Genomic DNA, 47,849 nt, shown 5'->3' with positions numbered 1-47,849 from the left:
CCCCCGCCACGTGGAGACAAGTGCCGACCAGGTGTCAGGTGGCGTCGTTCGTACCGTCGTTATTCGTCGGAAGCGCGTCGATGATCTCGAGGCCGCCCGCCGGTCCGGCGCCGACCACGGCGCCCGTGCTCTTCTTCCCGCGGCGGAGTCGTCCCTCGAGCCAGCTCGCGAACGAGGTCAGCGCGAAGTTCAGCGCCACGAAGATCAGCGCGATGATGGTGAAGCAGGCGATGGTGTTCGCCCCGTAGTTCGCGCTCATCGGGCGGACGGAGGCGAGCAGCTCGGGGAAGGTGAGCACCGCCCCGCCGAGTGCGGTGTCCTTGACGATGACGACGACCTGGCTGACGATCGCCGGCAGCATCGCGGTGACCGACTGCGGCAGCAGTACGTACCGCATCGTTTGACCCTTGCGCATGCCGATCGCCTTGGCGGCGTCGGTCTGCCCGTTGGGGAGGGAGAGGATTCCGGCCCGTACGATCTCGGCGAGCACCGAGGCGTTGTACAGCACCAGACCCGTCACGACGGCGTACAGCGGACGCACGTCGTTGGCGATGTTGGTGTACTCCGAGTACACGGCGTTCGCCGTGATCATCAGGATCAGGACGGGGATGGCGCGGAAGAACTCCACGACGATCCCGGCCGGCATGCGCACCCACCGGTGGTCGGAGAGCCGTCCGATGCCGAACAGCGCCCCGAGGGGCAAGGCGATCAGCAGGGCGAAGAACGCGGCTTTGAGCGTGTTCTGGAGCCCCGGCCAGATGAACGTCTCCCAGGGCTGGGGGCTCGTGAAGAACGGCTCCCACTTGACCCAGTCGAGCTGGCCCTTCTCGTTGAAGCTGCTGAGCACCCACCACGCTGCCACCGCGAGAGCAGTCACGAAGACAGCGGTGTAGAGGACGTTGCGCCGCTTGGCGCGGGGCCCCTGTGCGTCGAAGAGGACGGACGTCGTCATCGCTTCACCGCCACCTTCTTGCTCACCCAGCCGAGGAGGAGACCGGTCGGGAGGGTGAGGCAGATGAACCCGAACGCGAAGACGGCGGATATGAGGATGAGCTGGGCTTCCGCCTCGATCATGTCCTTCATCAGATAGGCCGCTTCGACCACACCGATCGCGGAGGCGACCGTGGTGTTCTTGGTCAGCGCGATCAGCACGTTGGCCAGCGGGTTTACGACCGAGCGGAAGGCCTGCGGAAGGATGACCAGTCGCAGGACCTGGGTGAAGTTCAGTCCCAGCGCACGCGCTGCCTCAGCCTGGCCGGCGGGCACCGTGTTGATGCCCGAGCGCAGCGCCTCGCACACGAAGGCGGACGTGTAGAGGACCAGCGCGAGCACCGCGAGCCGGAAGTTGATGTCGTCGACGATGTTTCCGGCCCCGAGGGTCACCCGGAGGGTCTGGTAGAGGCCCAGAGACGCGAAGACGATGATGACCGTCAGCGGGATGTTGCGGATGATGTTGACGTAGGCGGTGCCGAAACCGCGCATCGGGGGGACCGGGCCGACCCGCATACCGGCCAGCAGCGTTCCCCATATGAGGGAACCGAGGGCGGAGTAGACGGTGAGTTTCACCGTCACCCAGAAGGCCCCCAGTAGGTCGTAACCTTCAAGAAAGTCGAACACGATCTCCCGTGCTTCCACGTGTGGGGAGGGCTCGGTGCGCCGCCTCGTCGGCGGCGCACCCCATCAGCCCTGGTTCGGACCGCCGGTGACGGGAGCCCTACTTGACGATGTCGCCGATCTTCGGCGCGGGCTCGTTCTTGTAGTTGGCGGGGCCGAAGTTGTCCGCGACCGCCTTGTCCCAGGAGCCGTCCGAGACCATCTTGGTGAGCGCGGCGTCGATCTTCTTCTTGAGGTCGGCGTCGCCCTTCTTCAGGCCGATGCCGTAGTTCTCGTTGGTCATCTTGAAGCCGGCCAGCTTGAACTTGCCCTTGTTGATGTCCTGCGCCGCGTATCCGGCGAGGATGGAGTCGTCCGTGGTGAGGGCGTCGACGGCCTTGTTCTCGAGGCCGGTGAGGCACTCGGAGTAGCCGCCGTAGTTCTGCAGCTCAGCCTTCGGGGCGAGCTTGTCCTTGACGTTCTTCGCGGACGTCGAACCGGCGACGGAGCAGAGGTTCTTGTCGTTGAGGTCCTCCGGCGACTTGATGGAGACGTCGTCGGCGCGGACGAGTACGTCCTGGTGCGCGAGGAGGTACGGGCCGGCGAAGTCGACCTTCTCCATGCGCTGGTCGGTGATGGAGTACGTCGCGGCGATGAACTTCACGTCGCCGCGCTCGATCGCGGTCTCGCGGTCGGCGCTCTTGGTCTCGACGAAGTTGATGTTCTTGGCGTCGTAGCCGAGTTCCTTGGCGACGTACGTGGCGACGTCGACGTCGAAGCCGGCGAACGTGCCGTCCTTGGTCTTCAGGCCGAGGCCCGGCTGGTCGATCTTGATGCCGATGGTGATCTTCCCACCCCCGCCCGCGGCGTCGTCCTTGTCGTCGGAGCCACAGGCGGTGGCGGTGAGAGCGAGGGCGAGCACGGCGGCCGACGCGGCGGTGACCTTGCGAAGCTGCATGATGGTTCTTCCCTGGGTTGACGCGATGTGAGTGTTCAGCTGGCGCTGGACCAGCCGTGCGTGATCAGTGGTGAAGGATCTTCGACAGGAAGTCCTTGGCCCGGTCGCTGCGCGGGTTGCTGAAGAACTGGTCCGGCGTGGCCTCTTCGACGATCTTTCCGTCGGCCATGAAGACGACCCGGTTGGCCGCCGAGCGGGCGAAGCCCATCTCGTGGGTGACGACGACCATGGTCATCCCCTCCCGGGCCAGCTGCTGCATGACCTCGAGGACCTCGTTGATCATCTCCGGGTCGAGCGCCGACGTGGGCTCGTCGAAGAGCATGACCTTGGGGTCCATGGCCAGCGCGCGGGCGATCGCGACGCGCTGCTGCTGGCCACCGGAGAGCTGCGCCGGGTACTTGTCCGCCTGGGCGCCCACGCCCACGCGGACGAGCAGGGCCCGTGCCTTCTCCTCGGCGAGCTTCTTCTCCGTCCTGCGGACCTTGAGCTGGCCCAGCATCACGTTCTCGAGCACCGTCTTGTGCGCGAAGAGATTGAACGACTGGAAGACCATGCCGACGTCGGCACGCAGCCTGGCGAGCTCCTTGCCCTCCTGGGGCAGTGGCTTCCCGTCGATCGAGATCGCGCCCGAGTCGATCGTCTCCAAGCGGTTGATCGTGCGGCACAGCGTGGACTTCCCGGACCCGGAGGGTCCGATGACTACGACGACCTCGCCACTGGCGATGGTCAGGTCGATGTCCTGGAGCACATGCAGCGCGCCGAAGTGCTTGTTGACGTTGCTCAGTACGACAAGGTCGTCTCCCGCGGGTGCGGCATCCTCGGCGGCCTTGGTCACTGAAACTCCGCTCATCGGCTCTTGCTCCGTCCTCCTCGGTTAGGGAAGGACCCTAGTGACGCAGTGCGACCAGCGTCATTACATCTGAGCGGAAATTGAGCATAACGATCCGGCCGCAACCGGACACTCGGCGTGAAGGGGGCGTCACAGGGCGCTCGGAGGAGTACCGGGTGGGTAACGGAAACCCGGTGGTAACGGGCAGGGACTTGACTGGCGTACCGGTCATCGGCGTGGATGCCCTGGTAGGGAAATGACGTGAATCGCCCCTGCACGGGAAGATCCGCCGGGCTGAACACCGGTGGACCGTCACGCACGGTCCCGGCCGTCATGAAGAGAAGCGAAGCACCTTGAGAAGACACGAGGCGGTGAGGAAGCCATGAGACTGCTGCTCGTCGAGGACGACGACCACGTCGCGGCCGCCCTCTCCGCCGTGCTCGCCCGGCACGGCTTCCAGGTCGTCCACGCCCGCAGTGGCGAAGAGGCACTGCGCGCGCTCCTGCCCGCCGACAAGGAGCCCTTCGGGGTCGTACTCCTCGATCTCGGGCTGCCCGACCAGGACGGCTACGAGGTGTGCGGGAAGATCCGCAAACGCTCGGCGATCCCGGTCATCATGGTGACCGCACGCTCCGATGTCCGGTCACGGATCCACGGCCTGAACCTCGGCGCCGACGACTACGTCGTGAAGCCGTACGACACCGGCGAGCTCCTGGCCCGTATCCACGCTGTCGCCCGGCGCAAGGCGGCGGTCGAGGACACCGGGCCCACCCCGCTCGCGGCGCTGCGGATCGGGCCGGTCCGCATCGAGCTGCCCACCCGCAGGGTCAGTGTCGACGGTCAGGAGGTCCAGCTCACCCGCAAGGAGTTCGATCTGCTCGCGCTGCTCGCCCAGCGGCCGGGCGTCGTCTTCCGCCGGGAGCAGATCATCAGCGAGGTGTGGCAGACCAGCTGGGAGGGAACGGGTCGCACGCTCGAGGTGCACGTCGCGTCGCTGCGCTCGAAGCTGCGGCTTCCCGCACTGGTCGAGACCGTCCGGGGCGTCGGCTACCGGCTCGTCCCCCCGTCGGTCTGAGGACGTCTGCCTTCCCGTGCGCACCCGCCTGCTTCCCCTGCTCATCGTCCTGATGGCCGCCGTGCTGCTCGCCCTCGGCTTCCCCCTGGCCGTGCGGGTGGCCGCGGCCGAACAGCAGCGCGTGGTCATCGACCGGATCGACGACACCGCGCGTTTCGGCGCGCTGGCCCAGTTCGTCAGCGAGGACGCCCTGAGCACCGACGAACGGCAGCGGATCCTGCAGACCGAACTCGAGGCCTACGACTCGGTGTACGGCATCCGGGCCGGCGTCTTCTACCGGGACGACAGAGCCCTCGCCAAGGCCCCTGCCTCCTGGGCCCTGCCCGCCGAGGGCGAGGGACGGGAGGCCTTCCAGGAAGCTCTCCTCGGCCGCCGTTCCCACGACCCGCCCCAGGTCTGGCCCTGGCAGGCCGGCCGGATAGTCGTCGCCTCCCCGGTCGTACGCGACGGAGACGTGGTCGCCGTCGTCGTGACCGACTCGCCCACCGGCGACATGCGGTCCCGGACCCTGCGCGGTTGGCTGCTCATCGCCCTCGGAGAGGCCGTGGCGATGCTGGTGGCGGTCGGTGCGGCGTTCCGGCTCACCGGATGGGTGCTCCTGCCCGTACGGGTGCTGGACGCGGCCACGCACGACATCGCCAGCGGCCGGATGCGGTCGCGGGTCGTCACGTCCGGAGGGCCACCGGAACTCAGGCGCCTGGCCCGCTCGTTCAACGAGATGGCCGACAACGTCGAGGACGTGCTGGAGCAGCAGCGTGCCTTCGTCGCCGACGCCTCGCACCAGTTGCGCAACCCGCTGGCCGCGCTGCTGCTCCGGATCGAGCTCCTCGCGCTCGAACTCCCCGAGGGCAACGAGGAGATCGCCTCGGTCCGCACGGAGGGCAAGCGGCTCGCCCAGGTACTCGACGACCTTCTCGACCTCGCGCTGGCCGAGCACACCGCGGCGGACCTCCAGCTCACGGACATCGCCGCGCTCACCGGTGAACGGGTCGCCTCATGGCGCCCGCTGGCCGAGGAGAAGGGCGTGCGGCTGACGCTGGACGGGGCGCCGGCGGTGACCGGCTGGGCGGATCCGATCGCCCTCTCCAGCGCGCTGGACGCCGTCATCGACAACGCGCTGAAGTTCACGCCGGAGGGCGAGGAGGTCCGCGTCACGGCGGGATCGGACGGCGAGGCCACCCGGGTCGTGGTCACGGACCGCGGGCCCGGTCTCACGGAGCAGGAGATGGAGCGCATCGGTGACCGCTTCTGGCGCAGCGGCCGGCACCAGAACGTCAAGGGATCGGGTCTCGGACTCTCGATCTCGCACGCGCTCCTCGCGGCGGGCGGCGGGTCGATCGGCTACGGCACCCACGAGCCGCACGGCCTGCGGGTGACCGTCACCGTGCCGCGCACCCCTCCGCACGCCTGAGTCCCGCCCCGGATCCGTCAGGGCTTGGCCGAGCGGTAGTAGCGCCTGGCCCCTTCGTGCAGCGGCAGCGGATCGGTGTAGATCGCCGTCCGCAGGTCGACCAGCTGCGCCGAGTGCACCTCGCGGCCGATCCGGTCCCGGCTGTCGATCACGGTCCGGGTGAACGCCTCGGTCGTCAGCGGATCCGTACGGTCCGTGGTGACCAGCATGTTGGAGACCGCGACCGTCCGTACCGCCTCACCCTGCTGGGCGTCGGGGTAGGCGTCCGCCGGCATCACGGCCGAACGGTAGTAGCGGGTGGAGCCGCCGACCGCCTGCAACTCGGTGATCAGCGGTTCGTCGAGGGGCACCAGCCGGATCGCGTACGTCTCCGAGAGGTCCTGCACAGATGCGGTCGGGAGCCCGCCCGACCAGAAGAAGGCATCCAGTCGGCCCTCGGTCAGCCTCTGCGGCATGGTGTCGATGCCGGCGTGGACGGGAGTGACGTCCGCGGTCGGATCGACGCCCGCCGCCTTCATCAGACGGTCCGCGACGAGGAGGACCCCCGAACCCTTCTGGCCGACGCCCACCCGCTTACCCCGCAGGTCGGCGACCGTACGGATCTTGGAGTCCCTGGGCACGATCAGCTGGACGTAGTCGTCGTAGAGGCGGACGCAGCCGCGCAGCCGTTCGGCGCCCGGCTTCCGGGCCTGCAGGTAGGTGGCGACGGCGTCGGCGGTGGCGATGGTGAAGTCGGCCTTCCCCGTCGCCACCCGTTCGAGGTTCTCCTGGGAGCCCTCGCTGGTCCGCAGCTGTATCGACACCTTGGGCATGCCCTTGGCCAGCGCGCCCTCCAGCCGCTGCCCGTAGCGCTGGTAGACCCCGCTGCGTACTCCGGTGGAGAAGGTGAGCGAACCGCTCGGTTCCTCCTGGCCGACAGGGAGGACCCACCACAGCAGCAGTCCGAGCACGACGGCGGAGGCGACGCCCCCCTGAAGGGTGCGTCGCCGGCCGAAGCGGGACGGTGCGTGCAGCATGGCGCGATCCTGCCATTTTCCTGCCCGTGCTGGCCAGGGAGGCGGAGGTCACACGCTCCTCCCGGGGAGGAGCAGGACGAGGGACGTGCCCGGGCGGTGCCCCTCGGGCGGATCAGGCCGCCCGCGCCGGGGGCCGGGCACCCCCGCCCTCCGTCATTCCGGAGGCGTCGGGGTGTCGGGGCCCTGGAACATGGTCTGGATGTCCATCTCCAGCTGGATCGTCGGTCCGACGATGGCGATGCCGCGGGCGAGCATGTTGCGCCAGTTCAGGGTGTAGTCCTCGCGGTGCAGCTCGGCCGTGGCACGCGCCGCGCAGCGCAGCTCCTCGCCGTAGCCGCCGTTGACGGCGCCCAGATACGTCGTGTCCAGGGAGACGGAGCGACTGACACCGTGCATCGTCAGCCCTCCCTGGACGGTCCAGTTGTTCCCGCCCCGGTACACGAAGCGCCGGCTGACGAAGTGGAGGTGCGGGTAGTTCTCCACGTCGAGGAAGTCGGCCGAGCGCAGATGGTTGTCCCGGGTCTTGTTGCCCGTGGTGATGCTCGAGGCGTCGATGCGTATCTCGACCTGCGAGTCCTCGACGACGGGGGCGATGCGGACCCCGCCCTCGAAGGCGGTGAAGCGGCCGTGCACGTTGGCCATGCCGACGTGCTTCGCGATGAAGCGGATCGCGGTGTGCGGCGGATCGAAGAGCCAGGTGCCGGGTGCCGGGGGCTCCAGCTGCCGGGCGACGTCCAGCTGCACGCGGCCCATCGACAGGGTCTCGCCCGCGGCGATCGCGAAGGTCCAGCTGGCCGGCTGCATCCCCTCGGCCGTCATCAGCAGGCGGTGGTCGCCGGGTGGCAGGGCCGCGACGAACATGCCGTAGAGGTCGGTGGTGCCCTTCGCGACCGTCCGGGCCGAGTCCTGTGCGCTGACCGTGATCTCGGCGCCGCCGAGCGGCTGGCCCATCGGGTCGATGACCTCACAGGTGACGGTTCCGGCCCCCGGGGGCACGGGAAGAGCGAATCTCGCACCGCCGCCGGAGGCTTCCTTGGATCGCCTGCCGCGGAGGAGAGAGAGGACCATGACGTGCACCTTTCGAGCGTGGAAGATCAGCATAGGAACAGACCGGAACGACGCGTTCAACGGCCCCCGGGCGCCTCGAGGCCCGCGGCGCCCCGGTCCGCGCAGGATCGGGGCGGGCACGCGAGGCGCCCGGAGCGCCTCGCGCGACGACGCGGTGCGGACGACCGTGCCCGCCCCGGGGAGACGCTCCCGCGGCGGCTGTTCGCGTCGTGCCGCGGCTCCGGCGTCGGGGGAGTGCCCGGCCACCGCCTACCCTTGTCCCATGACCAGCGGCAACCGGAGCGAAGCAGTGGACGTCCAGAAGAGCTACGAGGTACGCACCTACGGGTGCCAGATGAACGTCCACGACTCCGAACGCCTGTCGGGTCTTCTGGAGGGCGCCGGATACGTACGCGCCCCCGAGGGCTCCGACGGCGACGCCGACGTCGTCGTCTTCAACACCTGCGCCGTGCGCGAGAACGCCGACAACAAGCTCTACGGCAACCTCGGCCGCCTCGCCCCGATGAAGACGAAGCGCCCCGGGATGCAGATCGCCGTCGGCGGCTGCCTGGCGCAGAAGGACCGCGACACGATCGTGAAGCGCGCCCCCTGGGTGGACGTCGTCTTCGGCACGCACAACATCGGCAAGCTGCCGGTGCTGCTGGAGCGGGCCCGGGTCCAGGAGGAGGCGCAGGTCGAGATCGCCGAGTCGCTGGAGGCGTTCCCCTCGACACTGCCCACCCGCCGCGAGTCCGCCTACGCCGCGTGGGTGTCGATCTCCGTCGGCTGCAACAACACCTGCACCTTCTGTATCGTCCCGGCGCTGCGCGGCAAGGAGAAGGACCGCCGCACCGGCGACATCCTGGCCGAGATCGAGGCGCTCGTCGCCGAGGGAGTCAGCGAGATCACGCTGCTCGGGCAGAACGTCAACGCCTACGGCTCCGACATCGGCGACCGCGAGGCCTTCTCCAAGCTGCTGCGGGCCTGCGGCACGATCGACGGCCTGGAGCGCGTGCGGTTCACCTCGCCCCACCCGCGCGACTTCACCGACGACGTGATCGCGGCGATGGCCGAGACGCCGAACGTGATGCCGCAGCTGCACATGCCGATGCAGTCGGGCTCGGACACGATCCTCAAGGCCATGCGCCGCTCCTACCGCCAGGAGCGCTTCCTCGGGATCATCGAGAAGGTGCGCGCCGCCATGCCGGACGCCGCGATCTCGACCGACATCATCGTCGGCTTCCCCGGGGAGACGGAGGAGGACTTCGAGCAGACCATGCACGCCGTGCGCGAGGCCCGCTTCGCCAACGCCTTCACCTTCCAGTACTCCAAGCGCCCCGGGACCCCCGCCGCCGACATGGAGGGGCAGATCCCGAAGGAGGTCGTGCAGGAGCGCTACATGCGCCTGTCGGCCCTCCAGGAGGAGATCTCCTGGGAGGAGAACAAGAAGCAGGTCGGTCGCACCCTCGACGTCATGGTCGCGGAGGGCGAGGGCCGCAAGGACGGTGCCACGCACCGGCTGTCCGGCCGCGCGCCCGACAACCGCCTGGTCCACTTCACCAAGCCGTCCCAGGACGTACGGCCCGGGGACGTGGTGACGGTAGAGATCAGCTATGCCGCCCCGCACCACCTGCTCGCAGAGGGCGCGCCCCTGGGCGTGCGCCGCACCCGCTCGGGAGACGCGTGGGAGAAGCGCACGGCGGCTCCGGCGGCCCAGCCCGCAGGAGTCATGCTGGGCCTGCCCGGCATCGGAGCCCCGGCACCGCTGCCCGCGGCCGCCACCCCGGGGTGCGGCTGCGACTGAGTACGCTGACCGGCATGCTTGTCGCCGCTGCCGTCTGCCCCTGCCCGCCGCTCCTGGTTCCCGAGGTGGCCGCGGGAGCCGGGCCCGAACTCGACACCGCGAGGAACGCCGCCCTCGGCGCGCTGGGGGTGCTCGCCGCCGCGCGACCGGATCTGCTGATCGTGGCCGGGCCCGCAGAGCCGGACGGGACGGGCCCTTTCCCCCCGGGGTCCGCAGGCTCCTTCGCCGGATTCGGCGTCGGCCTGACGGTGCGGCTGGGAGAGCCACCCGAGGGAACTCCCGCACCGGTACGCCCGCTCCCGGCGTCCCTCGCCGTCGGCGCCTGGCTGCTGGACCGTGCCCGGTGGGAGAGTGCCCCGGTCGAAGGAATCGGCGTGGCACAGACCCTCGGGGCCGGAGAATGCCTGCGGGCCGGCGCGGACCTGGCGGCCCGGGCGGAGCGGGTGGCACTGCTCGTCATGGGTGACGGCAGCGCCTGCCGTACGGTCAAGGCCCCCGGCTACCTGGACGAGCGGGCGGCCGGCTTCGACGCCGAGGCGGCCCGGGCCCTGGGCGATGCCGACGTGGCCGCGCTGAGCGCTCTGGACGAGTCCCTCGCGTACGAACTCAAGGCCGCGGGCCGGGCGCCCTGGCAGGTGCTCGCGGGCGCGGCCCGGGGAGCGGGGCTCGGCGGACAACTGCTGTACGAGGACGCCCCGTACGGCGTGGGCTACGCCGTCGCCGCCTGGTCGTGAGCCCCCGCAGGCCGGTGGTGACCTGCGGTGACCGCCCGCCGGCCTCAGACCGTCCGGCCGTGAGTCCCGCCGGCACAGGCCGCCCGGCCGTGAGATCTGCCCGCCTCCTGCCGCGCCGGTCGTGAGGCCGGGCCGGCGGACATCAACCGGCACGCGCGAGGGCCGCGGAGCGACATCGCTCCGCGGCCCTCGGTTCCGCTGCTCACCCGGGTCAGGACGCGGGCGGCGGAGGCGGCGGAGTGCCTCCCGTGTCCTTGTTGCCCAGACGGTCGACCGCGTCCTTGGCCTTCTGCGTGCCGGACACGATCTTGTCGCTGTACTTGCCCTTGGTCTTCTCGTCGACCGTGCGCGCCGCCTTGTCGAGGCCCTGGTCGATCTTGCCCCCGTGCTGCTGCGCGAGGTCGCCGACCTTCTCCTTGGCCGGGGCCAGCTTGGCCTTCAGGTTGTCCAGCAAACCCATGGGTCACCTTCCGTGCGGGGGGACTGTTGTCACATTTTACCCGTCTGTGAGCAAACATGCGTCACTCGCCGTGTCCGGTTCCGGCGCGGCCGGGACCGGACGGAGCCGGGCTCCGGGGGGCCCGGCCGACGCCGCCCGGTCGGGGCGCGCCCCGGAGTTTGGGACACTGTCCCGGTGAGAAGACCAGCTCCCGCCCCCCGCGTCATCACCGTCGTCGGCCCCACTGCCGCCGGAAAGTCCGATCTGGGTGTGTTTCTCGCCCAGCAGCTCGGTGGTGAAGTGGTCAACGCCGACTCCATGCAGCTCTACCGGGGCATGGACATCGGCACAGCGAAGCTGACTCTGCCCGAGCGCCTGGGCGTGCCCCACCAGCTGCTGGACATCTGGGGCGTCACCGAGGCCGCGAGCGTCGCCGAGTACCAGAGGCTCGCCCGCGCCGAGATCGACCGGTTGCTGGCCGAGGGCCGGACCCCCGTCCTGGTGGGCGGCTCCGGTCTCTACGTGAAGGGTGCGATCGACGCCCTGGAGTTCCCCGGGACGGACCCCGAGGTGCGCACCAGGCTCGAACAGGAGTTGGCGGAGCACGGCTCCGGCGCCCTGCACGCCCGGCTCGCCGAGGCCGACCCCGACGCCGCCCGCGCCATCCTGGCCAGCAACGGACGCCGCATCGTCCGCGCCCTGGAGGTCATCGAGATCACGGGCAAGCCCTTCACGGCCAACCTGCCGGGCGACGAAGCGGTCTACGACGCGGTCCAGATCGGCGTGGACGTCGAACGTCCCGAACTCGACGAGCGGATCCGCACCCGGGTGGACCGGATGTGGGACGCCGGCCTGGTGGAGGAGGTGCGTGCCCTGGAAGCCCGGGGCCTGCGCGAGGGGCGGACCGCCTCCAGGGCACTCGGCTACCAGCAGGTGCTCGCGGCACTGGCGGGGGAGTGCACACAGGACGAGGCGCGCGCCGAGACCGTACGCGCCACCAAACGCTTCGCGCGCCGTCAGGACTCGTGGTTCCGGCGCGACCCGCGCGTGCGGTGGCTGAGTGGTGCCGAGGAACAGCGCGCGGAACTCCCGCACCGCGCGCTGACGTTGGTCGAACGAGCGGTCACAGCCTGATGAAGCGCAGGATCGCCGGTTGGGCTAACCGGGCATCCCGCGCCACCTAGCCCCGCTCTGAGGTATTGGTGGCCGGCCTGTACGTCTGGCGGCGGGGCCGGCCACGGCGGGTGGTGGAGTGCGCAGGCACCCGCGCCAGCGTTTCACCCACCAGTGACAGCCGCTGTCGGCCAAGAGGAACGCGGAGGTCCAGATGAACACCGGAGCGGAGCCCTGGGCGCGGATTCACGACGCCGGGCTCCCCTGGCTCACGCGCTCTGGCTGAGGCAGTAGACGCTTGTTGTGGCAGATGGGGCGGGTGACGGCCTTCGAGAGCCTGCTCCGGTCCCTTCGTTGGACGATGGCCCCCTCATCGGTGAGTTCGCGCAGGGCCTGTCGCGCGTCCTTCTCGCCAGCCTGCTGGGTGGTCGGCTCGTAGCCCTGCAGAAGCGCCGTCGAACAGTCTTTCACCAGGGCGATCAAGCACCAACCTGTCGAGTGGACGCTCGCCTCCCCCGCACATGACAGCAGGTCGCGCTGAGGCCGTCCGGGGTGACCCGCCATGGGTACGCCCCGGACGGGGATCGTCAGGAGCCCGCGGTGATCCGGTCCCGTACATACGTGACGAGCGCTGCCGCCACCCGGGAGCGGTCCGGCTCCGGCAGGTCCTCGTAGGCCGCTGAGACCGTCATCCACTCGTTGAAGACCGGTCCCTCGCGGGTGAGGAGCCAGTCCACGCACAGGTAGCCGGCGTCCACCCCCGTGGCCAACCGTTCGCTGAGCGTGCGCACCTTGTCGTCGCCGTCGAAGGAAGCGCCGGAGCCGCCCTCACTCACGTTGGCGAGGTAGGAGCCTTCCTTCGGGCGGCGCAGCATCACGGCGATCGCCTGCCCCCGGTGTACGTACACCCGCACGTCACCGTCGTTCTCCTGGAACGGCTGCACCACTGCGCCCAGTGCCGCCGGGGTGAGGAGGTCGACCGCGGCGGTCAGTTGCTCTGGGCCCTCGGCCTTCAGCACCCCGAAGCCCATGGCCATGGCCCGGGGCTTGACCACGTAGGGACCGGTGCCCAGCTCCCTGCTGACCACCGGCAGTACCCGGCGGGCGTACCGTCCGAAGGGGACCGCGACCGTCGGCGGGACCGGAACCCCGAGCGCCGCTGCCTCGTGACACATCGCGAGTTTGTCCGACCCCAGCGACTCGGCGTCACGGATGCCGTCGTTGAGGAGCACCCGGCCGGCCGCGTTGATGGTCCGCGTGATCGCCTGGATGTGACGGCCGATGCCGGCGTCCCACGTCCAGTCCGACAGCAGGAAGGCGTGACCGCCGTCGAGCAGGTCCTCCTCGTCCAGGTACAGGCGCGGCGTCCCACGGGACCACGCAGGCACGAGATCCCCGGAGTGCACCACCCGCACGGGCAGACCGTTGCGCGCGAAGAGGTTCACGCGGTCGGATCCCTCCTTCTGCAGCAGGAGGTGGCGTCGGGGGTCGTAGTTGTCAGGATTGGTGATCCACACGATCGCAGGGGCGCCGGTCGCGCCGGTCGGGGGGAGTGCGTCGGTCACGGTAGGGCTTCCGTTCGTCGGGCTTACGGGGGCGGGGCCGAGCGACGCGGCTCGGCCCCGGTGATGCGGCGGGGCAGGCACGGCCGGCCCCGGTCAGGTGACCGCCAGGGGTTCGCCGGAGGGCGGGCCGGTCGGCAGCGTCCGCATCCGGCGCAGCGGGGAGAGGAACAGCCAAAGGAAGGCGAGCGAGGTGCCGACCGCCCCCGCGAGCACTGCGCCCCGGGCACCGAACAGTTCGGCCAGCACACCACCGCAGAGGCTGCCGATGGGGCGTGCCCCCCAGGCGAAGAACCGCACGGTGGCGTTGACCCTGCCCAGGAGGTCGGGCGGCACGGTCCGCTGGCGGAAACTGACCTGGGCCACGTTGTAGACGACGAGCGCCGCGCCCAGCCCGAACAGCGAGACGCTGACCAGCGCAAGCCGCCACCCTGGCTGGACGAGCGCGGCGAGCAGGGTGAGCGGGGCGCCGCACGCGACGCTGTACTTCACCGCCGTCGCGTCCCCCAGCCTCTCGATGAGGCGGCGCACCACGAGCGTGGCGAGGACACCTCCGAGGCTCCCCGCCGTCAGCAGCAGACCCACCGTGGTCGCGGGCACCGCGAGATCGCGGGCGAGCAGGACCAGGAGCATCGCGTAGGACATGCTCCAGAACAGGGTCATCGTCGTGGAGCACAGCACGATGGGCCGCAGCAGCGCGTCCCGCGTCACCACTCGCACGCCCTCGGCGACACCCCGGAGCAGCCTGGGGCGGTCCTTGCGGGGCGGAAGCGGTTCCGGCCGTCGGATCAGGGCGACGCACAGGGCGGACCACACGTACCCCACTGCCGTCGCGACGATCGCAAGGGGCGCGGTCACCAGCTGGATGAGCAGACCGCCGGCGCTGGGGCCGACCACGCCCGCGACCTCCTCGACGCCGATCAGCCGGGCGTTGGCGGCGACGAGGCGGTCGCCGCCGACCATATGCGGCAGGTAGCTCTGCTCGGCGACGTCGAAGAAGACCGTGAGGACGCCGGTGACGAGGGAGACCGCGCACAGGTGGACCACGTCGAGGGTGCCCAGGCTCCACGCCACCGGAATGCTGCCCAGGGCCACGGCGCGGCCGAGGTCAGAAGCGATCATCACCGTCCGCTTGCGCATACGGTCCACCCACACCCCTGCGGGCAGCCCGATGACGAGGAACGCCGCCGTCTGGCAGGCCGCGACGGCGCTTACCTCGAAGGCGGAAGCGTGCAGGGTAGTTGTCGCAAGGAGTGGCATCGCCAATCCCAGCAGACGGAAACCGAGCTGGCTCAGCGCCTGGGCGGCCAGCAGCAGACGCAGGGCGCCCACCTCGCCTCCGCCGGCGGTGGAACGGGGTGGTCCGACCATCACCAGTGCCTTTCAGGGGGCGCGGCCCCGTGACGGCACGGGACCGTGGTGCGGCGCACACCCACGACGGGGCCCTGTGGGCGGCGGTCTCCGAGGTGAGGGACGACGCCACCCGGGTCCTGCCGGGAGCGCGACGATGCTAGAGGCGGCACGGGAGCGCCACAAGCGGGCGAGAGGGGACGGAGAGCGGATGAAGAGACACGAAAAGTCTTGAGGTGTAGGGGAGTTGGGGAAACGTCAGGAATCTCCCGGCGAAGCGGCAGGTCACCTCTCCCATCGGTTTGCTGCTGATATCCGCCGACGCGTGACGACAGCGGCGTGACGTCCCTTTCCTGGCATACGGGCGCTTGCGTCGCCGCACGGCACTGCCCTACGTTGTCCTCGCCACCGTGCCGCAGGTGACGAAACGACCACCTTCGCTGCGGTTCGTCCCGCCCCGGGCCCTGATCCCGACCCTCCCGCCGTGTGCCGGTGCGGTACCCCTTCCTCTGCGCCCCGCGGGGCGCTACACCCGCTCTCTGCCCCATGACGGCTCCGCCCGCCCAGGTACGCCTCGTACGGCGACCCCATCTTGTCGGGGCGTGCGGTACCTGCGCGGACCTGCGGCACGCCGTCATGGGAAGGGCCTCACGGCACGGCGCCATCGACCAGCAGAAACGGCTCAACCGGCCGAGACCGGCCGACGGGACACGCCGACGGCTCCGGGGGCGACCGGCCGCCGGGCCCGTGCGCGACGTCACCGGCCGCCATGGCGCTGATGAGGAGACCACCATGCACACACCGGACGTGGACATCCGGACCGCCGAACGCGACGACCGAAGACCCCCGTCACCTGGCCTGACGCGTGAACAGCCCACCCCGGGCGGCGTATCCGCCCTTCCCCCCGCGCTCGGCGTCGTCCGGCGGGCCGCGCACCTTCCCCGCACGTCCTGGGACCGTCTCGCCGGCCCCGACAACGCCTATCTGGCGACCCGTTGGCTCGACGTGGCGGAGGACACCTCCGGCGCGGCCATGCGTTATCTCACCCTCACCGACGGCGAGGGTCTGGCCGGTGCACTGGCCACCGCGGTCGCCCACGCGGATGCCCCGTGGCTCGCAGGCCGGCCCGACACCTTACTGCGGCTGTGCGCGGAAGAGGGGCGGCAGGGAGCACAGGAACTGGCCGCGGACCTTCCCGGCGACCTCACCGACGCCCTACTGCCCGGCCTCGTCTGCGGAGGGCGGCACCTCGGCCGCACCACCCTCTTGAGCCGCGACGGCCACGACAGCCACGACGCCACCGGCGTACGCCTGCTGGGCGCCGCCGAGCGTCTGGCGGACGAGGAGGGACTGCGCAGCGTCGCCTTCCTTCACGTCGACGAGCACGACACCGCGCTGCGGACCCTGCTGGCCCGCCGCGGCTACCGCTCCTTCCACTCCGAGGGCTACCACTGGCTGCTGGTGCCGCAGGGCGGCTTCGCGGAGTACCTCGCCGGGTTCTCCGCCCACCGCCGCCGCCGGATCGGCGCCGAGCGCAGGGCGGTGCGCGATGCCGGCGTCCAGATCGCCGTAGCCCCGCTCGAACCCGCCGACATCCCCCGCTTCGCGGAGCTGGAGGCCACACTCCTCGGCAAGTACGGAATGAGTGCCTGGACCCCCGCACGCTCCGCGGCCATCCTGGAGCGCGCACTCGGCGCATGCGGTCCGGACGCGCTGGCGGCCACCGCCCGCCTCGACGGCGAGATCATCGCCTTCGCGCTGATCGTGGTCCACCAGGACCGCTGGTTCGCGCACCGCGCCGGGTTCGACTATGCCGCCCAGCGCAGGCTGCCGCTCTACTTCGAGCTGCTCTTCTACCACCTGGTCGAGGCCGCGGCCCGGGCCGGTGTCACCGTCATCCACTACGGCACGGGCAGCGGCGCCGCCAAGACCTCACGGGGCTGTCTCGGCTCAGGGCAATACGCCTACCTCCGTACGGCGGCCTTCGGCTGAGGGGTGGAGCCACACCGCGTTCGGGCTCCCGCAGAACGGAGCGTGACAGTCTCCCGTCACTCCGCTCTTGTCGCTCTGATCACCAGGAACTCGCTGTCCATGCCCAGTGGGCGAAGAGACTGGGATGCCGGCTGGTGATGCGCTGCCAGCACCTGTGGGCTGCCTTGAACGACCGAAATCACCTGTCCTTCTTGCGGATCCAGCGCATCAGGTAGGCGCTGATACGCCGCAGGATGGGCAGCGGTTCGGAGCGGGTGAACGCTCCGTAGTACTGCATCCAGCCGCACACGATCGGGTTGATCCTGCGGGCCGGTTCGGCGAAGGTGAGGCCTATCCGCAGGTGAAGCCGCCAGGAACGGGCCTCCCCGCTGACCTTCTCCCCCTCGGCCTCACGTGATGGATCCGGACAGATCCCGTCATGGCCCTGGGAGCTGCCGGACAACAACTCCTCGATCTTGGTGAGGGGTGTGGGGTGTGGGGTCGTGCCCGGTGACTTCGGCGAGCTGTCGGGCCGTGGTCACGGTGAGGGCGCCGGTCGAGACGGTGTGCCCCCCACGTGGTAGCGCTTGTGCAGCCGCTTGATGAACTCGTGCTTGATCCGGTATTGGTCGCTGAACTCACCCACGCCCAGCATTGCGGTGGAGCTGATCCGTGAGTCCCCGAACGTGTGGAAGCGGACGGCCGGTTCGTGCTCGGGCACCGCGCCTTCGACCTCCGTCATGACCTCGGTCACGATCTCGGCGGTGACGCGCTCCGCGTGCTCCAGGTCGCTGTCATGGCCGACGCCGACCTGCACGGTCGACATGGTTCCTTCTTCTGGCTGGTCGCGACCGGTCAATCCGGCGCTGACCTGGGGCTATTGCTGACCTCTTGCTGACTCGCCGACCAGCAGCAGGCGCCTGACCTGCGTAAACCCTCAAGCGGGGCTGTAACAGCCTGATCACGTGATGGCATCGGGACGCTCCACCCGTCATTTCGGCGGCCGGGAGCGTGCCATCATCGAGCATCGATCGACCAGTGGAGTCCGAGTTGGGAGGGCGCGTGGCGATGGAGGCCGGCCCTCGCGACACAGACCGAGACGTACCGGGTACGCAGCACGAGTCAGGACGCCTGAGCCCTGACGGGCCGGACGAGCTCGACGTGGCCCCCGAGGTCGAGGTCGAGGTCGAGCTCCGCCCCGCCCGCCGTCTGCGGATCTGGCAGCTCGCGCCCATCGTGGGCCTGGCAGCGGTCGGTTCCCTGATGTTCGCCTTCCCCCTCGCCTTCGAGTTCGGCGGCGGCGGTGCCGTCGTGGCGATGCTGGGACTGCTGATCAGCTGCTGCGCCGCCGGCTGGGGCATGATGGCGGCGCGCCGCGTGGGCCACACCTGGCCCGGCCTGCCGGCAAGGGCATCGGACGAGCGCCCCGACTGGCGGGTGATCGTGCTGTACGTCGCCGTCTGCGCCGCGCTGGTCGCCCTGGCCGTCTGGCGCGTGGCCCGGCTGCGCTGACCCGGTGGACCCCGGCCCCGTGAGCGGGGCCCGGATCCGTGGACCGCGGGTGAGGCCTCGTACAGTTGGCTCGTGAGCACTTCGCAGATCACCTTCCTCAAGGGCCACGGCACCGAGAACGACTTCGTGATCGTTCCTGACCCGGGCAACGCCCTCGACCTGCCGGTTCCCGTCGTCGCCCGGCTCTGCGACCGCCGGGCGGGCATCGGCGGCGACGGGCTGCTGCACGTCGTGCGGTCCGCGGCGCACCCCGAGGCCCTCGGCATGGCCGAGCAGGCCGAGTGGTTCATGGACTACCGCAACTCCGACGGTTCGACCGCCGAGATGTGCGGCAACGGGGTGCGTGTCTTCGCCCACTACCTGCAGCGCGCCGGCCTCGTGGCCGAAGGTGATCTGGCCGTCGCGACCCGGGGCGGCGTCAAGCGGGTGCACATCGCCAAGGACGGCGACATCACGGTCTCCATGGGGAGTGCCGTGCTGCCGGAGGACGGCGTCACGGTCACGGTCGACGGCCGGAGCTGGGAGGCCCGCAACGTGAACATGGGCAATCCGCACGCCGTCGCGTTCGTCGAGGATCTGGCACACGCCGGAGAGCTCCGCTCCGTACCGCCGTTCAGCCCGCAGTCCGTCTATCCGGACGGGGTCAACGTCGAGTTCGTCGCGGACCGCGGGCCGCGCCACGTCGCCATGCGCGTCCACGAGCGCGGATCCGGCGAGACCCGCTCCTGCGGCACCGGCGCGTGCGCCGTGGCCGTCGCGGCCGCACGCAGGGACGGAGTGGACCCCGCACGGACAGGTGCCCCGGCCACCTACACCGTCGACCTGCCCGGCGGCACCCTGGTGATCACCGAGCACCCGGACGGCGGGATCGACATGACGGGGCCTGCCGTGATCGTCGCCGAGGGTGTGATCGACCCCGCCTGGCTCGAAACGATGATCGGTTAGAGCTTCGCTCGAATGGGTGATCCGTTTCACGCTGGGCGGGAGCGGGACTGCGCCACGTGGTGGGGTCGATAGCATCAAGCACCGGCCCGGGGGTGTATCCGCACCTCTCCACCGCCGGTCGACGTTGCCGGAGGTGCCCCATGAGCGCAGAGGCCACCAACCCAGGTGCTCCCCTACGCAAGCGCGGTCGTCCACGGATCGATCTGCGCAGGCTGGGCCGTGTCGCCCTGCTCGGGCCGGTCTCCCGTGACCGGCTGCCCGACGCCATCGGGCACGTCGCGGACGCCCACCGCGCGCACTACCCGGACGCCGACCTCTCCATCCTGCGCCAGGCCTACGTCCTCGCCGAGACCTCCCACCGCGGCCAGATGCGCAAGAGCGGCGAGCCCTACATCACCCACCCGCTGGCCGTGACTCTGATCCTCGCCGAACTCGGCGCGGAGACCACGACCCTGACGGCCTCGCTCCTGCACGACACGGTCGAGGACACCGAGGTGACCCTCGACCAGGTCCGTGAGGAGTTCGGCGACGAGGTCTGCTATCTGGTCGACGGAGTCACCAAGCTGGAGAAGGTCGACTACGGCGCCGCCGCCGAGCCCGAGACCTTCCGCAAGATGCTCGTCGCCACCGGCAACGACGTCCGGGTCATGTCGATCAAACTGGCCGACCGGCTGCACAACATGCGGACGCTCGGCGTCATGCGTCCCGAGAAGCAGGCCAGGATCGCCAAGGTCACCCGGGACGTGCTCATCCCGCTCGCCGAACGCCTCGGCGTGCAGGCACTCAAGACGGAGCTCGAGGACCTCGTCTTCGCGATCCTGCACCCGCAGGAGTACGAGCGCACCCAGGCACTCATCTCCGCCTGGGACGGCGCCCAGGAACCGCTCACCGAGATCGCCGACCGTGTCAGGACGACGCTGCGCGACGCCGGCATCAGCGCCGAAGTGCTCATCAGACCGCGGCACTTCGTCTCCGTGCACCGGGTGCGGACCAAACGCGGTGAGATGCGCGGAACCGACTTCGGACGGCTGCTGGTGCTGGTCGGCGAGGACGCCGACTGCTATGCGGTCCTGGGCGAACTGCACACCTGCTTCACCCCGGTGATCTCCGAATTCAAGGACTTCATCGCGGCCCCCAAGTTCAACCTCTACCAGTCGTTGCACACCGCGGTCGTCGGCTCCGAGGGCGCCGTCGCCGAAGTCCTGATCCGGACGCACCGGATGCACAAGGTGGCCGAGGCGGGCGTCGTCGCGCTCGGCAACCCGTACACCCAGGACGGCACCGCCACCGCGCACCCGGCCGAACCCGCCGACGGGGAGCGCGCCGACCCCACCCGGCCCGGGTGGCTCTCCCGCCTCCTGGACTGGCAGGAGTCCGCCACCGACTCCGACACCTTCTGGGCCACGCTCCGCGCCGACCTCGCGCAGGACCGGGAGATCACGGTCTTCCGGACCGACGGAGGGACGCTCGGGCTGTCCGCCGGTGCCAGCTGCGTCGACGCCGCCTACGCGCAGTACGGCGACGAGGCGCACGGCTCCATCGGAGCCCGCGTCAACGGCCGGCTGGCCACGCTCAGCACCGTGCTGAACGACGGCGACACCGTGCAGCTGCTGCTCGCCCAGGACGCGTCGTCCGGGCCCTCCCCGGAGTGGCTCGACCACGCGCGTACCCCCGCTGCCCGGATCGCGATCACGGCATGGCTCGACGCCCATCCGGACAGCGTGCAGGGGGCCCACAAGAGTCGGCCCGACACACCGAGGCCGCAGGTCCAGCCCGCCGACGACGCCCCGGGCGGCCGCGGCAGGACGGGCGGCCGGGCTCCGAGTGTGGCCGTCGAGGCACCGGGCGCGCCGGTCCGGCTCGCCGGCTGCTGCACCCCCGTCCCGCCCGACGGCATCATCGGATTCACCGTGCGCGGCGGGGCCGTGACCGTGCACCGCGAGGAGTGCCCCGCCGTGGCCCGTATGCGGGCGATCGGCCGGGCGGCCGTGGCGGCACGCTGGAGCGACCCGGGCGACTGGAGCGGCGCCGCCGACTACCGGGTCACCCTCGTCGCCGAGTCCTTCGGGCGGCCCCGGCTCCTCGCCGACCTCACCGAGGCCATCGCGACCGCGGACGCGGCCATCGTCTCGGCGACGGTCGAACCGCCGAGCGAGCAGCGCGTCCGGCACACCTACACACTGCAGCTGCCGGACGCGGCCGGGCTGCCCGGCCTCATGAGGGCCATGCGCGACGTCCCCGGGGTGTACGACGTGAGCCGGGCCCAGCAGACCGCCGCCACCGGATGACAGCCCGGGCCCCGCCGCCCGGCCTCTCCTTGCCGCGTCCCGGCGACCCCGTTCGGGTGGTGCGGCGCGCGCCACCCCCGCGTGGACCATGCGCGCTGGTAGCCGTAGTCCATGCCGCTCACCTCGCGCCGACTGCGTGCCGCTCTGCTGGCCACCGCGTCGGTCACCCTCGTCGCCGCCACCCTGCCCGCACCCGAACCGCTCGGCATCGGCGACCGTCTCTTCCCGCACCTGGGAAACCCGGGCTACGACGTCCTCGCGTACGACATCTCACTCATCTACAAGGGCAGCAACACCAAGCCGCTCGACGCCGTCACCACCATCGAGGCACGCACCACCGCGGCCCTGGAACGGATCAACCTCGACTTCGCCCGGGGCGCCGTGCGCACCGTCGAGGTCAACGGGCGGACATCGGAGTTCGCCACCGCGGGCGAGGACCTGGTCGTCGACGCCCCCGCTCCGCTCCCGGCAGGGTCGCCGCTGCGCATCACCGTCCGGCACACGAGCGATCCGACGGGGGACAAGGCCAACGGAGGGTGGGTCCCCACCGCCGACGGTCTCGCCATGGCGAACCAGGCCGATGCCGCCCACCGGGTCTTCCCCAGCAACGACCACCCCGCGGACAAGGCCTACTTCACCTTCCGGGTGACCGCGCCGAAGGAGTTCACCGTGGTGGCGGGCGGGGTCCCCGCCGGAAAGCGGCACCACGGCGGCGCGACGACCTGGAGCTACCGCACCGAGCACCCGATGGCGACCGAACTGGCCCAGGTGTCCATCGGCCGCTCCACCGTCCTGCGCCGCACCGGACCGAACGGACTGCCGGTGCGCGACGTGGTGCCCGCGGCCGACCGCGAGAAGCTGGAGCCCTGGCTGAAGAAGACCCCGGCACAGCTGGACTGGATGGAGAAGCAGGTCGGACCGTACCCGTTCGAGACCTACGGACTGCTGGTCGCCGACACGGAGACCGGCTTCGAGCTGGAGACCCAGACCCTCTCGCTCTTCGAACGCTCCCTGTTCACCGGCACCGGATACCCCGAGTGGTACGTCGACTCGGTCATGGTGCACGAGCTCGCCCACCAGTGGTTCGGCAACAGCGTCTCCCCGCGGTCCTGGTCCGACCTGTGGCTCAACGAGGGACACGCCACCTGGTACGAGGCCCGCTACGCGGAGGAGCACGCGAAGAAGCCGCTGGAGCCGCGGATGCGCGAGGCCTACGCCCGCTCCGACGCCTGGCGCGCCGCGGGCGGCCCGCCCGCCCGGCCCGACGTCCCCACCCCAGACCACAAGATCAGCCTGTTCAGGCCGGTCGTGTACGACGGGAGCGCCCTCATCCTCTTCGCGCTGCGCGAGGAGATCGGCGAGGCCGCGTTCGACCGCCTGGAGCGGAGCTGGGTGCGTGCGTACCGCGACGACTCGGCGACCACCCGGCAGTTCACCACCCTGGCGTCGAGCATCGCGGGACGGGACCTGACGGCGTTCTTCGACGGCTGGCTGTACGGGAAGAAGACACCGCCCATGCCGGGACACCCGGACTGGCGCAGCGGGACACCCCGGAACACCGCGGCCGGGCGGACCCCCGCGCGGGCACCGAAACCCGAGTGACGCTCCGGGCGCGGACATGCCACTATCGACGCGTCGGCACGGCGGCCGGCCGGACGGTCTCCCCCCGGGGAATCTTCCGGCGGGGTCACGCGTTGTGACTGACGTATCGGACTTCTATCGACGTAAGGATCCAATGACCTCCTCTTCCTCCCTTCCCCAGGACGCGCAGGACGCCAAGAGCGCCCCGGAGACCGATTCCGAGAGCCTTCGGGCCGACGCCCTGATGGAAGAGGACGTCGCCTGGAGCCACGAGATCGACGGAGAGCGGGACGGCGACCAGCTCGACCGCTCCGAGCGTGCGGCCCTGCGCCGCGTCGCCGGTCTCTCCACCGAGCTCGAGGACGTCACCGAGGTCGAGTACCGGCAGCTGCGCCTGGAGCGCGTGGTGCTCGTCGGTGTCTGGACATCGGGAACCGTCCATGACGCGGAGATCTCCCTCGCGGAGCTGGCGGCTCTGGCCGAGACGGCCGGTGCCCAGGTCCTCGACGCCGTGTTCCAGCGGCGTGACAAGCCCGACCCGGCCACCTACATCGGCTCGGGCAAGGCACTGGAGCTGCGCGACATCGTTCTCGAGTCCGGGGCCGACACCGTCGTCTGCGACGGAGAGCTCAGCCCGGGCCAGCTGATCCATCTGGAAGACGTCGTCAAGGTCAAGGTGGTCGACAGGACCGCCCTGATCCTTGACATCTTCGCCCAGCACGCCAAGTCCCGTGAGGGCAAGGCGCAGGTCTCGCTGGCACAGATGCAGTACATGCTCCCGCGCCTGCGCGGCTGGGGCCAGTCGCTGTCCCGCCAGATGGGCGGCGGCGGTTCCAGCGGCGGTGGCGGCATGGCCACCCGTGGTCCCGGTGAGACCAAGATCGAGACGGACCGTCGGCGGATCCGCGAGAAGATGGCGAAGATGCGCCGGGAGATCGCGGAGATGAAGACCGGCCGCGAGATCAAGCGCCAGGAGCGCAAGCGCAACAAGGTGCCCTCGGTGGCGATCGCCGGGTACACCAACGCGGGGAAGTCCTCCCTGCTCAACCGGCTCACCGGCGCGGGTGTCCTCGTGGAGAACGCCCTGTTCGCGACCCTCGACCCGACCGTGCGCCGGGCCGAGACACCGAGCGGCCGGATCTACACCCTGGCCGACACCGTCGGGTTCGTGCGGCACCTGCCCCACCACCTGGTCGAGGCCTTCCGCTCCACCATGGAGGAGGTCGGCGAGTCCGACCTCATCCTGCACGTGGTGGACGGCTCCCACCCGGTGCCGGAGGAGCAGCTCACCGCCGTGCGCCAGGTGATTCGGGAGGTCGGCGCCGTCGACGTGCCCGAGGTCGTCGTGATCAACAAGGCGGACGCGGCGGACCCGCTCGTGCTCCAGCGTCTGCTGCGCACCGAGAAGCACGCGATCGCGGTGTCGGCACGGACCGGCGCGGGCATCGACGAGCTGCTCGCGCTCATCGACGCCGAACTGCCGCGGCCCTCCGTGGAGATCGAGGCACTCGTTCCCTACACCGAGGGCGGACTCGTCTCCCGGGTGCACGCCGAGGGCGAGGTGATCTCCGAGGAGCACACCCCGGAGGGCACGCTGCTCAAGGCACGGGTCCACGAGGAACTCGGAGCGGACCTGGCCGCCTTCGTTCCGGCGGCCCACTGACACGGTGCACACACCGGAGGCCGGGCTCCCCCCACAGCGAGGGGAGCCCGGCCTCCGGTGTGTGCGGGCCCGGCGTTCGCCGCCCGTGCCCGCGGGTCCCGGCAGGCAGCTCCGGCCGGGACCCGGCGCGGCGTCCTACTGTCCCGCGTACTTCTTGCTGACGGCCTCGTAGACGGACTTGGCCTCCTCGCCCAGACGGGGGCCGGCCAGCCAGCCCGCCGTCACCGGGCCGATGGAGGTGTTCGAGACCAGAGCCGGCTTGCCGTCCTGGCCCTCGGCGACCCAGCCGCCTCCCGAGGACCCGCCGGTCATCGTGCACCCGATGCGGTACATCGTGGGCTGCTGCTCGAACACGGCGAGGCGGCCCGGCCCGTCGGTGCACTGCAGAGCCTTCTGGCCGTCGTAGGGCGGGGCCGCCGGATAGCCGGTCGCCGTCATGCTGTCGATCTCCGGGACGGCCGGTGCGTTGAAATCGACCGGGAGCGCCGAACCGACGGTCTCCTCCAGGGACTTGCCCGTCGAGCCCTTCTCGGGTGCGACCTGCAGGACCGCGAAGTCGTAGGGAGCGCCCTGGCCACCGGTCGCGGCGCCCTGGTTGATCCACTCGTCGGAGGTCTGCGCCCACTGGCCCCACCACACGCCGTAGGGGGCGATCTCCTCCTTGGAGGCGTTCTCCAGCTCCGCCGTCGACATGCCGCTGTCGTTGTACGACGGGACGAAGGCGATGTTGCGGTACCAGCCGCCGTCCTTGCCCGCGTGCACGCAGTGCCCGGCGGTCCACACCATGTTGGACTTGCCCGGGTGGGCCGGGTCCTGCACCACGGTCGCCGAGCAGACCATCGACCCCTCGGGGCCGTCGAACAGGAGCTTGCCGGACGCCGGAGCGCTGCCGTGGTACGGCGTCGGCAGGTTCGCCGCCCTGACGGGGACCGGGGTCGGGTCCGTCACGCCCTCGTCGCCGGAGATGTCGTTGTCGACGGGGTTCTCGGGGGGCTTGTCGGCGTCCCGCATCCGGTCCGGGTCCCAGAGGTCCTCGATGATCGGGTTGACGTAGTCCCTGGCCTCACGCAGCCAGGTGTCCTTGTCCCAGTTCCTCCACTCGCCGTCCCTCCACTTGTCGAGGTCGATCCCGTGCTCCTTGAGACGGTCCTTGAGGTCGTCCGGGATCACGACCTTCCCGTCCGAGGCCTGGCCGGTGGAGCTGCTCGGCTCACTGATCGCGCCGTCCTCCTCCGGTCCGCAGGCCGTGGCGGTGAGCGTCAGGACCGCGGCGAGGGCGGCTGCGGCGAACACCCGGGGGGTGCGACGGGCGCTCCCCCCGCGGCGTGCGGTATCGGTCGGGCGCATGGGTCGCATCTGGTGATCCCCCTGGGACTTCGTCACTGACTTCGGCACTGCACTGCGGACTCGGGACGCGAGGCACGCCCCGCGGAACGGCGGCTCCGTCCCGACCGCGGCCCCTACTATGCCGGTGCCGATGGGGACGGCGCTCGGCAGGGCCACGGTTCCCCCTGCGCAAGGATCTTCCGATTTACCCGTGATCTCCTGCCGTTCGCGTCGTTGGTACGTACGGGGGACACCAGGACGGCGTTCATCGGCGCAGTCTGCCCTCAGGGACCGTACCGAGGCGCAACGCAACTGTGACAGCAGGAGGACCGACAGCCGTGGCCGTGACCGAACCAGCTCCGGTGGCACTATCCCCTGCCCACGAGGGGATTCTGCGGCGCCAGGCGCTGCGTGAATCGGCGGCCCGCACCTATGCGCGATCGCTGCCGATCGTGCCCGTGCGCGCGCGGGGCATGACCATCGAGGGCGCGGACGGCCGCCGGTATCTCGACTGCCTGTCAGGGGCGGGCACGCTGGCGCTCGGTCACAACCACCCCGTGGTGCTCGAGGCCATCCGAAAGGTCATCGACTCCGGGGCCCCGCTGCACGTGCTCGATCTCGCCACACCCGTCAAGGACGCCTTCACCACGGAGCTGTTCGCCACGCTCCCGCGGGAGTTGGCCGACAACGCCAGGATCCAGTTCTGCGGCCCCGCGGGCACGGACGCCGTCGAGGCGGCGTTCAAGCTGGTCCGGGCGGCGAGCGGGCGCAGCGAACTCCTCGCCTTCACCGGCGCCTACCACGGCATGACCGCTGGAGCCCTGGCCGCTTCGGGGGGCGCCCCCGACGTCCGGGTGACGAGGCTGCCCTTCCCGCAGAGCTACCGCTGCCCCTTCGGGGCCGGCGGGGAGCGTGGCGCGGAGCTCGCCGCCCGCTGGACCGAGTACCTCCTGGACGATCCCAAGGGCGGTGTGCCGGCCCCGGCCGGCATGATCCTGGAACCGGTCCAGGGCGAGGGCGGGGTGAACCCCGCTCCGGACGGCTGGATGCGCCGGATGCGGGAGATCACGCGGGAGCGTTCCATCGCGCTGATCGCGGACGAGGTGCAGACCGGGGTCGGCAGGACCGGCGCGTTCTGGGCGGTCGGGCACAGCGGTGTCGTGCCCGACGTGATGGTGCTCTCGAAGGCCATCGGCGGCTCACTGCCCCTCGCGGTGATCGTCTACCGCTCGGAGCTCGACCTGTGGCAGCCCGGCGCCCACGCCGGCACCTTCCGAGGCAATCAGCTCGCCATGGCGGCCGGTGCGGCGACCCTCTCGTACGTGAGGGAGAACGGGCTGGCCGAGCGCGCCGGGACGCTGGGGGCGCGCATGCTCGCCAGGCTCCAGGCGCTGAGCACGGACCATCCGAGCATCGGCGACGTCCGGGGCCGGGGCCTGATGATCGGGATCGAACTCGTGGACCCCGAGGCCGAGCCGCTCACCGTCACCGCCGAGAACGGCTCCGCCCCGCCGCCCGACCCCGCCCTCGCCGCCGCGGTGCAGCAGGAGTGCCTGAACCGCGGTCTCATCGTCGAACTCGGCGGACGCCACAGCGCCGTGGTCCGGCTGCTCCCTCCTCTCACGCTCACCGACGAACAGGCCACGGCGGTCGTCGACCGTCTCGCCGACGCGCTGAGAGCGGCCGAGCGCTCTCCGTACCGCCGGGCCGCTGCCGGGCCGACCCGCTGATCCCGGAACCCTCACAAGGAAGACCGCCGTGAACCCCACCCCTGCGCCCGAGGCCGACGGCCCCCTCACCAGCCAGCAGCGAGGACATGACCTGCCGGACGCGCCCCTGGCCGTCGAGTCGACGACCGTGCCGCGTCAGAAGGCCGGACCGCACGGAGCCCCGCGTACCGGGGCCGGCGCCCGGACGGGGGCCGCGCCTGCGGACCGCCCCGGGCACACGGAGCAGGACCCGCTCGACCATCCGGACCCGCTCAGGGCCGCGGACTCGGCCGGCGCGGAGAACCTGCTGCGCTGCTGGACCAGGGAGAAGGACCTGCCCCGGCCGCAGGGGGGCACCTTGCGCATCCCGCTCCCCGCGAGCGGCACCGCGCTCCTGGTCCCCGTCGTCCACTGGTCGGCCACGGGCTGGCACCGCTTCGGGACTCCGGCACTCGAGAACGCGCCGGCCGGCGCCCCGGGTGCCGACGCCGTCACCGTGGCCGCACTGCTGAGCCGCGAGTGCGAGCGGAACGCCGGGACCGACCTGGTGGCCAGGGTCGCCGACTCCGTACGGCACACCGCTGCCTTCCTCGCGGACCGGCGCACCGCCCCCACCGCGCCGTCCGGGGCCGACCTCTTCCTCGCGGCCGAGCAGTCCCTCGTCCTGGGCCACCCCCTGCATCCCACGCCCAAGAGCCGCGAAGGCCTCTCCGAGTCCGAAGCACATCTCTACTCACCGGAGTTGCGTGGCTCGTTCCCGCTCCACTGGATGGCCGTGGACCACTCCGTGCTGGCCACGGACTCGGCATGGACGAAGGCCGGCAGGACCGTCCCGGCCCAGGCGCTCCTCGCACCCCACGCCGAAGGGCTGCGCCTTCCCGACGGGACCGCGGCCCTGCCGCTCCACCCATGGCAGGCCGCGGAGGTCCTGCGCCGCCCCGAGGTCGTCGCGCTGTGCGAGAAGGGCCTCCTGCACGACCTCGGCCCGTACGGGGAGCGCTGGCACCCCACCTCCTCCGTCCGCACCGTGCACCGGCCCGGCTGCGACCTCATGCTGAAGCTCTCCCTGGGCGTCCGCATCACCAACTCCCGCCGGGAGAACCTCCGCAAGGAACTCCACCGCGGGGCCGAGGTCCACCGGCTGCTCCGTACCGGACTGGCCGACCGGTGGCGGGAGGCACACCCGGGCTTCGACATCGTCCGGGATCCCGCATGGCTGGCCGTCGACCACCCGGACGGGAGCGCCGTCCCCGGCCTCGACGTGATGCTCCGTCACAACCCGTTCGGCCCGGCCGACGACGCGGTGTGCATCGCCGGACTCACGGCCCCCCGCCCGTGGCCCGGCCGTCCGGGCACACACTCGCGGCTCGCCGACACGGTCTCCTCGCTCGCCGCCCGCACGGGCCGTACGACCGGAGCCGTCTGCGCCGAGTGGTTCCTGCGCTACCTCGACCGCGTGGTCCTCCCCGTCCTCTGGCTCGACGCCCACGCCGGCGTCGCCCTGGAGGCGCACCAGCAGAACACGCTCGTCCTGCTCGACGGGGACGGCTGGCCGGTCGGCGGCAGATACCGCGACAACCAGGGCTACTACTTCCGTGAGTCCCACCGTGCCGCACTCGAGCGCCGTCTGCCGGGCATCGGAGCAGTCAGCGACACCTTCGTCTCCGACGACGTCACCGACGAGCGGCTCGCCTACTACCTCGGCATCAACAACGTGTTCGGGCTGATCGGGGCCTTCGGAGCCCAGCGGCTCGCCGACGAGGAGCTCCTCCTCGCCGCGTTCCGCAGGTTCCTCGAAGGAGCCGTCCCGCTGGGCTCCCCCCTGCCGGGCTACCTCCTGGAGACCGGGCAGCTGCGGTGCAAGGCGAACCTCCTGACCCGGATGCACGGCCTCGACGAACTGGTCGGACCGGTCGACACCCAGTCCGTGTACGTCACCATCGCCAACCCCCTCCGCAGCTGAACGACATCACCCCTGACCTGCGAGAGGAGAGCGTCACGGTGCATCAAGCCGATGCCCACACCGATGCCCACACCGGTGCCGGTGCCGGTGCCGGTGCCGGTGCCGGAACCGGGGCCGTCCCGTCCGACGCCACCGACAGCGAGGACACCCTGGAGCTGCGGCTCACCGAGGAACTCCTCGCCCTGCTCGGTGACGACCCCCGGTCCGCCCCGGCGGCCGACGCCTCCGTTCTCGTGGGCAGCCCCGGCACATGGAGCCCCGTCACCACCTCGGCCGGGGTGTTCCAACTCGTCCCGGTGGAAGCCGGACGCGACCTGGCGGTCATCAGCCGCTGGATGAACGACCCCGCGGTCGCCGCCTTCTGGGAGCTGGCCGGACCGGAGTCGGTCACCGCCGCCCACCTGGGCCACCAGCTCACCGGGGACGGCCGCAGCGTGCCCTGCCTCGGCGTCCTCGACGGATCGCCCATGAGCTACTGGGAGATCTACCGGGCGGATCTGGACCCCCTGGCCCGCCACTATCCGGCGCGCCCCCACGACATGGGGGTCCACCTCCTGATCGGCGGTGTGGGCAACCGCGGACGGGGCATCGGCACCGTACTGCTCAGAGCCGTCTCCGACCTCGTGCTCGACAACCGTCCACTCTGCGGACGGGTCGTCGCGGAGCCGGACCTGCGCAACACCCCGTCCGTGTCCGCCTTCCTGAGCGCCGGCTTCCGCTTCTACGGGGAAGTGGACCTGCCCGACAAGCGCGCCGCCCTGATGGTGCGTGACCGAGCCCACCGTGACCACCTGTGAACAACTCGCCGCACCACACGTCCTGCTCGAACCCCATCGGTCCCACCCGGAGGAGTCCCCGTGCCGACATATCCTGCGAGCCATCATCCGGCGGAGCCACACAGGCCGCTCGACACTCCGGAACTCAACCGGACGGTCTGGGACCGGGCGGCGGCGAGGCTCCTCGCCAAGATGCTCGGTGAGTTCGCCTACGAGGAAGTCATCACCCCCGCACCCCTCACGGACGACGGTGCGGGGCGGACCCGCGCATACACCCTGCCCCTCGACGACGGGGCAGCCCTGATCTTCCGGGCCCGGCGTGGTGTCTACGGCAGCTGGCGCGTCGATCCCGCGTCCATCCGCGAGCTCACCGCCCGGGACACCGACGCCGGGAGCGCCGGTGTCGCAGGGGCCGCCGGTGTCGCGAACGCCGACGGTGCGGGGGGCGGAAACCCCGGGAGCCCCACGCGCACGAACGCCGACGGCGCACCCTTCCGCGACCCGTTGCGGTTTCTCGCCCGTGGCCGCCGTCTCCTCGGGCTCGACGGCGCCACCCTCGGCCACCTCATCCGCGACCTCACCGCGACGCTCACCGCCGACGCCCGGCTCGACCACACCGCGCTCGGTGCCGCGCGCCTCGCCGAACTCCCCTACGCCGAGCTCGAAGGGCACCAGACGGGACACCCCTGGCTCGTGGCGAACAAGGGCCGCCTCGGGTTCTCCGCGGCCGACGCGGCCCGCTTCACCCCGGAGGCCCGGTCCGCCGCCGCACTGCCCTGGATCGCCGTCAGCACCCGTATAGCGGGCTACCGGGGCGTGGGCCGTGTCGCCACCTCCGGGGACCTCTACGAGCAGGAACTGGATCCGGACGTCCGGGAGTCGTTCACCGCGGTCCTGAGCGGACGGGGACTCGACCCCGCGGAGTACCTCTTCCTCCCCGTGCACCCGTGGCAGTGGGACGAGTGGATCGTCCCGCTCTTCGCCCCCGCGATCGCGGACGGCGACATCGTGCCCCTGCACACCGACGGCGACCTCCGGCTCCCGCAGCAGTCCATCCGTACCTTCACCAACGTGGGGCGGCCCGACCGGCACACGGTCAAGCTGCCCCTGTCGATCCTCAACACCCTCGTCTGGCGGGGCCTGCCCACCGAACGCACGCTCGCCGCCCCGGCGGTCACCGCGTGGGTCCAGGGGCTCTGCGAAGGCGATGCTTTCCTCAGGGACACCTGCGGCGTCATCCTGCTCGGAGAGGTCGCCTCGGTGACGGTCGAGCATCCGCTCTACGACCACCTCCCGGAGACGCCGTACCAGTTCAAGGAGATCCTCGGGGCGATCTGGAGGGAGCCCCTCCATCCGAGGCTCGTACCCGGTGAACGCGCCCGCACGCTGGCCTCGCTCCTGCACACGGACCCGGACGGACGCTCCTTCACCGCCGAACTGGTGGCCCGCTCCGGCCTGAACCCGGGAGCCTGGCTGACCCGGCTCTTCGCCTCCCTGCTGCCCCCGCTGCTGCACTTCCTGTACCGCTACGGCACGGTGTTCTCCCCGCACGGCGAGAACGCCATCGTCGTCTTCGACGAGAACGACGTACCCGTCCGCCTCGCGATCAAGGACTTCGTCGACGACGTGAACGTCAGCGCCCGGCCGCTGCCCGAGCACGACACGATGCCCGAGGACGTGCGGGCCATCCTGCTCACGGAGGATCCGTCCTTCCTCACGCAGTTCATCCACTCCGGACTCTTCGTGGGCGTCTTCCGCTACCTGTCCCCCCTCTGCGAGGAGCAGCTGGACGTGCCGGAGGACGAATTCTGGTCACTCGTCCGTGCGGAGATCCTGCGCCATCACGCTCGTTTCCCCGAGCTCAAGGAGCGCTTCGAGATCTTCGACATGCTGACGCCGACGATCGAGCGGCTGTGTCTGAACCGCAACCGTCTGCATCTGGACGGATACCGTGACCGGCCCGAGCGCCCCCACGCCGCCGTCCACGGCGTGGTCCCCAACCCGCTTCATCTCACCGCGTGAGGCCGGGACCGGCCGATGGTGTCAGTGGGGAGCCTTAGGGTGGACGGGCTATGACGAAGCCATCTCTCCCCGAGCTCCTCCACGCCGCCGTAGCCGCCGTCGGCGGTACGGAACGGCCCGGCCAGGTCTCCATGGCCGAGGCCGTCGCCGAGGCCGTCGACGACAACGCCCATCTACTCGTCCAGGCCGGCACCGGCACCGGCAAGTCCCTCGGCTACCTCGTGCCGGCGCTGGCACACGGGGAGCGGGTCGTGGTGGCCACGGCGACGCTGGCCCTCCAGCGCCAGCTCGTGGAGCGGGACCTTCCGCGCACGGTCGAGGCGCTGCATCCGCTGCTGCGCCGCCGGCCCCAGTTCGCGATGCTCAAGGGCCGGTCGAACTACCTCTGTCTGCACCGGCTCCACGAGGGAGCGCCGCAGGACGAGGAGGAAGGCCTCTTCGACCAGTTCGAAGCGGCGGCGCCGTCGAGCAGGCTCGGCCAGGACCTGCTGCGCCTGCGCGACTGGTCGGACGAGACGGAGACCGGGGACCGGGACGATCTGACGCCGGGTGTCTCGGACCGCGCGTGGGCCCAGATCTCCGTCTCCTCGCGGGAGTGCATCGGCGCCACCAAGTGCACCTACGGCGCCGAGTGCTTCGCGGAGGCGGCCCGTGAGCGGGCCAAGCTCGCCGATGTCGTCGTGACCAACCACGCCCTGCTCGCGATCGACGCGATCGAGGGCGCCCCGGTGCTCCCCAAGCACGAGGTGCTCATCGTCGACGAGGCCCACGAGCTGGTCTCGCGGGTCACCGGGGTGGCCACCGGCGAGCTCACCCCCGGCCAGGTGAACCGGGCGGTGCGCCGCGCGGCCAAACTGGTCAACGAGAAGGCGGCCGACGCCCTGCTGACCGCGTCGGAGGGGTTCGAGCGGGTCATGGAGCTGGCGCTCCCGGGGCGCCTCGAAGAGGTGCCGGAAGACCTCGGCTACGCGCTGATGGCGCTGCGCGACGCCGCGCGTACGGTGATCTCCGCCCTCGGCGGCACCCGGGACAAGTCCGTCCAGGACGAGGACGCGGTGCGCAAACAGGCCATGGCGTCGGTGGAGTCCATCCACGGCGTCGCGGAGCGCATCACACAGGGCTCCGAGTACGACGTCGTCTGGTACGAGCGCCACGACCGCTTCGGGGCGTCCGTCCGGGTCGCACCGCTGTCCGTGTCCGGGCTGCTGCGCGAGAAGCTCTTCGCCGACCGCTCGGTGGTGCTGACCTCGGCCACGCTCAAGCTCGGCGGCGACTTCAACGGTGTGGGGGCCTCGCTGGGGCTGGCGCCCGAGGGCACGGCGGGCGAGGACATCCCGCAGTGGAAGGGCCTCGACGTCGGCTCGCCGTTCGACTACCCGAAGCAGGGCATCCTCTACGTCGCCCGGCACCTGGCCACGCCCGGCCGGGAGGGATCCCGCACGGACATGCTCGACGAGCTGGCCGAGCTGGTGGAGGCGGCGGGCGGTCGCACCCTGGGCCTCTTCTCGTCCATGCGGGCCGCCCAGGCGGCGGCCGAGGAGATGCGCGACAGGCAGGACAAGCCGGTCCTGCTGCAGGGCGAGGAGACGCTCGGCGAGCTCATCAAGAACTTCGCCGCGGACCCCGAGACCTGCCTGTTCGGGACGCTGTCCCTCTGGCAGGGCGTCGATGTGCCCGGGCCGAGCTGTCAGCTCGTGGTCATGGACCGGATCCCCTTTCCGCGGCCGGACGACCCGCTGATGAGCGCCCGCCAGAAGGCGGTCGAGGAGGCCGGGGGCAATGGCTTCATGGCGGTGGCCGCCACCCATGCGGCGCTGCTCATGGCGCAGGGCGCCGGCCGGCTCGTCCGGGCCATGGGGGACAAGGGCGTCGTCGCGGTGCTCGACCCCAGGCTGGCGAACGCCCGGTACGGAAGCTACCTCCGCGCCTCGCTGCCCGACTTCTGGTACACCACGGACCGGAACCAGGCGCGACGCTCGCTCGCGGCCATCGACGCCGCGGCCAGGACCGCGCAGTGACCTGACCGCGCCGGGGCCCCTGGGCGGTCCGCCCAGGGCACCAGAGGTGGCCGGACATGTCAGGGCCCCGGAATCGGCGCAGAGATCCCGGGGCCCAGTCCGAACCGGCGAAGTCAGACCCGCCGCAGCACCGCCACGACCTTGCCGAGGATCGTCGCCTCGTCACCAGGGATCGGCTGATAGGCGGAGTTGTGCGGGAGCAGCCATACGTGGCCGTCCTCGCGCTTGAAGCGCTTGACCGTGGCCTCGCCGTCCAGCATGGCCGCGACGATGTCGCCGTTCTCCGCGACGGGCTGGCGCCGGACGGTGACCCAGTCCCCGTCCATGATCGCCGCTTCGATCATCGAGTCGCCGACGACCTTCAGCACGAAGAGCTCCCCGTCACCGACGAGCTGGCGGGGGAGCGGAAAGACGTCCTCGACGGATTCCTCGGCGAGGATCGGCCCTCCGGCCGCGATCCGGCCGACCAGCGGCACGTACGAGGCGGCGGGCTTCCCGGTGGTGTCCGTCGGCTGCGTGCTGGGCTGGTCCGAGCCCCGGACCTCGTAGGCGCGCGGACGATGGGGGTCGCGACGCAGGAAGCCTTTGCGCTCCAGGGCCATCAACTGGTGGGCGACGGACGAGGTGCTGGACAGTCCCACCGCCTGACCGATCTCGCGCATCGACGGGGGATAGCCCCGCCGTTGCACGGAATCCCGGATCACCTCGATCACGCGCCGCTGCCGGTCCGTGAGCCCCGAGCTGTCCGCCCGGATTCCTGGAGGGCGGCCGGGCAAGGAGCGTGCGGGTCGCGAGGGCTCAGGCCCTTCCGCGTTCATGACTGAGTCATTCATGGCATGCACCGGCTCAAGTCGGCCCTGGGAGCGGTGGTCCTGGGCAGTGATGGTGGCACTGTCTGCGGTGGTGGTCACGTCGGCCCCTCTCGAATGGTCTCCCTGGTTAGGCAACGGTAGTAGCTTTCGAAAGGTTGCGCCAAACACACGTTCGAGTGAAAAACAAATAAAGGGCCCTCGCGGGATTACCGAGGGGTGTATGAGGTGATGCGTCGGGCCCGGAATCACGTGGTGACCGACGGGGTTCACGCTAGCGTTTCCCCGGCCCGATCCCATGTCCGGGGTGCGCGTTCCCCGGCGTGCCGCGACGCGCCGGCCGGGGTCCGGGTGACCCGCGGTCCGGGGCCCCCGGGGCCTTGGCCGTGGCGCGTTTCCCGTACCCTCGTGCCTGGCCGTAGGCTGCCCTCCGGCCCTGGGGGAGCGCGACACGCGCGGAGGGTGGAGGCGAGGCAAAACCCTAGATGTAGTGGTTGTGCTGCTATCGCCACCCACAACTAGTGGTCCCCGGTCCTGTGGGGCGGAGTTCATCGCCTATGCTTGTGGCTGTCGTCGAGGGTCCGTGAGGGGCCCGAGAGGGCTATTCAGTCGTGCTGTGAAGGAGGGTTCGGAGACATGCACTGCCCCTTCTGCAGGCACCCCGACAGCCGGGTCGTGGACAGTCGCACGACGGACGACGGGACGTCGATCCGACGGCGCCGTCAGTGCCCCGACTGCTCCCGTCGCTTCACGACGGTGGAGACCTGCTCGCTGATGGTGGTCAAGCGCAGCGGCGTGACCGAACCCTTCAGCCGCACCAAGGTCATCTCGGGGGTCCGTAAGGCATGCCAGGGGCGCCCGGTCACCGAGGACGCCCTGGCGAAGCTCGGCCAGCGGGTCGAGGAGGCCGTCCGGGCCACCGGGAGCGCCGAGCTGACGACACACGACGTCGGTCTGGCCATACTCGGCCCCCTGCAGGAACTCGACCTGGTCGCGTACCTGCGTTTCGCATCGGTGTACCGGGCGTTCAACTCGCTCGAAGACTTCGAGACCGCCATCGCGGAGCTCCGCGAGGAGCGGCCCCGCGCGGAACCATGCGGGAGCGGCGAGACCCCCGAGGTCCCCGCCCCCGCCGCAGTCGCCGCTGATTGATCACCGGGCCGGACCGCAGGGGCCTGCGGCCGGCGGCGGGCGGCACCAGACCTGTTCCGAGACGCTGCGCGTGGCGTCCGGAGCATCAGACACACACTGTGCCCTGGGAAGAACTGGGCACTTCAGGGCGTTTTTGCCCACATATGGGAGGCGGCATGACAGAGACGGCGAGCGGCCCGGCACGAGGTACCCGCACCAAGGGAGCCAAGTCGACTGCGACCAAGCAGGGCCTGCGCATCGAGCGCATCCACACGACCCCCGGCGTGCATCCGTACGACGAGGTCGCGTGGGAGCGCCGTGACGTCGTCATGACCAACTGGCGCGACGGCTCGATCAACTTCGAGCAGCGTGGCGTCGAGTTCCCCGACTTCTGGTCGGTGAACGCGGTCAACATCGTCACCAGCAAGTACTTCCGGGGGGCTGTCGGTACGCCGCAGCGCGAGACCGGTCTGCGACAGCTGATCGACCGGATCGTGAAGACGTACCGGAAGGCCGGCGAGGACCACAGCTACTTCGCTTCCCCCGCCGACGCCGAGATCTTCGAGCACGAGCTGGCGTACGCCCTCCTGCACCAGATCTTCAGCTTCAACTCGCCGGTGTGGTTCAACGTCGGAACGCCCCAGCCGCAGCAGGTCTCGGCCTGCTTCATCCTGGCCGTCGACGACTCCATGGAGTCGATCCTCGACTGGTACAAGGAAGAGGGCATGATCTTCAAGGGCGGCTCCGGCGCCGGCCTGAACCTCTCCCGCATCCGCTCCTCCAAGGAGCTGCTCTCCTCCGGCGGTAACGCCTCCGGTCCGGTCTCCTTCATGCGCGGTGCCGACGCCTCCGCAGGAACGATCAAGTCCGGTGGCGCCACCCGCCGCGCGGCCAAGATGGTCATCCTCGACGTCGACCACCCCGACATCGAGAACTTCATCGAGACCAAGGTGAAGGAGGAGGAGAAGATCCGCGCCCTGCGTGACGCGGGCTTCGACATGGACCTGGGCGGCGACGACATCACGTCCGTCCAGTACCAGAACGCCAACAACTCGGTCCGCGTGAACGACGAGTTCATGAAGGCCGTCGAGGCCGGCGGGAAGTTCGGCCTGCGTGGCCGTATGACCGGGGACGTCATCGAAGAGGTCGAGGCGAAGTCCCTCTTCCGTAAGATGGCCGAGGCCGCCTGGGCCTGTGCCGACCCCGGCATCCAGTACGACGACACGATCAACAAGTGGCACACCTGCCCGGAGTCCGGCCGCATCAACGGCTCGAACCCCTGCAGCGAGTACATGCACCTGGACAACACCTCGTGCAACCTGGCCTCGCTGAACCTGATGAAGTTCCTCAAGGACGACGGCGAGGGCCGCCAGTCCTTCCAGGCCGAGCGCTTCGCCAAGGTCGTCGAGCTGGTCATCACCGCGATGGACATCTCGATCTGCTTCGCGGACTTCCCGACCCAGAAGATCGGCGAGAACACCCGCGCCTACCGTCAGCTGGGCATCGGCTACGCCAACCTGGGCGCCCTGCTCATGGCGACCGGCCACGCGTACGACAGCGACGGCGGCCGTGCGCTCGCCGGCGCCATCACCTCGCTGATGACCGGCACGTCCTACCGCCGCTCCGCCGAGCTGGCCGCGGTCGTCGGCCCGTACGACGGCTACGCCCGTAACGCCGAGCCGCACCAGCGCGTCATGAAGCAGCACTCCGACGCCAACGCCGTGGCCGTCCACGTGGACGACCTGGACTCGCCGGTCTGGGCCGCCGCCACGGAGGCCTGGCAGGACGTGATCCGCCTCGGCGCGAAGAACGGCTTCCGCAACGCCCAGGCCTCGGTCATCGCCCCGACCGGCACCATCGGTCTCGCGATGTCCTGCGACACGACCGGCCTCGAGCCCGACCTCGCCCTGGTCAAGTTCAAGAAGCTCGTCGGCGGCGGCTCGATGCAGATCGTCAACGGCACGGTGCCGCAGGCCCTGCGCCGCCTCGGCTACCAGCCGGAGCAGATCGAGGCGATCGTCGCCCACATCGCCGACAACGGCAACGTGATCGACGCCCCCGGTCTCAAGACCGAGCACTACGAGGTCTTCGACTGCGCCATGGGCGAGCGGTCCATCTCGGCCATGGGCCACGTCCGGATGATGGCGGCGATCCAGCCGTGGATCTCCGGCGCCCTGTCCAAGACGGTGAACCTGCCGGAGACGGCCACCGTCGAGGACGTCGAGGAGGTCTACTTCGAGGCATGGAAGATGGGCGTCAAGGCGCTCGCGATCTACCGCGACAACTGCAAGGTCGGCCAGCCCCTCTCCGCGAAGACCAAGGAGAAGGAGAAGACCGCGGTCACGGCCAAGGCCGAGGACACCATCCGCGCCGCGGTCGAGAAGGTCGTCGAGTACCGCCCGGTCCGCAAGCGTCTGCCCAAGGGCCGTCCCGGCATCACCACCTCCTTCACGGTGGGCGGCGCCGAGGGTTACATGACCGCCAACTCCTACCCGGACGACGGTCTCGGCGAGGTCTTCCTGAAGATGTCCAAGCAGGGTTCCACCCTCGCGGGCATGATGGACGCCTTCTCCATCGCGGTCTCGGTCGGTCTGCAGTACGGCGTGCCGCTGGAGACCTACGTCTCCAAGTTCACCAACATGCGCTTCGAACCGGCCGGTATGACGGACGACCCGGACGTGCGGATGGCGCAGTCGATCGTCGACTACATCTTCCGCCGCCTGGCGCTCGACTTCCTGCCGTTCGAGACGCGCTCCGCGCTCGGCATCCACTCGGCCGAGGAGCGTCAGCGTCACCTCGACACGGGTTCGTACGAGCCGGCCTTCGGGGACCAGGACCTCGACGTGGAGAGCCTGGCCCAGTCCGCTCCCGTGCGTGTGGAGCCGCTGAAGGCCGTCGCCTCTCCCGAGGAGAGCGCCGCCGAGAAGCCGGCCCCCAAGGCCGCGCACACCTCGGCCGAACTGGTCGAGATGCAGCTCGGCATCAGCGCGGACGCACCGCTGTGCTTCTCGTGCGGGACGAAGATGCAGCGCGCCGGCTCCTGCTACATCTGCGAGGGCTGCGGGTCGACCAGCGGCTGCAGCTGATACGGGGCGGAGCCGCGCCGGACACCTCGTCCGGCGCGGCCGCCGCGGGCGGCTGACCAGCAGCTGACGAAGGGGACCGGCCGACGGCCGGTCCCCTTCGCCGTGCCCGCGACACCGTCCGGCCGGTGAACGGCCCGGCCCGCACAGCCTTTCGGTCGGTCCGGGAGGAATCCCGGCTGAGCCCCGGCTCCGGGACCATCGGGCCGTGACCACAGAACCTCGTCTGTTCCTCCGTGTCGTCGTGCCACCGCTCGGGACGCACGGGGCGGTGGAGTGCGGGCCCGTCGTCGACGGGCGGGACGTCCTGGCCGCAATCCGGACGACGACGAGTTCGGTCCCCCGGAGTTCAGGTTCGACGCCGGTCAGTACGAGGCCGAGCTCCGCCGGGCCGCCGAGGACCTCGGCCGGGAGTGGCCGTCCCGGACGGTCGCGCGGCTGCTGGAGCAGGGGCTCCGTGCACACGCCGACCGGCTGGCGGCCTGGGACTGCGAGCTGTCAGCTGTTTCGGCCTGGTCCTGGGAGCCCGAGCGGATCACGGTCTTCCTGTTCCATCCCGGCCGGGCCGCGATGACGGAGGGCCGCCCCTGGCTCCGGTTCAGGATGACCGTCCCGGTCACCGGGGACGATCCCGCCGAACAGGCCGGACGCCTCTGCGCCCGGATCACGGCCGAGGACCCCCGCGAGGCCGCCGAGGTCTGCGGAGGCTCGAAGGAATCCGTCGATCGGCTCGGCTACCCCTGGCTGCGGTCCTGAGGGGCGCAGGAAGACGCGCCCGTGCGGGAGAGGGGTGGCACCGCTCGTGGAAGCAGCGGTGCACCGCCTCGCCGACCTGTGGGCCGGGCCCCCGAAGAAGCCGCCGAAGGGCACCGGCCTCATCAGCACGATCTTTGATCCTTCTTCTGTGCCCCAGCGGGGACCGGGGAGGTGTGCCGGGTGTCAGCCGGGGCGGTTCCCCATCGTCGCGGCGAACGAGCCGGGGTCGCCGTCGAATCCGCGGACCGCCCCGTGGAAGCCCCACGACCCCGCGGTGTCCCGGACGAATTCGGCGACGACCGCGGCCGTGGCGGACGGCACCCCGGAGAAGTCGTCCTCGGCCAGATTCGTGTAGCCCTCGCGGATCTGCACGGCCGTGTGGTCTATCTGGCCGAAGGTCTTGTGCCCGTCACGCTGCTGGATGGCGACGCCGACCACGACCCTGGCGTACGTGTCCGACAGTCGGTCCAGCTCCAGCGTCATGACCTCGTCGAAGCCGTACCCCTGCCCCGTCCGGCTGTCCCGGTTCAGCGTGATCGTCCCGTCCGGCGACCTGCTGTCGAAGTGCACGAGGTAGACAGGGCTGCCGTACGGCGCGTCCGTCCCGTACGTGGCCGCGATGATGTCGAGGTCGTTGGCGGGCTCACCGGTGGCGCTGGGGTCCCATTTGACCCTTACCTCGACCTTCTCGATGTCCTTGTTGGGAGTGCTCATCGGACACGTCTCCTCGCTGCTGGGCCGACAGACCTCTTCCGCCCTCAGATCATGTCCGTAACTGTCCGTGAATCCAACCGTGTTGGATTCGGACGTCACATTCGGGCCACGGCGGGGACGGGGCCGCGCGATGCCGGTGCGGGCCCCTCCGGGGCAGGCCGGGGCGTGACCCGCGCCATGCCCGGCGCCGTACGATGGCGCGGTGCTGGTCAAGTGGATTCGCTGCACCGTGGTCGACCGTCGCGGTTTCGAGCGGGGGCAGCGGAAGTGGGCGGGGCTGCTCGAAGAGCCGGGATTCCGGGGGCAGAGCGGCGGGTGGAGCCGAGGGCAGCCCGAAGTCGCCCATGTCTTCGCGTTCTGGGAGAACCGGGTCTTCTACGACTCCTTCATGGCCCGTGGTCACGACCGGCTCGCCGCCTCCCGGTCCGGGACGTACAAGGACATGCGCGTGAAGCTCTTCGAGTACCGCTTCGACGTGAAGACGGGTTTCGAGCCGGTCTTCACCGACGCGGACGTCGTCAGGGTGGCGCACAGCCGCGTCCACGAGGACCGCGTCGACCACTTCGCGCTCATGCAGCAACGGGTGTGGAACCCCGCCATGGCGGGATCGCCCGGAATGCTGCGCGGCGTTTTCGGGGAAGCTCCGGGGCACGAGTTCCTCGTGCTGTCGATGTGGCAGTCGAGCGCCGAGCGCGGCAAGTACAGGCCCGAGGGCCTCGCACGGCTCACGGCGCGGGCGGAGACCGAGCGGGACGTCGAGGCGCTGACGGGGGACGTGGTGCAGCTCGAACCCTCGTGGACGGTCTGATCATCCGCGCCCGAGCCCGCGTTCCCTTGGTCACATACGCCCGATCGAGCCCGCACAGCCGCTCGATCATGTCGGACGGCATCTAGGGTCGGTGCATGGCACGACCGCAACGCATCGTCCTCGTCCGCCACGGTGAGTCCGAGGGCAATGCCGACGACACGGTCTACGAGCGTGAGCCCGACCACGCGCTCAGGCTCACGCCGAAGGGTCTGCGCCAGGCGGCGGCGACGGGCTCCCGTCTGCGTGGGACGTTCGGCGACGAGCGCGTCAGCGTCTACATCTCGCCCTACCGGCGCACACACGAGACGTTCAGGGCCTTCGGCCTCGCCCCGGACCGTGTGCGCGTCAGGGAGGAACCCCGGCTGCGCGAGCAGGACTGGGGCAATTGGCAGGACCGGGACGACGTCAGGCTGCAGAAGGCCTACCGGGACGCGTACGGGCACTTCTTCTACCGCTTCGCGCAGGGCGAGTCCGGGGCCGATGTGTACGACCGGGTCGATGCGTTCCTGGAGAGTCTGCACCGCAGCTTCGAGGCCCCCGACCATCCCCCGAACGTGCTCCTCGTCACCCACGGGCTGACCATGCGGCTCTTCTGCATGCGCTGGTTCCACTGGTCGGTGGCCGAGTTCGAATCACTGTCCAACCCGGGAAACGGCGAGTCCAGGACGCTGCTGCTCGGTCAGGACGGCAGCTATACGCTCGACCGGCCCTTCGAGCGATGGCGCACCCCTGAGCCCTACGGCATCAGCGGATAGAGTGGGAGTGCGATGACCATGACCGCTGATTCTGCTTCCGACCGCTTCGAGCGCGCTCTGGCCAGCCTGCGTGGACTGTCCGTGGGAGATGCCCTCGGCTCCCAGTTCTTCGTCCCGGCCCATTACCCCCTGCTCAAGACCCGGGACCTGCCGCCCGACGACTGGCAGTGGACCGACGACACCGAGATGGCCTGCTCCGTGCTGGCCGTGCTGGCCGCGCACGAGCGGATCGACCAGGACGCGCTGGCCCACTCCTTCGCCCGGCACCACGACTTCGACCGGGGCTACGGCCCCGCGGTGAACCGGCTGCTGAGGCTGGTGCGGGAAGGCGGCGACTGGCGTGAGCTGGCGTCCGCGCTCTTCCAGGGGCAGGGCTCCTGGGGCAACGGGTCGGCGATGCGTATCGCACCGCTGGGTGCCTGGTACGCGCACGACCCGGAACAGGCCACCCACCAGGCGGAGATCTCGTCGTACACCACCCATCAGCACCGCGAAGCCGTCGTGGGGGCCATGGCCGTCGCGGCGGCGGCCGCCCTCGTCGCCGCTCCGGGAGGTCCTCCGGCGCCCGAGGACCTGCTCGACGGTGTCGTCGCCCTCATCCCGCGCAGCGCGGTCGGCGCCGGGCTGCGCAGGGCCCGCGACATGCTCGACTACAGGGACGCGGGGACGGTCGCCGCAGTGCTCGGCAACGGACGCCGTACGAGCGCCCACGACACGGTGCCCTTCGCCCTGTGGTCGGCGGCGCGGAGTCTCGGCGACTTCGAGCAGGCCTTCTGGGTGACGGCGCAGGCGGGCGGAGACGTGGACACCACGTGCGCCATCGTCGGCGGAATCGTCGCCGCGGAACCGTTGGGGGCGCCTCCCGCCGACTGGCTGACCCGTACGGAGCAACTGCCCGACTGGGTTCCCCTCTCCCCGGCGCGTCGCTGATCTCGGATCCGGAGGCCCTGGCCGGGACCCGTCACTTCGGCCGGCACGGTTCTGTTCACTGTCACGGTCCTGCCACAGCGGGGACCCCGAACGGTTGAAGCGCTTGTGCGGGCCTTACTCTTTCGGCCACGCCGCCCTCATCGATCTTGGTGGGCGTGCGCCTAGAGACGCCGGGGCCGTCGTGCCGCGATGTGGCCGTGCGAGCGGACCCCGGTCGGGGGAGGGGTCCCAATGTCCGATCAGTCGTCCGGCACGTCCAGCCGGCCCGAGACGCCACCGGAGAGCGGTGGCGCGGAGGGATCCGCGTCCGGAGCCCGTCTCCCGTCCGGCGCCACCGCCGAGCCGAAGAGCGAGGCCTCGCCCGAGGATCTCCGCCGGACGCGGGCGCCGGCGGGAAAGCCGGCGTCGGCCTCCGTATCGCCGGTTCCGCCGCGGAGCACAGGCCCGGACGTGCCGGAGGTACCGGAGGTGCCCGCCTACCTCCGGACGCCGCAGGGGGCGGCGGACGTCTGGCAACGCGGGGGGCAGAAGCGGCCCCAGCCCCCCGGTGTGCTGTCCCGGCTGCGGCATCCGTCCCCACCCGCGGTCCCGCCGGCGACCCTCTGGGCGGTCCTGGCCACGGCCCTGCTCAGCGCCCTGCTGCTCGGCGAAGGCCTGGGGGCCAACCTGCTGATCGTGGCCGTGCCCGCGGCCTTGGCGGCGTTCTTCGCCGCACGCTCGGCAGGGCGCGTACTTCGCCCCTGGACCGCCGTCTGGGCAGTGGGCGGCCTGGCGCTCCTGGCGATTCCGGCACTCCGGGAAGCGGGGTGGCCGGTCTTCCTCGCAGTGGTGTCGGCCCTCGCGCTGGGCTCGCTCGCCCTGCACGGAAGCCGCAGCTGGCCCGGTGTGCTGCTCGGATCGCTGGGGCTGTTCCCCTCGGTCGCCGGCGGCGTGCGCTGGGGGTGGCGCGGGCTGCGCGACCGTGCGGGCGACTCCGGGGGCCGGGCGCGCACCGTGGTGCGCAGCGCTGCGGTGGCGGCGGTGCTCCTCATCGTCTTCGGTGCGCTCTTCGCCTCCGCGGATGCCGCCTTCGCCGACCTGCTGGGCAGTCTCACCCCCGATGTGTCCGTCGGTGACAGTCCCTGGCGCCCCTTCCTCTTCGTCCTGGGAGCGGCAGGCGCTCTGGCCGCCGCGTACAGCGCTGCCGCTCCGGTCCGCTGGGACGGCGTCACCGTCCGCCCGGGCAGGGCCAGGAACAGGTTGGAGTGGGCGATTCCGCTGATCGTGCTCAACCTGCTCTTCGCGGCGTTCCTCGCGCTTCAGCTCGTCGTGCTCCTCGGCGGCTACGACAAGGTTCTGGACGAGACGGGCCTGCTGCCCGCCGAATACGCCCGCCAGGGCTTCTGGCAACTGCTGTGGGCCACCGTCCTGACTCTGCTCGTCATCGCGCTCGCCCTGCGCTGGGCACCGCGGGGAGGACCGCGTGACCGGACCCTGGTGCGCAGCGTCCTCGGCGTCCTGTGTGTGCTCACCCTCGTCGTCGTGGCCTCCGCGCTGCGTCGCATGGACCTCTACGTCGACGCCTTCGGGCTGACCCGCCTCCGGATCTCCGTGGCCGCCGTGGAACTCTGGCTCGGAGTGGTGCTGGTCCTCATCATCGCGGCAGGGGTCTTCGGAGCCAGGATGCTTCCGCGTGCGATCGCGGCGAGCGCCGCCGTCGGCGTGCTCGTCTTCGGGCTGCTCTCGCCGGACGGACTGATCGCCGAGCAGAACGTCCAGCGGTACACCGACGACAGGACGAGCGACGCGACCATCGACATCGAGTACCTGAAGGGACTCTCCGCGGATGCCGTCCCGGCGCTGGACAAGCTGCCGGAGCCGCTGAGGTCCTGTGTGCTGGAGCACTTCCAGCGCGACCTCGCCGTCGAGGACACCCCGTGGTACGCCACCAGTTGGGGAGAGGCCAGGGCCCGGGACATCCTGGAGGAGACCTCCGTCCAGTATCACGGGACCGAGTGCTACAGCCTCGGGCAGGAGGCCGACGAGCGAGGCGGTCACGAGGAGGAGGACTCCTACGATCCGTACTGAGCGGCCCGGAGGGCGGCCGGCTCGCTCCGCCGGATCGGTGCACGCAGCACGCAGGCGGACTCGGCGGACGCGGACACTCGGACGGCGGCCGGCCTGCGGCGGACTTTCCGAACGCTTCGAACGAGCAGTCCTGTTCGACGTGTTCGGAGGACGCGGACCGAATCCGGTGAGGCCGTGGCGAAGCGAGGCGGTGATCCGGTGGCGTCCTCGGCGTCCTGCGGCCCGTGCGGGATGCCCTCACCTTCGGTGGTCCGCCCGGGAGTGGAGACCTCTCGGGTGTTCGCGTATGTGATGTCGGTGTCGGCTGAAGGTGCTTTCCGAGATGATTTTCGATCGCAGGATTCAGCTCGCGATCGCCCTTCCATGGCTATTGATCCTTCGGAATCGGGAAAATTGGAGTGTCCAGGTCTAGCCGAGGTCGACGGTGCCGGTGGTGGGGCCTGGCGGCGTGCGTGCACTTCCTCGCGTGTGCGTATGTGAATGGATGGATCTCGGCGGCATCTGGGCGGCCGGCCGGGTCACGTCGCCTTCCCTTCGGCTCCGAGGTCGTCGTCCGGCCGTTCCGTGCACCCGTCGATGGCCTTCCGGACACGACCGGACACGGGTCGGTCCGCCGGGCGGTGCCCCGGGGTGTTCTTGCCGCCTCCATCGGCGTACCCTGGCAGGCGCCATGCCGTACGAACCACCCACGCACACCGTCGAGCGCTCACTGCGCGCTACCTCCGGTGCCAGGACCGTCGCCGGTGTCGATGAGGTCGGACGCGGAGCGTGGGCCGGCCCCGTCACCGTGTGCGCGGCTGTCACCGGTCTCCGCAGACCCCCCGAGGGCCTCACCGACTCCAAGCTGATCAGTCCCAGGCGCCGGGCCGAACTCGCCCCGACGCTCGAGAAGTGGGTCACGGCCTACGGGCTGGGGCACGCGTCACCCCTGGAGATCGACGATCTCGGCATGACCGCGGCGCTCCGCCTCGCGGCCGTCAGGGCGCTCGAGGCCCTGCCCGTCCGACCGGACGCCGTGATCCTCGACGGTAAGCACGACTACCTCGGACCGCCCTGGAACGTCCGTACCGTGATCAAGGGTGACCAGTCCTGTATCGCCGTCGCCGCGGCCTCGGTGATCGCCAAGGTCCGCCGGGACGCGATGATGGCCGAACTGGGCGCGGACACGGGGCAGTACGCAGACTTCGCCTTCGGCGCGAACGCCGGCTATCCGTCACCGGTCCACCGGGCCGCGCTGGAGGAGCAAGGGCCCACACCTCACCACCGTCTCAGCTGGGCCTATCTCGACGCGCTGCCCAAGTGGCAGCACCTGAAAAAGGTCCGTTTCTCCGCCGAGGCGGCGGCACTGGAAAGCGGGGGCCAGCTCGGCTTCGACTTCTGATCGCCCAGGCGCACCCAGCCGCCGACGCGTGCGCGTCGGCCGTGAAAGACCACCATTCATGCCTCTTATCCCCGAGGAGCCTCAGATTCCCGAGAGCGCCCAGGGTCCCCGCGTCACTCCGGCCGCCGGCCGCACCGCGCCGACCCCCCGTCCCGTACCTGGCCCGCGTTCCGCGGCCACGCCCCGCCCCGGTAGCCCGGGCCGTGGACCCGCACGGCCCGCGCCCCCGGCGCCGCGCCCGCATCCCACACCTGCCGCTCCTGCTGCCGCCGGACGCAAGCAGGCGGTGGATCGTTCCGCAGCACAGCTCCAGCTGATTCCGGCTCCGGCCGGCGGCGCCGTCGACGCAGCCGACGAGGCCGTCGACCTCCTGCTCGACTCCGGACGGGCACCCGGCGACATCCTGGTGCTCACCACCGCCGATCAGCACCCCTGGGCCGCTCACGAGCTCTCCTTCGGGGAGGCCGCGTACTGGGCCCAGCACGATGCGGGTGACGACGTGTTCTTCGCCCGCACGGTGAACGCCGGCCGATGCGCCTCGCGTTCCGTGGTCGTCGTCGCGGTCAACGGCGACCTGGACGACTCGGCGGCCCGTGCGCTCTCCGACATGCGGGAGCGCGCCGGAGAGCTGCTCGTCGCCTGCGGAGACCCGCAGAAGATCAACTCCGCGCTCGGCGCCGGAGTCTGAGCCGTAGACCCGTGGGTCCCGG

38 protein-coding genes and 1 pseudogene are annotated in these 47,849 nt (G+C 70.7%); 25 read left to right on the top strand and 14 right to left on the bottom strand.

The features are described from left to right. Positions 1–34: 34 nt before the first annotated feature. The 4 genes from B9S57_RS12600 to B9S57_RS12585 all read right to left on the bottom strand — a co-directional run bounded on the left by B9S57_RS12600 (position 35) and on the right by B9S57_RS12585 (position 3,401). On the bottom strand, positions 35–952 hold the full coding sequence (locus B9S57_RS12600) for an amino acid ABC transporter permease (protein WP_103515643.1): 918 nt from the start codon (positions 950–952) through the stop codon (positions 35–37). Continuing rightward, positions 949–1,617 (bottom strand): amino acid ABC transporter permease, encoded by a 669-nt coding sequence (locus B9S57_RS12595; RefSeq protein WP_103515671.1) that lies wholly within the window; start codon positions 1,615–1,617, stop codon positions 949–951. The genes B9S57_RS12600 and B9S57_RS12595 overlap by 4 nt, the downstream gene beginning before the upstream one ends. A 97-nt stretch (positions 1,618–1,714) precedes the next feature. Further along, on the bottom strand, positions 1,715–2,551 hold the full coding sequence (locus B9S57_RS12590) for a glutamate ABC transporter substrate-binding protein (RefSeq protein ID WP_103515642.1): 837 nt from the start codon (positions 2,549–2,551) through the stop codon (positions 1,715–1,717). Positions 2,552–2,615: 64 nt separating this feature from the next. Next, positions 2,616–3,401, bottom strand: coding sequence for an amino acid ABC transporter ATP-binding protein (locus B9S57_RS12585; protein WP_103515641.1), 786 nt, complete (start codon positions 3,399–3,401; stop codon positions 2,616–2,618). A 361-nt stretch (positions 3,402–3,762) separates the two neighbouring features. On the opposite strand from B9S57_RS12585, the gene B9S57_RS12580 reads away from it, so the two are divergent. Together B9S57_RS12580 and B9S57_RS12575 are read left to right on the top strand one after the other, a co-directional pair. After that, positions 3,763–4,455: a response regulator transcription factor gene (locus tag B9S57_RS12580; protein WP_103515640.1), complete on the top strand. Its 693-nt coding sequence runs from the start codon at positions 3,763–3,765 to the stop codon at positions 4,453–4,455. 16 nt (positions 4,456–4,471) lie between these two features. Next, positions 4,472–5,866, top strand: coding sequence for a HAMP domain-containing sensor histidine kinase (locus B9S57_RS12575; protein ID WP_103515639.1), 1,395 nt, complete (start codon positions 4,472–4,474; stop codon positions 5,864–5,866). A gap of 17 nt (positions 5,867–5,883) precedes the next feature. Here the strand turns inward: B9S57_RS12575 and B9S57_RS12570 are convergent, their stop codons facing one another. Both B9S57_RS12570 and B9S57_RS12565 read right to left on the bottom strand, forming a co-directional pair. Continuing rightward, positions 5,884–6,882: a TAXI family TRAP transporter solute-binding subunit gene (locus B9S57_RS12570; protein ID WP_103515638.1), complete on the bottom strand. Its 999-nt coding sequence runs from the start codon at positions 6,880–6,882 to the stop codon at positions 5,884–5,886. Positions 6,883–7,035: 153 nt separating this feature from the next. After that, entirely contained in the window at positions 7,036–7,950 is a 915-nt protein-coding gene (locus B9S57_RS12565; protein WP_103515670.1) for a YceI family protein, read from the bottom strand. A 262-nt stretch (positions 7,951–8,212) separates the two neighbouring features. Between B9S57_RS12565 and miaB the strand changes: the two genes are divergently transcribed. Both miaB and B9S57_RS12555 read left to right on the top strand, forming a co-directional pair. Continuing rightward, a complete protein-coding gene (gene miaB, locus B9S57_RS12560) occupies positions 8,213–9,733 on the top strand; it encodes a tRNA (N6-isopentenyl adenosine(37)-C2)-methylthiotransferase MiaB (RefSeq protein ID WP_181011328.1) in 1,521 nt (506 codons plus the stop codon). Positions 9,734–9,747: 14 nt separating this feature from the next. After that, the gene (locus B9S57_RS12555; RefSeq protein WP_103515669.1) at positions 9,748–10,467 is read left to right on the top strand and encodes a class III extradiol dioxygenase subunit B-like domain-containing protein; all 720 of its coding nucleotides are present in this window, start codon (positions 9,748–9,750) and stop codon (positions 10,465–10,467) included. 211 nt (positions 10,468–10,678) lie between these two features. On the opposite strand, the gene B9S57_RS12550 is transcribed toward B9S57_RS12555, so the two are convergent. Beyond that, positions 10,679–10,927: an antitoxin gene (locus tag B9S57_RS12550; RefSeq protein ID WP_103515636.1), complete on the bottom strand. Its 249-nt coding sequence runs from the start codon at positions 10,925–10,927 to the stop codon at positions 10,679–10,681. Between the two features lie 174 nt (positions 10,928–11,101). Here B9S57_RS12550 and miaA point away from each other — a divergent pair, with 174 nt between their 5' ends. Further along, a complete protein-coding gene (gene miaA, locus B9S57_RS12545) occupies positions 11,102–12,040 on the top strand; it encodes a tRNA (adenosine(37)-N6)-dimethylallyltransferase MiaA (protein ID WP_103515635.1) in 939 nt (312 codons plus the stop codon). 566 nt (positions 12,041–12,606) lie between these two features. Here the strand turns inward: miaA and B9S57_RS12535 are convergent. Both B9S57_RS12535 and B9S57_RS12530 read right to left on the bottom strand, forming a co-directional pair. Then, positions 12,607–13,584 carry a RimK family alpha-L-glutamate ligase gene (locus B9S57_RS12535; RefSeq protein WP_103515633.1) on the bottom strand — a complete coding sequence of 326 codons (978 nt, stop codon included), beginning with the start codon at positions 13,582–13,584 and terminating at the stop codon, positions 12,607–12,609. Between the two features lie 93 nt (positions 13,585–13,677). Further along, a complete protein-coding gene (locus tag B9S57_RS12530) occupies positions 13,678–14,952 on the bottom strand; it encodes an MFS transporter (protein ID WP_103515632.1) in 1,275 nt (424 codons plus the stop codon). Between the two features lie 771 nt (positions 14,953–15,723). Here B9S57_RS12530 and B9S57_RS12525 point away from each other — a divergent pair. Next, positions 15,724–16,923 (top strand): GNAT family N-acetyltransferase, encoded by a 1,200-nt coding sequence (locus B9S57_RS12525; RefSeq protein WP_181011327.1) that lies wholly within the window; start codon positions 15,724–15,726, stop codon positions 16,921–16,923. A gap of 178 nt (positions 16,924–17,101) precedes the next feature. Here the strand turns inward: B9S57_RS12525 and B9S57_RS12520 are convergent, their stop codons facing one another. Further along, complete coding sequence (locus tag B9S57_RS12520) at positions 17,102–17,365, bottom strand: group II intron maturase-specific domain-containing protein (RefSeq protein ID WP_219818561.1); 264 nt, start codon at positions 17,363–17,365, stop codon at positions 17,102–17,104. Between the two features lie 81 nt (positions 17,366–17,446). Next, positions 17,447–17,761 (bottom strand): annotated as a pseudogene (locus tag B9S57_RS12515) (mechanosensitive ion channel family protein); the annotation flags it as partial. Positions 17,762–17,970: 209 nt separating this feature from the next. Between B9S57_RS12515 and B9S57_RS12510 the strand changes: the two are divergent. The 5 genes from B9S57_RS12510 to hflX all read left to right on the top strand — a co-directional run bounded on the left by B9S57_RS12510 (position 17,971) and on the right by hflX (position 24,891). Beyond that, a complete protein-coding gene (locus tag B9S57_RS12510; protein ID WP_103515630.1) occupies positions 17,971–18,414 on the top strand; it encodes a hypothetical protein in 444 nt (147 codons plus the stop codon). A gap of 72 nt (positions 18,415–18,486) precedes the next feature. Then, positions 18,487–19,359, top strand: coding sequence for a diaminopimelate epimerase (gene dapF, locus B9S57_RS12505; protein WP_103515629.1), 873 nt, complete (start codon positions 18,487–18,489; stop codon positions 19,357–19,359). 140 nt (positions 19,360–19,499) lie between these two features. After that, the gene (locus tag B9S57_RS12500; protein ID WP_103515628.1) at positions 19,500–21,647 is read left to right on the top strand and encodes a bifunctional (p)ppGpp synthetase/guanosine-3',5'-bis(diphosphate) 3'-pyrophosphohydrolase; all 2,148 of its coding nucleotides are present in this window, start codon (positions 19,500–19,502) and stop codon (positions 21,645–21,647) included. A gap of 111 nt (positions 21,648–21,758) precedes the next feature. Beyond that, positions 21,759–23,249 carry a M1 family metallopeptidase gene (locus B9S57_RS12495; RefSeq protein WP_103515627.1) on the top strand — a complete coding sequence of 497 codons (1,491 nt, stop codon included), beginning with the start codon at positions 21,759–21,761 and terminating at the stop codon, positions 23,247–23,249. Between the two features lie 133 nt (positions 23,250–23,382). Next, a complete protein-coding gene (gene hflX / locus B9S57_RS12490; RefSeq protein WP_103515626.1) occupies positions 23,383–24,891 on the top strand; it encodes a GTPase HflX in 1,509 nt (502 codons plus the stop codon). Positions 24,892–25,026: 135 nt separating this feature from the next. Here hflX and B9S57_RS12485 read toward each other — a convergent pair whose 3' ends face one another. Beyond that, on the bottom strand, positions 25,027–26,238 hold the full coding sequence (locus B9S57_RS12485) for a serine protease (RefSeq protein ID WP_103515625.1): 1,212 nt from the start codon (positions 26,236–26,238) through the stop codon (positions 25,027–25,029). A gap of 317 nt (positions 26,239–26,555) precedes the next feature. Here B9S57_RS12485 and B9S57_RS12480 point away from each other — a divergent pair, with 317 nt between their 5' ends. The 5 genes from B9S57_RS12480 to B9S57_RS12460 are packed head-to-tail and all read left to right on the top strand — an operon-like array spanning position 26,556 to position 34,705. Next, positions 26,556–27,947, top strand: a complete 1,392-nt coding sequence (locus tag B9S57_RS12480; RefSeq protein ID WP_103515624.1) for a diaminobutyrate--2-oxoglutarate transaminase family protein — start codon at positions 26,556–26,558, stop codon at positions 27,945–27,947. 28 nt (positions 27,948–27,975) lie between these two features. Then, on the top strand, positions 27,976–29,889 hold the full coding sequence (locus B9S57_RS12475; protein ID WP_103515623.1) for an IucA/IucC family siderophore biosynthesis protein: 1,914 nt from the start codon (positions 27,976–27,978) through the stop codon (positions 29,887–29,889). Between the two features lie 38 nt (positions 29,890–29,927). After that, positions 29,928–30,686: a GNAT family N-acetyltransferase gene (locus B9S57_RS12470; RefSeq protein ID WP_103515622.1), complete on the top strand. Its 759-nt coding sequence runs from the start codon at positions 29,928–29,930 to the stop codon at positions 30,684–30,686. A gap of 60 nt (positions 30,687–30,746) precedes the next feature. Further along, a complete protein-coding gene (locus tag B9S57_RS12465) occupies positions 30,747–32,687 on the top strand; it encodes an IucA/IucC family siderophore biosynthesis protein (RefSeq protein ID WP_103515621.1) in 1,941 nt (646 codons plus the stop codon). 50 nt (positions 32,688–32,737) lie between these two features. Next, a complete protein-coding gene (locus tag B9S57_RS12460; protein ID WP_103515620.1) occupies positions 32,738–34,705 on the top strand; it encodes an ATP-dependent DNA helicase in 1,968 nt (655 codons plus the stop codon). 113 nt (positions 34,706–34,818) lie between these two features. On the opposite strand, the gene lexA is transcribed toward B9S57_RS12460, so the two are convergent. Next, the gene (gene lexA, locus B9S57_RS12455; protein WP_103515619.1) at positions 34,819–35,616 is read right to left on the bottom strand and encodes a transcriptional repressor LexA; all 798 of its coding nucleotides are present in this window, start codon (positions 35,614–35,616) and stop codon (positions 34,819–34,821) included. Positions 35,617–36,150: 534 nt separating this feature from the next. Here lexA and nrdR point away from each other — a divergent pair. The 3 genes from nrdR to B9S57_RS12440 all read left to right on the top strand — a co-directional run bounded on the left by nrdR (position 36,151) and on the right by B9S57_RS12440 (position 40,484). Then, positions 36,151–36,666 carry a transcriptional regulator NrdR gene (nrdR, locus tag B9S57_RS12450; protein WP_103515618.1) on the top strand — a complete coding sequence of 172 codons (516 nt, stop codon included), beginning with the start codon at positions 36,151–36,153 and terminating at the stop codon, positions 36,664–36,666. 155 nt (positions 36,667–36,821) lie between these two features. Beyond that, the gene (locus tag B9S57_RS12445; protein ID WP_103515668.1) at positions 36,822–39,731 is read left to right on the top strand and encodes a vitamin B12-dependent ribonucleotide reductase; all 2,910 of its coding nucleotides are present in this window, start codon (positions 36,822–36,824) and stop codon (positions 39,729–39,731) included. A gap of 273 nt (positions 39,732–40,004) precedes the next feature. Beyond that, complete coding sequence (locus B9S57_RS12440; protein WP_103515617.1) at positions 40,005–40,484, top strand: hypothetical protein; 480 nt, start codon at positions 40,005–40,007, stop codon at positions 40,482–40,484. A 183-nt stretch (positions 40,485–40,667) separates the two neighbouring features. Here B9S57_RS12440 and B9S57_RS12435 read toward each other — a convergent pair whose 3' ends face one another. Beyond that, positions 40,668–41,198, bottom strand: a complete 531-nt coding sequence (locus B9S57_RS12435) for a TerD family protein (protein ID WP_103515616.1) — start codon at positions 41,196–41,198, stop codon at positions 40,668–40,670. A gap of 202 nt (positions 41,199–41,400) precedes the next feature. On the opposite strand from B9S57_RS12435, the gene B9S57_RS12430 reads away from it, so the two are divergent. The 6 genes from B9S57_RS12430 (at position 41,401) to B9S57_RS12405 (ending at position 47,827) form a co-directional block, all read left to right on the top strand. Continuing rightward, positions 41,401–42,006 carry a YdbC family protein gene (locus tag B9S57_RS12430; RefSeq protein ID WP_103515615.1) on the top strand — a complete coding sequence of 202 codons (606 nt, stop codon included), beginning with the start codon at positions 41,401–41,403 and terminating at the stop codon, positions 42,004–42,006. Positions 42,007–42,101: 95 nt separating this feature from the next. After that, positions 42,102–42,761, top strand: a complete 660-nt coding sequence (locus tag B9S57_RS12425) for a histidine phosphatase family protein (RefSeq protein WP_103515614.1) — start codon at positions 42,102–42,104, stop codon at positions 42,759–42,761. 18 nt (positions 42,762–42,779) lie between these two features. Continuing rightward, positions 42,780–43,691: an ADP-ribosylglycohydrolase family protein gene (locus B9S57_RS12420; protein WP_103515667.1), complete on the top strand. Its 912-nt coding sequence runs from the start codon at positions 42,780–42,782 to the stop codon at positions 43,689–43,691. 231 nt (positions 43,692–43,922) lie between these two features. Then, positions 43,923–45,758, top strand: a complete 1,836-nt coding sequence (locus tag B9S57_RS12415) for a DUF4153 domain-containing protein (RefSeq protein ID WP_103515613.1) — start codon at positions 43,923–43,925, stop codon at positions 45,756–45,758. A 670-nt stretch (positions 45,759–46,428) separates the two neighbouring features. After that, entirely contained in the window at positions 46,429–47,139 is a 711-nt protein-coding gene (locus B9S57_RS12410) for a ribonuclease HII (RefSeq protein ID WP_103515612.1), read from the top strand. Positions 47,140–47,197: 58 nt separating this feature from the next. Then, complete coding sequence (locus B9S57_RS12405) at positions 47,198–47,827, top strand: hypothetical protein (RefSeq protein ID WP_103515611.1); 630 nt, start codon at positions 47,198–47,200, stop codon at positions 47,825–47,827. Positions 47,828–47,849: the final 22 nt, after the last annotated feature.

The sequence above is a fragment of the Streptomyces sp. SM10 genome, assembly GCF_002910915.1.
Lineage (GTDB): Bacteria > Actinomycetota > Actinomycetes > Streptomycetales > Streptomycetaceae > Streptomyces.
Note: the sequence above shows the minus strand (reverse complement) of the source record. Positions and strands in the feature narration are given on the sequence as shown.

Coding starts and splice junctions, on each gene's coding strand:
- B9S57_RS12460 (WP_103515620.1), top strand. CDS start 32,738: ATGACGAAGCCATCTCTCCCCGAGCTCCTCCACGCCGCCGTAGCCGCC.
- B9S57_RS12435 (WP_103515616.1), bottom strand. CDS start 41,198: ATGAGCACTCCCAACAAGGACATCGAGAAGGTCGAGGTAAGGGTCAAA.
- B9S57_RS12495 (WP_103515627.1), top strand. CDS start 21,759: ATGCCGCTCACCTCGCGCCGACTGCGTGCCGCTCTGCTGGCCACCGCG.
- B9S57_RS12585 (WP_103515641.1), bottom strand. CDS start 3,401: ATGAGCGGAGTTTCAGTGACCAAGGCCGCCGAGGATGCCGCACCCGCG.
- B9S57_RS12580 (WP_103515640.1), top strand. CDS start 3,763: ATGAGACTGCTGCTCGTCGAGGACGACGACCACGTCGCGGCCGCCCTC.
- B9S57_RS12600 (WP_103515643.1), bottom strand. CDS start 952: ATGACGACGTCCGTCCTCTTCGACGCACAGGGGCCCCGCGCCAAGCGG.
- B9S57_RS12510 (WP_103515630.1), top strand. CDS start 17,971: ATGGAGGCCGGCCCTCGCGACACAGACCGAGACGTACCGGGTACGCAG.
- B9S57_RS12420 (WP_103515667.1), top strand. CDS start 42,780: ATGACCGCTGATTCTGCTTCCGACCGCTTCGAGCGCGCTCTGGCCAGC.
- B9S57_RS12485 (WP_103515625.1), bottom strand. CDS start 26,238: ATGCGCCCGACCGATACCGCACGCCGCGGGGGGAGCGCCCGTCGCACC.
- B9S57_RS12565 (WP_103515670.1), bottom strand. CDS start 7,950: ATGGTCCTCTCTCTCCTCCGCGGCAGGCGATCCAAGGAAGCCTCCGGC.
- nrdR (WP_103515618.1), top strand. CDS start 36,151: ATGCACTGCCCCTTCTGCAGGCACCCCGACAGCCGGGTCGTGGACAGT.
- B9S57_RS12525 (WP_181011327.1), top strand. CDS start 15,724: ATGCACACACCGGACGTGGACATCCGGACCGCCGAACGCGACGACCGA.
- B9S57_RS12410 (WP_103515612.1), top strand. CDS start 46,429: ATGCCGTACGAACCACCCACGCACACCGTCGAGCGCTCACTGCGCGCT.
- B9S57_RS12550 (WP_103515636.1), bottom strand. CDS start 10,927: ATGGGTTTGCTGGACAACCTGAAGGCCAAGCTGGCCCCGGCCAAGGAG.
- B9S57_RS12405 (WP_103515611.1), top strand. CDS start 47,198: ATGCCTCTTATCCCCGAGGAGCCTCAGATTCCCGAGAGCGCCCAGGGT.
- B9S57_RS12415 (WP_103515613.1), top strand. CDS start 43,923: ATGTCCGATCAGTCGTCCGGCACGTCCAGCCGGCCCGAGACGCCACCG.
- B9S57_RS12570 (WP_103515638.1), bottom strand. CDS start 6,882: ATGCTGCACGCACCGTCCCGCTTCGGCCGGCGACGCACCCTTCAGGGG.
- hflX (WP_103515626.1), top strand. CDS start 23,383: ATGACCTCCTCTTCCTCCCTTCCCCAGGACGCGCAGGACGCCAAGAGC.
- B9S57_RS12445 (WP_103515668.1), top strand. CDS start 36,822: ATGACAGAGACGGCGAGCGGCCCGGCACGAGGTACCCGCACCAAGGGA.
- miaB (WP_181011328.1), top strand. CDS start 8,213: ATGACCAGCGGCAACCGGAGCGAAGCAGTGGACGTCCAGAAGAGCTAC.
- B9S57_RS12425 (WP_103515614.1), top strand. CDS start 42,102: ATGGCACGACCGCAACGCATCGTCCTCGTCCGCCACGGTGAGTCCGAG.
- B9S57_RS12530 (WP_103515632.1), bottom strand. CDS start 14,952: ATGGTCGGACCACCCCGTTCCACCGCCGGCGGAGGCGAGGTGGGCGCC.
- B9S57_RS12590 (WP_103515642.1), bottom strand. CDS start 2,551: ATGCAGCTTCGCAAGGTCACCGCCGCGTCGGCCGCCGTGCTCGCCCTC.
- B9S57_RS12555 (WP_103515669.1), top strand. CDS start 9,748: ATGCTTGTCGCCGCTGCCGTCTGCCCCTGCCCGCCGCTCCTGGTTCCC.
- B9S57_RS12500 (WP_103515628.1), top strand. CDS start 19,500: ATGAGCGCAGAGGCCACCAACCCAGGTGCTCCCCTACGCAAGCGCGGT.